The sequence below is a fragment of the Chitinimonas viridis genome, assembly GCF_030409555.1.
Lineage (GTDB): Bacteria > Pseudomonadota > Gammaproteobacteria > Burkholderiales > Chitinimonadaceae > Chitinimonas > Chitinimonas viridis.
The window spans coordinates 288,358-345,181 of the sequence record NZ_JAUFPU010000019.1; the positions used below are offsets into that span (position 1 = coordinate 288,358).

54 protein-coding genes (2 of these 54 running past the window's edge) are annotated in these 56,824 nt (G+C 60.4%); 12 read left to right on the forward strand and 42 right to left on the reverse strand.

Translation table 11 applies throughout. The annotated features are described in order from the left end of the window. The 28 genes from leuB to QWZ03_RS20025 form a co-directional block, all read right to left on the reverse strand. On the reverse strand, positions 1–330 hold the start of the coding sequence (gene leuB / locus QWZ03_RS19890) for a 3-isopropylmalate dehydrogenase (protein WP_290334360.1). It extends 738 nt beyond the left edge of the window; only the first 330 of its 1,068 coding nucleotides appear in the window; its start codon is at positions 328–330; its stop codon lies beyond the left edge, outside the window. Between the two features lie 126 nt (positions 331–456). Beyond that, positions 457–948 (reverse strand): hypothetical protein, encoded by a 492-nt coding sequence (locus QWZ03_RS19895; RefSeq protein ID WP_290334361.1) that lies wholly within the window; start codon positions 946–948, stop codon positions 457–459. 15 nt (positions 949–963) lie between these two features. Beyond that, positions 964–1,278 carry a hypothetical protein gene (locus QWZ03_RS19900; RefSeq protein ID WP_284196033.1) on the reverse strand — a complete coding sequence of 105 codons (315 nt, stop codon included), beginning with the start codon at positions 1,276–1,278 and terminating at the stop codon, positions 964–966. Positions 1,279–1,286: 8 nt separating this feature from the next. Further along, on the reverse strand, positions 1,287–1,925 hold the full coding sequence (gene leuD, locus QWZ03_RS19905; protein ID WP_290334362.1) for a 3-isopropylmalate dehydratase small subunit: 639 nt from the start codon (positions 1,923–1,925) through the stop codon (positions 1,287–1,289). A 44-nt stretch (positions 1,926–1,969) separates the two neighbouring features. Next, a complete protein-coding gene (locus tag QWZ03_RS19910; RefSeq protein WP_290334363.1) occupies positions 1,970–2,098 on the reverse strand; it encodes an entericidin A/B family lipoprotein in 129 nt (42 codons plus the stop codon). Positions 2,099–2,140: 42 nt separating this feature from the next. Continuing rightward, positions 2,141–3,547, reverse strand: a complete 1,407-nt coding sequence (gene leuC / locus QWZ03_RS19915) for a 3-isopropylmalate dehydratase large subunit (RefSeq protein ID WP_290334364.1) — start codon at positions 3,545–3,547, stop codon at positions 2,141–2,143. A gap of 172 nt (positions 3,548–3,719) precedes the next feature. Then, on the reverse strand, positions 3,720–4,292 hold the full coding sequence (gene pgsA / locus QWZ03_RS19920) for a CDP-diacylglycerol--glycerol-3-phosphate 3-phosphatidyltransferase (RefSeq protein WP_290334365.1): 573 nt from the start codon (positions 4,290–4,292) through the stop codon (positions 3,720–3,722). 37 nt (positions 4,293–4,329) lie between these two features. After that, positions 4,330–6,138 carry an excinuclease ABC subunit UvrC gene (uvrC, locus tag QWZ03_RS19925; RefSeq protein WP_290334366.1) on the reverse strand — a complete coding sequence of 603 codons (1,809 nt, stop codon included), beginning with the start codon at positions 6,136–6,138 and terminating at the stop codon, positions 4,330–4,332. 26 nt (positions 6,139–6,164) lie between these two features. Then, positions 6,165–6,617 (reverse strand): cell division protein FtsB, encoded by a 453-nt coding sequence (gene ftsB, locus QWZ03_RS19930; RefSeq protein WP_290334367.1) that lies wholly within the window; start codon positions 6,615–6,617, stop codon positions 6,165–6,167. Between the two features lie 100 nt (positions 6,618–6,717). Next, positions 6,718–8,013, reverse strand: coding sequence for a phosphopyruvate hydratase (gene eno / locus QWZ03_RS19935; RefSeq protein ID WP_290334368.1), 1,296 nt, complete (start codon positions 8,011–8,013; stop codon positions 6,718–6,720). 158 nt (positions 8,014–8,171) lie between these two features. Then, positions 8,172–9,023 carry a 3-deoxy-8-phosphooctulonate synthase gene (kdsA, locus tag QWZ03_RS19940; RefSeq protein ID WP_290334369.1) on the reverse strand — a complete coding sequence of 284 codons (852 nt, stop codon included), beginning with the start codon at positions 9,021–9,023 and terminating at the stop codon, positions 8,172–8,174. Positions 9,024–9,105: 82 nt separating this feature from the next. Then, on the reverse strand, positions 9,106–10,758 hold the full coding sequence (gene pyrG / locus QWZ03_RS19945; protein WP_290334370.1) for a CTP synthase: 1,653 nt from the start codon (positions 10,756–10,758) through the stop codon (positions 9,106–9,108). A 109-nt stretch (positions 10,759–10,867) separates the two neighbouring features. Beyond that, positions 10,868–15,622: a glycosyltransferase gene (locus tag QWZ03_RS19950; protein WP_290334371.1), complete on the reverse strand. Its 4,755-nt coding sequence runs from the start codon at positions 15,620–15,622 to the stop codon at positions 10,868–10,870. After that, on the reverse strand, positions 15,615–16,139 hold the full coding sequence (locus QWZ03_RS19955; RefSeq protein ID WP_290334373.1) for a hypothetical protein: 525 nt from the start codon (positions 16,137–16,139) through the stop codon (positions 15,615–15,617). The genes QWZ03_RS19950 and QWZ03_RS19955 overlap by 8 nt, the downstream gene beginning before the upstream one ends. A 13-nt stretch (positions 16,140–16,152) precedes the next feature. Further along, the gene (locus QWZ03_RS19960; RefSeq protein WP_290334374.1) at positions 16,153–16,695 is read right to left on the reverse strand and encodes a GNAT family N-acetyltransferase; all 543 of its coding nucleotides are present in this window, start codon (positions 16,693–16,695) and stop codon (positions 16,153–16,155) included. Next, complete coding sequence (locus tag QWZ03_RS19965; RefSeq protein WP_290334375.1) at positions 16,695–17,999, reverse strand: DegT/DnrJ/EryC1/StrS family aminotransferase; 1,305 nt, start codon at positions 17,997–17,999, stop codon at positions 16,695–16,697. The genes QWZ03_RS19960 and QWZ03_RS19965 overlap by 1 nt, the downstream gene beginning before the upstream one ends. 111 nt (positions 18,000–18,110) lie before the next feature. Next, a complete protein-coding gene (locus tag QWZ03_RS19970) occupies positions 18,111–19,178 on the reverse strand; it encodes a glycosyltransferase family protein (protein WP_290334376.1) in 1,068 nt (355 codons plus the stop codon). After that, entirely contained in the window at positions 19,171–20,163 is a 993-nt protein-coding gene (locus QWZ03_RS19975; protein WP_290334377.1) for a Gfo/Idh/MocA family protein, read from the reverse strand. Before QWZ03_RS19975 ends, QWZ03_RS19970 begins: the two co-directional genes overlap by 8 nt. Further along, positions 20,160–21,212 (reverse strand): pseudaminic acid synthase, encoded by a 1,053-nt coding sequence (gene pseI, locus QWZ03_RS19980; RefSeq protein ID WP_284196048.1) that lies wholly within the window; start codon positions 21,210–21,212, stop codon positions 20,160–20,162. The genes QWZ03_RS19975 and pseI overlap by 4 nt, the downstream gene beginning before the upstream one ends. 85 nt (positions 21,213–21,297) lie before the next feature. Beyond that, positions 21,298–22,809 (reverse strand): UDP-2,4-diacetamido-2,4,6-trideoxy-beta-L-altropyranose hydrolase, encoded by a 1,512-nt coding sequence (gene pseG, locus QWZ03_RS19985; RefSeq protein ID WP_290334378.1) that lies wholly within the window; start codon positions 22,807–22,809, stop codon positions 21,298–21,300. Beyond that, entirely contained in the window at positions 22,806–23,516 is a 711-nt protein-coding gene (pseF, locus tag QWZ03_RS19990; protein WP_290334379.1) for a pseudaminic acid cytidylyltransferase, read from the reverse strand. The genes pseG and pseF overlap by 4 nt, the downstream gene beginning before the upstream one ends. A 63-nt stretch (positions 23,517–23,579) precedes the next feature. Beyond that, complete coding sequence (locus QWZ03_RS19995) at positions 23,580–24,197, reverse strand: pseudaminic acid biosynthesis-associated methylase (RefSeq protein WP_284196051.1); 618 nt, start codon at positions 24,195–24,197, stop codon at positions 23,580–23,582. A 56-nt stretch (positions 24,198–24,253) separates the two neighbouring features. Beyond that, positions 24,254–25,138 carry a TylF/MycF/NovP-related O-methyltransferase gene (locus QWZ03_RS20000; protein ID WP_290334380.1) on the reverse strand — a complete coding sequence of 295 codons (885 nt, stop codon included), beginning with the start codon at positions 25,136–25,138 and terminating at the stop codon, positions 24,254–24,256. Positions 25,139–25,168: 30 nt separating this feature from the next. Next, positions 25,169–26,320, reverse strand: a complete 1,152-nt coding sequence (gene pseC, locus QWZ03_RS20005; protein WP_290334381.1) for a UDP-4-amino-4,6-dideoxy-N-acetyl-beta-L-altrosamine transaminase — start codon at positions 26,318–26,320, stop codon at positions 25,169–25,171. Positions 26,321–26,324: 4 nt separating this feature from the next. Further along, positions 26,325–27,320, reverse strand: coding sequence for a UDP-N-acetylglucosamine 4,6-dehydratase (inverting) (pseB, locus tag QWZ03_RS20010; protein ID WP_290334382.1), 996 nt, complete (start codon positions 27,318–27,320; stop codon positions 26,325–26,327). A gap of 81 nt (positions 27,321–27,401) precedes the next feature. Continuing rightward, complete coding sequence (locus QWZ03_RS20015; RefSeq protein ID WP_290334383.1) at positions 27,402–29,921, reverse strand: tetratricopeptide repeat protein; 2,520 nt, start codon at positions 29,919–29,921, stop codon at positions 27,402–27,404. Positions 29,922–29,987: 66 nt separating this feature from the next. Next, positions 29,988–30,749 carry a tetratricopeptide repeat protein gene (locus QWZ03_RS20020; RefSeq protein ID WP_290334384.1) on the reverse strand — a complete coding sequence of 254 codons (762 nt, stop codon included), beginning with the start codon at positions 30,747–30,749 and terminating at the stop codon, positions 29,988–29,990. A 175-nt stretch (positions 30,750–30,924) separates the two neighbouring features. Continuing rightward, complete coding sequence (locus QWZ03_RS20025; protein WP_290334385.1) at positions 30,925–31,935, reverse strand: hypothetical protein; 1,011 nt, start codon at positions 31,933–31,935, stop codon at positions 30,925–30,927. Positions 31,936–32,450: 515 nt separating this feature from the next. Between QWZ03_RS20025 and QWZ03_RS20030 the strand changes: the two genes are divergently transcribed. The 4 genes from QWZ03_RS20030 (at position 32,451) to QWZ03_RS20045 (ending at position 37,138) form a co-directional block, all read left to right on the forward strand. Further along, positions 32,451–34,808 (forward strand): tetratricopeptide repeat protein, encoded by a 2,358-nt coding sequence (locus QWZ03_RS20030; RefSeq protein ID WP_290334386.1) that lies wholly within the window; start codon positions 32,451–32,453, stop codon positions 34,806–34,808. 184 nt (positions 34,809–34,992) lie between these two features. Further along, a complete protein-coding gene (locus tag QWZ03_RS20035; protein ID WP_290334388.1) occupies positions 34,993–36,000 on the forward strand; it encodes a tetratricopeptide repeat protein in 1,008 nt (335 codons plus the stop codon). 57 nt (positions 36,001–36,057) lie between these two features. Then, positions 36,058–36,600: a class I SAM-dependent methyltransferase gene (locus QWZ03_RS20040; protein ID WP_284196060.1), complete on the forward strand. Its 543-nt coding sequence runs from the start codon at positions 36,058–36,060 to the stop codon at positions 36,598–36,600. Positions 36,601–36,667: 67 nt separating this feature from the next. Beyond that, on the forward strand, positions 36,668–37,138 hold the full coding sequence (locus QWZ03_RS20045) for a DUF3617 domain-containing protein (protein WP_290334389.1): 471 nt from the start codon (positions 36,668–36,670) through the stop codon (positions 37,136–37,138). A gap of 80 nt (positions 37,139–37,218) precedes the next feature. On the opposite strand, the gene QWZ03_RS20050 is transcribed toward QWZ03_RS20045, so the two are convergent. From QWZ03_RS20050 to QWZ03_RS20085, 8 genes are all read right to left on the reverse strand, one after another. Next, positions 37,219–37,755, reverse strand: coding sequence for a peptide deformylase (locus QWZ03_RS20050; RefSeq protein ID WP_290334391.1), 537 nt, complete (start codon positions 37,753–37,755; stop codon positions 37,219–37,221). Continuing rightward, positions 37,745–38,491 carry an S-methyl-5'-thioinosine phosphorylase gene (locus QWZ03_RS20055; protein ID WP_284196067.1) on the reverse strand — a complete coding sequence of 249 codons (747 nt, stop codon included), beginning with the start codon at positions 38,489–38,491 and terminating at the stop codon, positions 37,745–37,747. The genes QWZ03_RS20050 and QWZ03_RS20055 overlap by 11 nt, the downstream gene beginning before the upstream one ends. 138 nt (positions 38,492–38,629) lie before the next feature. Further along, positions 38,630–39,076, reverse strand: a complete 447-nt coding sequence (locus QWZ03_RS20060) for a GNAT family N-acetyltransferase (RefSeq protein WP_284196068.1) — start codon at positions 39,074–39,076, stop codon at positions 38,630–38,632. Next, positions 39,073–39,957, reverse strand: a complete 885-nt coding sequence (galU, locus tag QWZ03_RS20065; protein ID WP_290334392.1) for a UTP--glucose-1-phosphate uridylyltransferase GalU — start codon at positions 39,955–39,957, stop codon at positions 39,073–39,075. The genes QWZ03_RS20060 and galU overlap by 4 nt, the downstream gene beginning before the upstream one ends. A 22-nt stretch (positions 39,958–39,979) precedes the next feature. Further along, on the reverse strand, positions 39,980–42,091 hold the full coding sequence (gene ligA / locus QWZ03_RS20070; protein WP_290334448.1) for an NAD-dependent DNA ligase LigA: 2,112 nt from the start codon (positions 42,089–42,091) through the stop codon (positions 39,980–39,982). 11 nt (positions 42,092–42,102) lie between these two features. After that, positions 42,103–43,164 (reverse strand): cell division protein ZipA C-terminal FtsZ-binding domain-containing protein, encoded by a 1,062-nt coding sequence (locus tag QWZ03_RS20075; protein WP_290334393.1) that lies wholly within the window; start codon positions 43,162–43,164, stop codon positions 42,103–42,105. A 146-nt stretch (positions 43,165–43,310) separates the two neighbouring features. After that, positions 43,311–44,438 (reverse strand): response regulator, encoded by a 1,128-nt coding sequence (locus QWZ03_RS20080; protein ID WP_290334394.1) that lies wholly within the window; start codon positions 44,436–44,438, stop codon positions 43,311–43,313. Positions 44,439–44,558: 120 nt separating this feature from the next. Beyond that, positions 44,559–45,659: an Hpt domain-containing protein gene (locus QWZ03_RS20085; RefSeq protein ID WP_290334395.1), complete on the reverse strand. Its 1,101-nt coding sequence runs from the start codon at positions 45,657–45,659 to the stop codon at positions 44,559–44,561. A 197-nt stretch (positions 45,660–45,856) separates the two neighbouring features. Between QWZ03_RS20085 and QWZ03_RS20090 the strand changes: the two genes are divergently transcribed. Next, positions 45,857–46,600, forward strand: coding sequence for a substrate-binding periplasmic protein (locus tag QWZ03_RS20090; RefSeq protein WP_290334396.1), 744 nt, complete (start codon positions 45,857–45,859; stop codon positions 46,598–46,600). Positions 46,601–46,676: 76 nt separating this feature from the next. On the opposite strand, the gene QWZ03_RS20095 is transcribed toward QWZ03_RS20090, so the two are convergent. Then, entirely contained in the window at positions 46,677–46,958 is a 282-nt protein-coding gene (locus QWZ03_RS20095; protein ID WP_290334397.1) for a hypothetical protein, read from the reverse strand. A gap of 288 nt (positions 46,959–47,246) precedes the next feature. On the opposite strand from QWZ03_RS20095, the gene QWZ03_RS20100 reads away from it, so the two are divergent. Then, positions 47,247–48,017: a substrate-binding periplasmic protein gene (locus QWZ03_RS20100; protein WP_290334398.1), complete on the forward strand. Its 771-nt coding sequence runs from the start codon at positions 47,247–47,249 to the stop codon at positions 48,015–48,017. A 46-nt stretch (positions 48,018–48,063) separates the two neighbouring features. On the opposite strand, the gene QWZ03_RS20105 is transcribed toward QWZ03_RS20100, so the two are convergent. The 4 genes from QWZ03_RS20105 to QWZ03_RS20120 form a co-directional block, all read right to left on the reverse strand. Continuing rightward, positions 48,064–49,443 carry a sensor histidine kinase gene (locus tag QWZ03_RS20105; protein WP_290334399.1) on the reverse strand — a complete coding sequence of 460 codons (1,380 nt, stop codon included), beginning with the start codon at positions 49,441–49,443 and terminating at the stop codon, positions 48,064–48,066. A 24-nt stretch (positions 49,444–49,467) separates the two neighbouring features. Next, entirely contained in the window at positions 49,468–50,154 is a 687-nt protein-coding gene (locus QWZ03_RS20110; RefSeq protein ID WP_290334400.1) for a response regulator transcription factor, read from the reverse strand. A 3-nt stretch (positions 50,155–50,157) separates the two neighbouring features. Continuing rightward, the gene (locus QWZ03_RS20115) at positions 50,158–50,598 is read right to left on the reverse strand and encodes a DUF6491 family protein (RefSeq protein WP_290334401.1); all 441 of its coding nucleotides are present in this window, start codon (positions 50,596–50,598) and stop codon (positions 50,158–50,160) included. Positions 50,599–51,073: 475 nt separating this feature from the next. Continuing rightward, complete coding sequence (locus tag QWZ03_RS20120; RefSeq protein ID WP_290334402.1) at positions 51,074–51,505, reverse strand: GNAT family N-acetyltransferase; 432 nt, start codon at positions 51,503–51,505, stop codon at positions 51,074–51,076. Positions 51,506–51,889: 384 nt separating this feature from the next. Here QWZ03_RS20120 and QWZ03_RS20125 point away from each other — a divergent pair, with 384 nt between their 5' ends. From QWZ03_RS20125 to QWZ03_RS20135, 3 genes are all read left to right on the forward strand, one after another. Then, complete coding sequence (locus QWZ03_RS20125) at positions 51,890–52,165, forward strand: hypothetical protein (protein ID WP_290334403.1); 276 nt, start codon at positions 51,890–51,892, stop codon at positions 52,163–52,165. A gap of 55 nt (positions 52,166–52,220) precedes the next feature. Then, positions 52,221–52,685: an SRPBCC family protein gene (locus tag QWZ03_RS20130; RefSeq protein ID WP_290334404.1), complete on the forward strand. Its 465-nt coding sequence runs from the start codon at positions 52,221–52,223 to the stop codon at positions 52,683–52,685. Between the two features lie 86 nt (positions 52,686–52,771). Next, positions 52,772–53,569, forward strand: coding sequence for a substrate-binding periplasmic protein (locus QWZ03_RS20135; RefSeq protein WP_290334405.1), 798 nt, complete (start codon positions 52,772–52,774; stop codon positions 53,567–53,569). On the opposite strand, the gene QWZ03_RS20140 is transcribed toward QWZ03_RS20135, so the two are convergent. Then, positions 53,558–53,893: a hypothetical protein gene (locus QWZ03_RS20140; RefSeq protein ID WP_290334406.1), complete on the reverse strand. Its 336-nt coding sequence runs from the start codon at positions 53,891–53,893 to the stop codon at positions 53,558–53,560. The two genes, QWZ03_RS20135 and QWZ03_RS20140, sit on opposite strands and share 12 nt — an antisense overlap. 148 nt (positions 53,894–54,041) lie before the next feature. On the opposite strand from QWZ03_RS20140, the gene imuA reads away from it, so the two are divergent. The 3 genes in view from imuA to QWZ03_RS20155 are tightly spaced (at most 9 nt apart) and all read left to right on the forward strand, a layout consistent with a single transcriptional unit that may run on beyond the window. Then, positions 54,042–54,779, forward strand: coding sequence for a translesion DNA synthesis-associated protein ImuA (gene imuA, locus QWZ03_RS20145; RefSeq protein WP_290334407.1), 738 nt, complete (start codon positions 54,042–54,044; stop codon positions 54,777–54,779). Then, positions 54,703–56,139, forward strand: coding sequence for a Y-family DNA polymerase (locus tag QWZ03_RS20150; protein WP_373322449.1), 1,437 nt, complete (start codon positions 54,703–54,705; stop codon positions 56,137–56,139). Before imuA ends, QWZ03_RS20150 begins: the two co-directional genes overlap by 77 nt. 9 nt (positions 56,140–56,148) lie before the next feature. Next, positions 56,149–56,824: the 5' portion of an error-prone DNA polymerase gene (locus tag QWZ03_RS20155; protein WP_290334409.1), read on the forward strand. It continues 2,414 nt past the right edge of the window; 676 of the gene's 3,090 nt are visible here — the first part of the coding sequence; its start codon is at positions 56,149–56,151; its stop codon lies off the right edge, out of view.

The window sequence follows — 56,824 nt, forward strand, 5'->3', positions numbered from 1 at the left end:
TTCTGGGTACAGCATGGCGGGGCGCAGGTTGCCAAACAGGCCCAGATCCTTGCGGATGGCCAGCAAGCCACGCTCCGGGCGCTTATCGCGCGGCAAGGTGTCGTACTGCGGGCCGCCCACGGCACCCAGCAGAATCGCATCGGCAGTGCGGACGACATCACGCGTCGCTTCCGGGTAGGGCTCGCCATACTGGTCGTAGGCAGCGCCGCCCAACGGTACGGTCACCGTCTCCACAGCCAGGCCGTCGGCCTTGAGTTTTTCCAGCACACGTACTGCCTGCGCAACGATTTCGGGGCCGATGCCGTCACCGGGGAGTATGGCGATTTTCATGGGTTCAACTTTCGTAGCAGATGGATGGTCCAGGCCGTGATTCAAGCGCTGGCAAAGCTCGGTTTTTCAGTTAGGGGGCAACGACAGCCGATTGCGGGCATCGGTTCGCCGAGCGCCCGCCATCGCTCATGGCTGTTGTGCTGCCAGTGCGCCATCTTGCGTCAGGTAACCCTGCGCAACGCGGTAGCAATCTTCGATATGGTTATTCCCCAGGCGGGCGACCACCCGGTAGCTGATGGTGGCTGCCACCGCCTGGCCTGCCAGGGGTACAAAGCGCACTAGCGTCTTGCCCAGCAATTTGGTGCCCACCTTGGCCAGCAGCAGCTTGGCCAACTGCTTGGTCACCAGCTTGCCTATCAGCTCACTGCCCAGGCGGCCGGCGGCCAGCATCACATACTTGCGGGTTGCAGGGTCCAGCTGCCCTATCTGGGTGTGCGACAGGCCAAAACGCGCGCTGATATTCTCCAGTAGCTCGGAGAACACCATGACGTCCGCCACCATATCCATGCCTGGCACGGGAATGACGGCCGCACCGGCAGAGAGTCGCGCCCGGCTACGAACCAGTGCGTGGCAATCCGCCCGTATCTGGTCCAGCTGTGTCTGATTGACTGGCAGCATCGTTATCCTCCTGTACTACGGCTTGGGCTCGCTGGTCAGGCGATCTACCAGCAATTTTTCGCAACACTTGAATCCTATCCAGCAAGCCAGTGCCAGATAGGAAAGCGCTATCAACTCCAGCAACTGCTGCAATGCGCCATCGCCTACCACTTGCCAGCCGTGCTCCCAGAACAACTCCAGGTTGGCACGCAGCAGGATGACCAGATTGAGCGAACTGGCGCCGAAGCCCAGAAAGCATAGCCCCATCAGCACAAAGGTCAGCCCGCCATGCCGCTGCAACCGGCCCAGTAAACCGGCTCGCAAGCGACCAAAGGCTGAACCCAGGGGCATACCCGGTCTCAGGAGAACAGCCAGGGCTGCTCTACGCGGCGTTGGGCTTCAAATGCCTTGATCTTGTCGGCGTGATTCAGGGTCAGGCCGATTTCATCCAGGCCATTCAGCAGGCAATGCTTGCGGTGGGCGGTAACATCGAAGCCGAAGGATGCGCCCGATGGCGTGGTCACGGTTTGGGCAGCCAGATCGACAGTGAGGCGGTAGCCTTCGCTGGCAGCCGTCTCTTGGAACAACTGATCCACCACCTCAGCCGGCAGCACGATGGGTAGCAGGCCATTCTTGTAGCAGTTGTTGAAGAAGATATCGGCAAACGAAGGGGCGATCACAACCCGAAAGCCGTGGTCGTCCAGCGCCCAGGGGGCATGTTCGCGCGAGCTGCCGCAACCGAAGTTCTCGCGGGCCAGCAGCACCTGGGCACCCTGATAGCGCGGAAAGTTGAGCACGAAGTCCGGGTTCACTGTCCGCTTGCTGTTGTCCATACCCGGTTCACCATGGTCCAGGTAGCGCCATTCATCAAACAGGTTAGGGCCAAAGCCCGAGCGTTTGATGGATTTGAGGAACTGCTTGGGAATGATGGCGTCGGTATCGACGTTGGCCCTATCCAGTGGGCAGACCAGACCTTGCAGTGTGGTAAAAGCTTGCATGTTCTCTCTCGGTGACGAAAGCCCTTGCGGGCCAGGCAGCGGCCTTAGTTGGCAGCCCTCTCGATGGCTTCGCCACCCTTCTTGATATCTTTACCCAACCCCTGCATGGTATTGCAGGCTGTCAGTTGCATCGCAGCGATCAGGGCCAGGGCAAAGAAAGCAAATCGTTTCATGGTCTGTTCTCCGGGTTTGCTATGGTGTTTCGTCCGCCACGATCAGGCAAAAGTTCTGACGTCGACAAAATGACCCGCAATTGCCGCGGCGGCCGCCATTTCGGGGCTGACCAGATGCGTGCGCCCACCCTGCCCCTGCCTACCCTCGAAATTGCGGTTGGAGGTCGAAGCGCAGCGCTCACCAGGCTCCAGCCTGTCGGCATTCATGGCCAGGCACATCGAGCAACCGGGTTCACGCCATTCAAAGCCCGCCTCGACAAAGACTTTATCCAAGCCCTCGGCCTCGGCCTGCGCCTTGACCAGACCCGAGCCCGGCACGACCAGCACGGCTTTCACATTGGCGGCCTTCTTGTGGCCGCGCGCAACGGCTGCGGCGGCTCGCAAGTCCTCGATCCGGCTATTGGTGCAGGAGCCGATGAACACCTTGTCAACCGGGATCTCGCTGATGGGCGTATTGGCCTGCAAGCCCATATAAGCCAGCGCACGCTCCATGCCGCTCTTGCGGGTGGGATCAGTCTCATTGGCGGGGTCGGGTACCCGGTCTGCCACCGTCACCACCATCTCGGGCGATGTACCCCAGGTAACTTGCGGTGCAATGCTGCCCGCATCCAGTTCGACCAAAGCATCGAAACTGGCGCCCTCGTCCGACACCAGCGTACGCCAGTGCGCTACAGCCTGATCCCACACCTCACCCTTGGGCGAGAACGGACGGCCCTGCAGATAGTCGATGGTGATCTGGTCCACGGCCACCATGCCAGCCCTGGCGCCGGCTTCAATGGCCATATTGCAGAGCGTCATGCGGCCTTCCATGCTCAGGGCACGGATGGCAGCGCCGCCGAATTCGATGGCGTAGCCTGTGCCGCCGGCCGTGCCGATACGGCCTATCACCGCCAGGGCAATATCCTTGGCGGTGACGCCACGGCCCAGCTGGCCGTCCACGCGCACCAGCATGGCCTTGGATTTCTTGGCGGTCAGCGTCTGGGTTGCCATGACATGCTCGACCTCGGATGTGCCGATGCCGTGTGCCAGGCAGGCGAATGCGCCATGGGTGGAAGTGTGCGAGTCGCCGCAAACCACGGTCATGCCCGGTAGCGTGGCACCATTCTCCGGCCCCACCACATGCACGATGCCCTGGCGTTGATCCTTGAACGGAAAATAAGCCAGCGCGCCGACCTCCCGGATATTGGCGTCCAGCGTCTCAACCTGCTGGCGCGAGATGGGATCCTTGATGCCCTCGTCCCAGTGATCGGTCGGCGTGTTGTGATCCGCTGTGGCGACGATGGACGAGATACGCCATGGTTTACGGCCAGCCAACTTGAGGCCTTCAAATGCCTGGGGGCTGGTGACTTCGTGGACTAGGTGGCGATCAATGTAGAGCAGCACGGTGCCGTCGGCTTCCTCGTGCACTACATGGCTATGCCAGAGCTTGTCGTATAGGGTTTGCGCCATAGTCTTTACAACCGGGTTGCGTCGGGGGATGTCGAACTTATCACGCAGCGGCGCGCACCGGCAACCGGGGGCGGGGAATATGCAAATGACGAAGCAGGCCGGTCATCCAGGCGTCAAACCCGTCAGGTGGAGCAAAAACTCCATTTGATGCGGTATTGGCGAGGCTTGGCTCTCAGGGTTTGCCGCTAAGTTGAGGCCACGCCATGCGCAGGTAGTAACCCATGGACCACAGTGTCAGCAAGGCGGCAATCACCAGGCAGGCCGTGCCCAGCTGCTGGGTCGGGATGCCAGGTATGAAGTTCTCGTGCAGCAGCAACACGGTGATGGCCACCATCTGCGCCGCCGTTTTGAATTTGCCGACCAAAGAAACCGCCACGCTCTTGCTGGAGCCCAGCTGGGCCATCCACTCCCGCAATGCCGAGATGGTGATTTCCCGGCCGATGATGATGGCGGCCAGCCAGGCCTCGGCACGATCCAGCTGCACCAGCAGTATCAGTGCGGCCGCCACCATCAGCTTGTCGGCCACTGGGTCGAGAAAGGCGCCGAAAGCGGACAGCTGGTTCCATTTGCGCGCCAGATAGCCATCAAACCAGTCGGTAATACCGGCAAGCATGAACAAGGCGGCTCCGCAAAGGTTCTTGCCTAGGGGAGAAAGCCAGGCGTCGGGTAGGTAATACACGCCGAGTATGAGCGGGATCATCAGTATCCGCGCCCAGGTGAGCAGATTAGGGAGATTGAGGGGCATGAAGCCAGCTAAGCCGATGGAAGTAGTGGTTGTAATGTCAGTGTAGTGCTTGGTAGATTTTTTCAGCGAGTGCGCGATTGATGCCTTCAACCTGGCACAGCTCGTCCACACTGGCGGCCTTGACGCCCTGCAGCCCGCCGAAGCGCGTCAGTAGCTTCTGGCGGCGCTTGGCGCCTATGCCGTCTATCTCCTCCAGGCTGGATGATACCCTTGCCTTGCCTCTGCGGGCACGATGACCTGTAATGGCGAAGCGGTGTGCCTCGTCACGTATGGTCTGTATCAGGTGCAAGGCGGCGGAATCGCGGGGCAGATGCAGCACTTGACCACTCGATGGGATGACCAGCTGCTCCAGGCCAGGCTTGCGCGTTTCGCCTTTGGCTACGCCCACCAGCAAGGCGTCCTGCAGCCCCACCTCCTCGATCACTTCCACCGCGACCGATATCTGCCCCTTGCCACCGTCTATCAATATCACATCGGGTGCCACCCCTTCGCCAGCAGCAATCTTCTCATACCGGCGGGTCAGCACCTGGCGCATGGCGGCGTAATCATCACCTGGCGTGATGCCGTTGATGTTGTAGTGCCGGTACTCCTTGGGCTGCATGCCCAGCTTGTCGTACACCACGCAGGATGCCACCGTCGCCTCACCCATGGTGTGGCTGATATCAAAGCATTCGATACGTTGTGCGCTGTCAGGCAGGCTCAGCGCCTCCTGCAAGGCCTGTATGCGCCCCAACTGGGTGGATTCAAGCGACAGGCGCTGGCTGATGGCCAGCCTGGCATTCTTCAGTGCCATCTCCAGCCACACCCGGCGCTCCGCGATGGGATTGGTCACCAGCGCGATCTTGCGGCCGGCCTGGGCGGCAAGCAGCTCGGCCAGTGTCCCGAACTCATCCGTGCCGTTACAGACGATGACGGGTGGGATGCTGCGGTCCAGATAATGCTGCGCCAGAAACGCTTCCAGCGCGCTTTGCACCTCATAGTCCTCGCCGTGGCTGGGGAATAGTGACTTGTCGCCGACATGGCGGCCGCCACGCACCATGACCAGGTTCACGCAGACCATACCCTCCTCGGCCGCACACGCCACGATATCCACATCTGTCTCGCTGGCATTGCTGGAGACGAACTGCTTTTCCTGCACTTTGGCCAAGCTCTGTATCTGGTCGCGGTAGGCGGCGGCAGACTCAAACTGCCAGGCCGCTGCGGCATCGCGCATCTTCTCGTCCAGGGCATTGAGCAGATCATGGGTCTTGCCCTGCAGAAACTGCGCTGCATGGCTAAGGTCGCGCTTGTAGTCCTCGGCGGATATCTCGCCAGTACAGGGGCCGCTGCAGCGCTTGATCTGGAACAACAGGCAGGGTCGGGCACGGTGCTCGAACACGCTGTCTTCGCAGGTGCGCAGCTTGAATACCTTCTGCAGCAGCTGGATGCTTTCGCGCACCGCGTAACCACTGGGGAATGGCCCAAAATACTGATTCTGTTTATCCAGCGCACCACGGTAATAGGCCAGGCGCGGGTAGGCATGCCCGGTCAACACCAGATAGGGGTAGCTCTTGTCGTCGCGAAACAGAATGTTGTAGCGCGGCGCCAGCGCCTTGATCAGATTATTTTCCAGTATCAGCGCCTCCCCTTCCGAGCGAACCACCGTGGTCTGTATATCAGCCACCTGGGTCAGCATCAGCTTGATGCGGGGAGATTGATCGTTTTTCTGAAAATAGCTCGATACCCGTCGCTTGAGGTCTATGGCCTTGCCGACATAAAGCACATCGCCCTTGGCCGACAGAAAGCGATACACGCCCGGCAAGCCTGGCAGCGAGGAAAGAATGGGCTTGGGGTCGAATGCCGACATGGCCGCCGTATTAACGCAGGTTGCGCTTATTGCGGGCTGGCGGGAACAGGCGCCGATGCCGGCACCACTGCCGCCGGCGCAGGTGCTGCAGATGCCGGCGTGATGGCCTGGGGCGCCGCCTCCGGGTCATCCTCGGGGGGCGTTGCTGCTGGTTCGGCAGGCGGGGTAACCGGTGGCTGCACAGGCGTGGTTGCTATGGGCAGCGGCTTGCTGTCCAGTATCTGGAAGAACACTTCGTCTTGCCGCACCATGCCCAGCTCATTGCGCGCGCGCTCCTCTATGGCGTCCGTGCCTGTCTTCAGGTCACGTACTTCCGCATTCATGGCATCGTTGCGCGACTGCAGCTTGGTGTTCTGTTGCTTCTGCTCGGCCAGCTGGGTTTCTATCTGCCAGACCTTCAGCCATGAGCCCTTCCCTATCCAGAGTGGCCACTGGAGCAGGACAATACAGGCGGCAAGGATCACGGCAAGAATACGCATGGGCGCGATTGTAAGGTGGGATAGGCCGATGCAGCAAAACAAAACAGGGACGCAGCTGCGTCCCTGTTCAGTATTACCGTGTCAAAACCAACCGGAATGCTTACTTCTTGATCTGGTAAAACGCCGCGCGGCCAGGATAGTAGGCAGCATCGCCGAGTTCCTCTTCGATGCGCAGCAACTGGTTGTACTTGGCCATGCGATCCGAACGGCTGAGCGAGCCGGTCTTGATCTGCATGCAGTTGGTGGCAACCGCCAGGTCCGCAATAGTGCTGTCTTCGGTTTCGCCCGAGCGATGCGACATCACTGAGGTATAGCGATGGCGCTTGGCCAGGTCTACGGCCTGCAGGGTTTCGGTCAGCGAGCCGATCTGGTTGACCTTGATCAGGATGGAATTGCAGATGCCGCGCTCTATGCCCTGGGCCAGTATCTTGGCATTGGTCACGAACAGGTCATCACCCACCAGTTGTACCCGGTCACCCAGGCGGTCGGTCAGCAGCTTCCAGCCATCCCAGTCGCGCTCGCCCATGCCGTCCTCAATCGACAGGATGGGGTAGTTGTTGACCAGGCTTTCCAGGTAATCAACCATCTGGGCCGAGCTCAACTCGCGCTTGTCGCTCTTCTTGAAGACGTATTTGCCCGTGGCCTTGTCGTAAAACTCCGATGCGGCACAGTCCAGCGCAATGCAGATATCCTTGCCAAATACATAGCCAGCCTTTTCAACGGCGGCACGTATCATGTCCAGCGCTTCCTCGGCATTGGCCACATCAGGGGCAAAGCCGCCTTCATCGCCGACCTGCGTAGGCAGATGCTTGTCGTGCAGTATCTTCTTGAGGGTGTGGAATACCTCGGCACCGTAGCGCATGGCTTCACGGAATGTCGGTGCGCCCACCGGGACGATCATCAGCTCTTGGAAATCCAGGCTGTTGTTGGCGTGCTCGCCGCCGTTGATGACGTTCATCATGGGCACTGGCAGCGCCATGGGGCCAGAGCCGCCAACATAGCGGTACAACGGCAGGCCGGCTTCTTCGGCTGCGGCCTTGGCCACGGCCATCGAAACGGCCAGGATGGCGTTGGCGCCCAGGCGCCCCTTGTCCTCGGTGCCATCCAACTCCAGCATGGTGCGGTCGATAAAGGCCTGCTCTGACGCATCCAGGCCGATGATGGCTTCGCAGATCTCGGTGTTGATATGCTCAACAGCCTTCAGTACGCCCTTGCCCAGATAGCGGCTCTTGTCGCCGTCACGCAGCTCAAGCGCTTCGCGCTCGCCGGTAGAGGCGCCGCTCGGCACGGCAGCACGGCCCATGACGCCGCTTTCCAGCAGCACATCAGCTTCAACAGTCGGATTACCGCGCGAGTCGAGGATTTCGCGGGCGATGACTTCTACGATTGCACTCATCGGTGTTTCCTTGATGCGATTTGGGGAATTCGATTCAGGTGATCTTGGCCGAACAAGCTGTCTGTAATCAAGCAGGACCCGCTTACGATCTTGTAAGCCGGCAAAGTTGGCGACACAGCATGCGCCCTGACCACCTGTGTTGTCGGAAGCTACCCGACCTACAAGGTGTTCTCGTGCAGCGGCTGGCGCTTGACCAGACCGTCCAGCTCCTTGAGCACCGCCAGCAACTCCTTCATGCGCGGCAGCGGCCAGGCATTGGGGCCGTCAGACATGGCGCAGGCCGGATTGGGGTGGGTTTCCATGAACAGGCCGGAAATCCCGACTGCCACCGCCGCACGGGCCAGTACCGGCACGAATTCACGCTGGCCGCCCGACTTGTCGCCCTGCCCGCCAGGCAACTGTACCGAATGGGTGGCATCGAACACCACCGGGCAACCGGTATCGCGCATGATGGCCAGGCTGCGCATATCCGAGACCAGGTTGTTGTAGCCAAAGCTGACGCCACGCTCGCATGCCATGAAATTGTCCTCGGGCAGGCCAGCGTCACGTGCCGCTTCACGGGCCTTGTCCATGACATTCTTCATGTCGCCCGGCGCCAGAAACTGGCCCTTCTTGATATTCACCGGCTTGCCGCTCTGGGCGCAGGCACGGATGAAATCAGTCTGGCGGCAGAGAAACGCCGGAGTCTGCAAGACGTCCACTACAGCCGCGACAGGCTGAATCTGGTCGATCTCATGAATGTCAGTCAGCACCGGCACGCCAATCTGCTCACGCACCTTGGCCAGAATGCGCAGACCTTCATCCATGCCAGTGCCACGGAAGGACTTGCCGCTGGAGCGGTTGGCCTTGTCGAAGCTGGACTTGTAGATAAAGGGAATGCCCAGTTCGCTGGTGATTTCCTTGAGCGTGCCTGCGGTATCCAGGGAGAACTGCTCACCCTCGATCACACAGGGGCCAGCTATCAGAAAGAAAGGCTTGTCCAGTCCGATTTCGAAGCCGCAAAGTTTCATGGACTACTCCGTTAGGGGTGAGGCGTGAGGAGCGGTGCGGGATATTGTCCCGCCCACCACACCCCACCCCTCACGGGGTTGATCAGCAGCTCAGACCTTCACGGCCGTGCTCACGGGCGTAAGCAATTGCTGCTTCCACATAGGCCTTGAACATGGGATGACCATCGCGTGGCGTCGAGGTGAATTCCGGGTGGAACTGGCAACCAAAGAACCAGCGATGACCAGGCAACTCTATGGTCTCGCACAGATGATTGGGGTCAGTGGAACGGCCGCTGACCTTCAGCCCTGCGGCTTCAAGGCGCGGCAGGTAGTGGTTGTTCACTTCATAGCGATGGCGATGACGCTCGACTATGCGGACTGCACCATAGACGGTTGCGGCGAGCGAACCGGCTTCCAGATCGCATTCCTGGCTGCCCAGACGCATGGTGCCGCCCATATTGGAATTCTCGTCACGGACTTCCACCTTGCCATCGTGATTGACCCACTCGTCTATCAGCGCCACCACCGGGAACGGCGTTTCCAGTGTGAATTCAGTGGAGTTGGCATCAGGCATGTCCGCCTTGTGGCGGGCATACTCGATCAGCGCCAGTTGCATGCCCAGGCAGATACCCAGATAAGGCACGTTGTTCTCACGGGCATACTGCACCGCACGTATCTTGCCCTCCACGCCGCGCTTGCCAAAGCCGCCTGGCACCAGGATCGCATCCATGTTCTTGATTTGATCCAGATTGCCGCCCTCGAGCTCTTCCGAATCCACATAGTGGATCTTCACTTCGCTCTCGGTATGAATGCCGGCATGCTTGAGCGCTTCAATCAGCGATTTGTAGCTCTCTGTCAGATCCACATACTTGCCGACCATGGCGATGTTGACAGTCTGCTTGGGATTGTCGATCGCATTGACGATACGATCCCACAAGGCCAGGTCGGCCTTGGGCAGATCCAGCTGCAACTGCTTGGCAATGATGTCATCTATGCCCTGCTCGCTCAGCACGCGCGGAATCTTGTAGATGCTGTCCATGTCCGGGCAGGACACCACAGCTTTCTCGGCCACATTGGTGAACAAGGCGATCTTGCGCTTTTCTTCTTCCGGCACCATGCGGTCTGCGCGGCAGATCAGCACATCCGGCTGAATGCCGATCTCACGCAGCTCCTTGACACTATGCTGGGTAGGCTTGGTCTTGATCTCGCCTGCGGCCGCAATATAAGGCACGTAGGAGAGGTGGACGAAGCAGGTGTTCTCACGCCCCAGGATGACGCCCATCTGACGGATGGCTTCCAGGAAAGGCAGGGATTCGATATCACCCACCGTACCGCCTACTTCGATCACGGCCAGTTCGGCATCGCCCGCACCCTGATCAATGAACAGGCGAATTTCATCGGTGATATGGGGAATGACCTGAACGGTCTTGCCCAGATAGTCGCCACGGCGCTCACGCTTGATCACCGACTCGTAAATCTGGCCGGTGGTGAAGTTGTTGGCCTTCTTCATCTTGGCGTGGATGAAGCGCTCGTAGTGGCCGAGGTCGAGGTCAGTCTCGGCGCCGTCTTCGGTTACGAAGACTTCACCGTGCTGCATGGGGGACATGGTGCCCGGATCCACGTTGATATAGGGATCGAGCTTCATCATCGTGACCTTCAGGCCACGTGATTCGAGGATAGCCGCAAGCGACGCGGCGGCGATGCCTTTCCCCAGAGAGGAGACAACGCCGCCGGTAACGAAGATGAACTTGGTCATGGCTGAAAACGCACAGTGGTAATTCCGTATTCTACTCCGATCGACCCCTCCCCCTCAATCCGGATGAACGTAATTCCTTGGTTTTACCGATAATTAATTGAGCCAAGGCTCAGCGCGTCCAGGCGGCCACCCATTCATCCAGATGATCCTCCAGCATCCATTCATCCAGTATGTGCTGGCGCAGGGCGTCACCGCGTCGCGCCAACTCGTCCATATCAGACAAATGCTCGCGTATGGCCTTGATCCAGTCCGCATGGCGGTTCTTCAGCCGGGTGACCGGGAAACCACCCTGGTAAGGCACGATATCGGTGCAAATGACCGGCCAACCCAGAATGCCGTATTCCAGCAAGCGTAGATTGGACTTGGCCTCATTGAAGGGATTCATCTCCAGCGGCGCCAGCGCCAGATCAAGGTTCAGGCTGGCCAGCTTGGCCGGGTAATGTTCAAACGGCACACCCCCATGCACCTCAGCCACAAAAGGACGGACGGCATCAGGGCACAGGCCGAAGAATATCCAGTCCACCTCATTGGCCAACTCCTTCACCACCGAGACGATCAACTCCAGATCTCCCGTGTGCCCTACCCCGCCAGCCCAACCCACCCTGGGCTTGCGGCCCTGTCGGCGCAATGAAGTCAGATTACCCCAGACGGGAGCCTCCAGCCGATTCTTCACTACCCGGATGTCGTCGCACATATCGCGATATGCTTCCTGCAGTGGCTCGGTCGATACCACAAAGCGGTCTGCCAGGCGTACCCCTCGTCCGAACCGGGCGGCAATGTCCTTGGGAATCTGCGCCTTGTGAACGCTCTTGGTCGGCACGTGGGTAATCAGATCGTCGATCTCATAGATCAGCAGCGGCCGCGCAAACTTGCTGTAGGTCTCCAGGATGGAGAGCTGCTCATCGGATGTCTGGCGCTGGAACACCAGACCATCCAGTTCAATGCGCTCCAGATCGGTCACGCTGAAATGCTGCTGGTGTATGCGCCCCCATAACTTGCCGTGGCGGGTAGCCGTACGGGCCGGCATGATCAGCCTATAGTTGCCGCAGCCCATGCGATCTGCCGGCAACACCACCACGCGTTTGAGTGGCCGCCAGGGCAAGGTATCCCACACCAGATTGACGCTGGGGTGCATATGGAACGGCTCCACCTCCAGCAGCAGATTGGGGTTGTAATTCGGGTCTCGTGCCAGCTGCGGCAACCAGTCCCGGTACAAGGCCTCCTGCTCGGCCGATCTTTGCTCCGCACCTGCCGCGAACAAGGCTGCCGCATTGCCGTCGCAAATCAGATTGACAAAGGGCGTCCACAAAGACTGCAGGCCCTGCTGCGCTAGGCGCAGACAAAGCTCCAGCTCGGCATCCTGGCTGTATTGCGCGGTGTTGAAGCCCCCCACCGCATAAAACACATTGCGCCGTATCGCAATACAGCCGCCCCGCAATGCGGAGACATTCTGCGGCAGGTGGGCCCGGCCCATGTAGCCGGCAAAATCCAGCGCAACCTGGGTATAGGCCGGCTCGGCCGGGCCGTTATAACCCAGCACCCTGGCTGTTTCCCTGACCTTGCCCTGGCTGTCAAACAGGCGCGGCGCCACTGCACCGATCTCCTGCCGCAAGGCCAGGCCGGTCAGCTGGCTCAACCAATCGGCGTCCAGCACGGCGATATCTGGCTGCAGCATGACCAGGACCTCGCCCTGGCTGGCATCCGCCAAAGCGTGATACAGCACCGGCAACGACTGCAGGTCCGGTGAGGTAAAGACCTTGAGCCGCGGATCGTTCAGCGCATCCAGCTCATTCAGCCAGGCCACCATGGCCGGGTCTTGGGATCCATTATCCAGTAGCAGCAGCTCGTAGTTGGCATGGCTGGTCTGGCTGACCAGCGATTCCACCGCTCGCCGCACCTTGTCAAACTGGTCACGTACCGGCAATAGCAAAGACACCAGCACGTCCACCGGGGCGGCGTAGTCCAGCCTGAAACTACCGGGGAAGTAGCCGGGGCGTATGCTGGCGGGCAGTTGGCAGCGATCTATATGCTGCTGCAGGGCCTCCCGCGCACGCGCTATCAAGACCTCGGAGTCTGCGCGGACATGGCCACCGTCCTCTGCCCTGTGATACAGCACGTCAGCCAGGTGGCCTATAGCCGGTGCGCCAAAACGTTCAAATGCACGCAATACCAGGTCGGATTCCTCCACACCCGCCAGCGCCGCATTGAACCCACCCAATTCCTTGAATGGCTGGGCTCGCACCAGTAGCAGTCCACCGATATAGGGCTGGGCACGCAGCAGGTCCAGATTGATATCGGGCTTGAACTGGGGGTGGCTGTAGTGGCCATCCACACCCAGGCGGTCCTCGTCTGTGTAGAGTACCTGCCAGGCCGCATGGCGATGGCTGGCTTCCATGGCAAACAGCAAGGCGTGGGCTGCCAGCTCGTCGCCCGCATCCAGCGTGCATATCCAATCAGCCGTAGAAGCAGATGCCGCCATATTGCAGGCAGCCACAGGCTCGCCGCTGATGCGCCCCCAGCGAAACCGCTCACCCAATGGCAAGCCCCCAGGCGCGTCGCGGTCCGACAGTACGGTGATGATTACGTTGTAATACAGCTGGGCAGACAGCGACTGTATGCTGCGTATCAAGCGCTTTTCGCAGTTGCCCAGGGCATAGAGGAAAACCTCCACGCTGGGATGAGATGGCCAGCTGGCCATATGTGACTCGAACAGCTTGGCCTCGATATCGCTGAGCGCATGGCGCTTCAGCCAAAGCTCGTAGCCGTCTTCTTCCGTACTGGCCGTCGTGCGGCGGTAGTCGACCAGATCGCGGTCCGATGCGCCAGGCGCAGCAATCACCGTCAAGGTCTTGGCCGTCAGCTCACGCCGCTCCTGCGGGGTGGCATTGCTGAGGCTGAAACGCCCCAGACCCACATCACATGCCTCGGTATCGGTCTCGGCCTTGCGAGCCTCATCCTGCAAGCGCGCATCGGCCTGGAATGTCAGGCTGGTCAGGCACAAATCCATGCTGTGGAGCAGTCTTGCCAGCTCCTTCCGGGTCCAGGGCCGTGGGGCGGCCAGCTGTTCAGGTTCATCCACCGGCCACCGGCCTTCAGCCAGCTCTGCCAACAGCAGCACGTTGCGTGCATTGGGCACGCTCAGATGCAATCGGGCCTTGGGTGTCAGCAAGGGGCGTAATTGCTTGAACCAGCCCCAGGGGTTGGTTAGGCGGGCAAACTGGTCGCCAAACAGCAGCAAATCGGCCGCGCCCGGTTGCAGGGGTAAATCGCCGGGCACACCCTCATGCCAAGGACCAAAGGGCTCGTGGTTCAACGCCCAGGCGGCACGGCCCAGATTGTCCAGCCGTACGGTCAGCACCTGCCCTGCACGCTGCGCTTCGGTGCAGACATCCCTACCGCGCCAGTCGCCGCCGACAAACTCAATGGCTGTCGCAACCACCTGGGCCTCGGCCGCCCATTGCTGCCTAAGTGCGTCGCGCGACTGTAAGCTGGCCGGCGCGTGTTGCTCGAATTGTCGTTGCCAGGGCTGTTGCAGCAAGTCTCGGGCATCAGTCACCGGCTCCGCCTGCGTCAAGCGCCAAAGCCTTCCCATCAGCTCGGCCACGCGGTGGGTGGCCTGGCCATCGGCAGCCGCATTCAAGCGGGGAGCAAAGGCCGCCATGGCGGCCAGCTTCCCGGTGCGCCAGCCGGGTTGATCCAGCAATCGGCTGATGTTGTCTGCCAGCTCCGCCTGCGGGCTGACCACCACACCCGCCTCTGCCGGCAGGCCTGGCCCATAGAGTGCAGCCGAGTCGGTCAGCAGGTTGATGGCGGGCACCCCCGCCATGATGGCCTCCACCAGCAGGCCGGAGTTCACCGCCACCACTAGGTCCGCCGCCAGCAATGCCTGTACCGGCTCGGCATTGCTATAGGTCCAGTGCTGGTGATCCACGCCGTGGCGGGCCGCAATGTCGGCCAGCGCATCGGCGCTGTGGCTACCGGTAGCCGGCCTATCCTTAATTACGCAGTGATACCGTCCACGTATCTGCTTGATCGCCCTGAAGAACGCCGACACGCTCCAGGCGTACAGGTCTTGCCGCATGCTGGCCGAATGCGGAGCCGACCAGGTTGTGGCAAACAGGACGATAGGCTTGTCACTGACTGCAATGCCCAGTGATTCGCACAGCAGGCGCCTATGCTCGGCGCGCTGTCCGCGCTCGGCATGCAGGCGGTCAAACTGCGGCAGGCCGGTTTCAATCAGGCGATCCGGGGCATAGCCACCGCATTCATAGTCTTCACGGGCAATCGGGCCAGAGATGGCCATCCAGTCGGCGTTCTGCTGCTGGTGCATGCCGAAAGGGAAAAAGGTCGATGGATTGTGCTCCAGATGCAGACTGGGCACGTCCCGCGCCTTGGCCCACAGCACGGCCGTCTTGGCCATGGCCATGTAGTCCTCGTTGACCACCAGCAAGCCAACCGGGTACTGCGCCGCCACGGCATCCAGCTCACGCACCAGCTGCTGCAGCCAGCCCAGCATGGCATCGCTGGCCTGGGCTTCCAGCGCGGCCGCGATACCTGGTTGATGCAGATAAGCTGCATGCTCGGCCTCATAAGCCGCCCATTGCCTGGCTTGCTCCGGCCCAAAGGCCTCATCGCGCATGCGCCGGCCAGCCTGTATGCCTGCGTGGGGAATCTCCTCGGGCAGGATATGAATGGCGGCACCATGCTTGTTGAGCACCTCACGCAACTGCAACGTGGCGAACTGCGCCACGGTGACGATTACATGAGGTTCACGCCCCGCCAGATAGCGGTCGAGCACGGCGGCATTTTTGTCCCACACCAGCCAGATCAGGGCAGCACGGCCTGCTTGCTTGGGCTCAGTCATGCGCGGTTTCCTTGAAGGCGCGATAGTGCTCCTTGAGCAGATCGGGCAAGAGGTAGTAATCATATGCGGGCGCCAGATTCACGCCCCGATAGGTCAGCGCCTGGCCCAAACCAGCTTGCTGGTGCCAGTCCAATGTGGTTTTCAGTGCCAGTTGGTCCAATACCTGTTGCCTGCGCCAACGTAACAGATCATGCCGGGGGGTGTCGCCCAGCCAGCTGATATCGGGCAGTTCCGCATCAGTGCGCGGGTTGGCGCTGCAGCCATCAGCCCAGCACAAAAACAGAAAATAGCGGTTACGGTAATGGCCCAGGTGGTTGTCCAGCCGTTTCTGCCAGTCACGCGGCGGCTCCTGCACCAGCCAGTTTTCCAGATCGTCGAGAAAGGATGCAAAACGTGCGTCCTCGCTACGCCATGACAGCCAGCGCAACCAGAGCGGGCGCCAGCGGCCGGGCGTATCAGCCAACTGGGCAAAACCCTGCGTACCAGGCGGCAGCCATTGCCGTATCGCGAATTCCATATTCACTGCTCCATCAGGTGCGCACAAACTCATCGCGCAGCAGGCCAAATTCCACCACATCCAGCCAGGCGCCACGTTTGTAGACGGCTTGGCGCCGTAGGCCTTCCTGCTGCATGCCCAGCTTGCGGGCAAGCGCCAGCATGGCCTGGTTGTCGGCAAAGGTACCGCAATGAATGCGATGCAGATTGAGATTGTCAAAGCCATGGGCCACGATCAGCCTGGCAGCCTCCAGGCCATAACCCAGGCCCCATGCCGTGCGGTCGCCCAGCAGCACTGCAAACTCGGCACTGCGGTTGGCAGCCTGCAGGGCTTGCAGGCTGATATTGCCGATATGGCGGCCATCGTCGCGCACCACCATGGCCAAGGTCAGCACATCGCGCGTTTGCCGGCTGCGGGCGATGAACTCACGCGCCATCTCACGGCTGTAGGGCCAGACGCCATGGCTGTTGCCGGCGCAGACCAGAGGGTCGTTCAGCCAGCCAGGGTAAGGGCCGTCCGCATCAGCGTCGCACAAGGCCCGCAGGTCCAGCCGACTACCTTGCAACAGAGGAGTCATCACGCCCCCTCTACCCTGAGGCTGTTCAATTGTCCGAACACCTTGCGAAAGGCCACTATCAGCTGTGCCAGATCGCCATCCGTCCATCCGGCATGTACCAGATCACCGGTCAGCAGTTCACTGATATGCATCCGTTCCGTTACCGGGCAGAGTACCGCATGATAGTCGGGCAGGCGCCCCTCCGCTCTGGCCAACGAGAACGGAAAACCCTCAGACCCCATGGCGATGCCTTTGCGGTACATCGGTTGCCAGTAGATGGGCTTGACGTAGCCCTCGCCGAGCGGAAAACCTTCGGCCCGCATGGCAGCGGCAACCCGGGCGCGCGGCACACCGGTTGCGGCTGCCGCATAGTGCATGGGGAATACATACCAACCGTGTGCGATGCCCGTCTCCACGCGCGGCATGGTCAAACCAGGCAGATCCGCCAGTTCGCGCATCAGGGTAGCGGCATTGTCCTGCCTGCGCTTGAGCAGTTGCGGCAGCTTCTTGAGCTGCTCGGCCGCAATCGCCGCCTCGATCTCCGTCATGCGGTAGTTGAAACCGATCAGGTTGACCAGCTCCTCGGGCGCGATATCAGGCGATTTCTGCTGTACCACCACCTCGGCATGGTTGCGTATCAGTTGCAACCGCTCTGCCAGTCTGGCGTCCTGGGTGGTCACCACGCCACCTTCGCCGCTATGGATGGTCTTGTGGTAGTTGAGGCTGAAGACAGTCATGTCTGCCTCGCCACCTACCACCCTGCCATCACGGCTGGCGCCTGGCCCTTGGGCATTGTCCTCTATCACGGTAATGCCTAGCGGCTTTGCCAGCGCCTTGATGGCGGCGATATCGGCAGGGTAGCCGAACAGGTCGACCACGATGATGGCGCGGGTACGGGGTGTGATGAGCGGCCGTATGGTCTCGGGCGTCAGGCAGAAGGTCTGCGGATCGATATCGGCAAATACCGGTATGCCGCCATACACCACGGCCGCCACGGCAGATGCGCTCATGGTATAGGCCGACACGATGACCTCGTCGCCGGGCCCGACACCCGCTGCACCAACGGCGGCAAACAGGCCTGAGGTCGCAGAGTTGAGGCTGACAGCGTACTTGACCTGGAAATACTGCTCCCAGGCGCGCTCCAGTGCCTGCACCCTAGGCCCGCCGAAGAAATCGGGCGACCAGGTTCCCAGGAATTGCGACAGCACACCGCTATCGAGCACCGCGTTGACGGCGCTGCGCTCTTCATCCCCCAGGGTGTGATAGGTGGGGGGCGCCTCACGGCGCACCGGCTCGCCACCCAGCAATGCGAGTCTGTTTTGCATGTACCTGCCCTGTCTTTGGCTATTTGTTGAGTAGGCCCGGAAGCCCCCCGGCATACCCTTGTGAGTACCTACCCCCGCCCTGGCAAGCCCGCATGGCCAGGTGGTAGTTTGCTACCCTCGCACAAGCAATTCCAGTACCAGCTTACCTAGACGCTCAGTGGCCTGTCCATCGGGCAACGGCGCCGAGGAAGGTGGCAGCCAGTCGAGCCAGCCAGCCAGCTGCATGGCAAAGTCGGCACGGCGGGTTACCGCCGTACTCCAGCCGTGCCGGTTGGCGGGCAGCACATCCGGCCCTATCAGGCCAGGCTGATAGCTCATTACCGACTTGCCCAGCAGGCAGGCCTCCTGCAGCAGCATGGAATTCATGCCCAGCACGCCATCGGCGGCCAGCACCCAATCCCGCCCATTGTCGCCCTCGGCCAGCTTGGCCCAGGCATGCGGCGCCAGGCGCGAGCGCCAATCAGACATGCACTCACGCGGGTGGGGCCTGACCCAAACCTGCGTGTGCCTTGTCAGCGTCGGTATCGCGGCCACCAGGTCTGCCCAGACATCGGCTTCGCAGTAACCGACAACCTGGCGTGCCGCAGCCTCGCTCCCATAAAGCGCCGCCAGTGGCTGTGAGACAAACAAAAGCGTTCGGGATTGTCCTGCCTGCTGATCATCACGCAGGGCTTGTCGCCGTGCCGGTGTAAACGCCTGCAGCAGCGCCGGCAAGGCATCCAGGGCAGGTTGGCCGGTGATGTGTATCTGGGGTGCCCCCAGGGCGTGGAGCTCTGCGGCGCTGGCCACATCCATCACCGCCAGGTGCTCTGGCCAGACCCAGTCCAGGCTGGATTGGAAGCGCAGCGGGTAGTTGGACCAGAAATCCAGCAGGGCCAGGCTGGTCAGCCCACTGAGTCGAGCGTGCTGCCACAGCCGCCGCTCCAGATCCACACCATTGGCCGAGGTTGCCGTCAGCATGAGTGCGGCCCCATGCCCGGCCAGCCAGGCAGCTGCATCGAAACCGTGCTCGGGCAGCGGCTCCACCTGCCAGCCCAATGCGGCCCACAAGGCGGGTGCCTGCCGATACCCCGCAGCATGGATGCGGCACCCCTGCTGTCTCAGCCACGCCAATGCAGGCGCCAAGGCATTGGCGCCACCAGGATCCCCGGCTACTGCCAATATCAGGGGCTCAGCCAAGCCTCACCTCAATGCCGCCCTGCTGCAGGCTGGCGATAGCGGCCTCCGCCAGCCGCAAAGCGGTCAAGCCGTCGCCTCCTTGGCAGAGTGCAGGTCGGCCTTGCTGTACCGCCTCGACCAGGTCATTGACGGCATGCAGCAGCACATCCTTCAGCAGATCATCCTGCCGCCCTTGCGGCAAGAGTTGCCGGTAGCCCGGGTAGTCCGGGCTCTCGCCGGCACGCCAGGACTCGAATACCTGGCCAGACTCGCTAAATCGCAGCCTGGCCTGGTCGGTAAAGACTTCCAGCTCAAAGCTGGCATAGTCGTGATGCGACAAGGCCTGCAGCCACCCCGTGGCACCACAGGCAAACACAAGCTGCACCGAGGGACTGGGGTCCTGCTCGTAGGCTGGCATGCCGCAATCCACGGCACGAACCGTCGCGATCTCGCCGGCTAGCAGCCGTGCCCAATCCAGCCAGTGGCTGCCATTGTGGGTAATGCCCTTGGTGTAATGCCCCTGCAAGGACAATACCTTGCCCCATTCGCCGCCGCGCAGGCGTGCGGCAATATGCTGCAGACGATGTGAATAACGCCGGCTGTAGTTCACTGCAAGTGCCACGCCTCGCTCACCAGCCAAGGCAAGCAGCACAGCCGCTTCGTCCGCCGTGAGCGCCAGGGGCTTTTCCACCAGCACGCCACGCACGCTGGCGCATTGCAGTACATCGCGCAACACTGCGGCATGGGTCGCATCCGGGCTGGCGATACTGACCAGGGCAGGCTGGCACTGCTGCAGCATGGATACATGGTCGGCATGGGCAGACACACCATAGGCCTGCGCTGCTTGCTCGCGAGCCGCCTCCACAGGGTCCGCCACGGCAAGCAGGCTTACGCCAGGGTGCCTGGCATACGCCGCCGCGTGATTGGCCACGCCCACGCGGGACGAGAGGCCGACAAAGCCGGTACCAATACGCCCACAACCTATCACCGCTGCCGACAGGCTCATGCCAGGCAGTCCCAGCTCAAGGGTGTGCCGCGCGGTAAGTCACGCCCCGCCCGGCGGCCCAGTACGACCTCCAGATGCTTGGGCGGCAGGCCCAGACCTGGGCGTATCGCACGCACATTGTCGGCGCTGAAAACCTCGCCAGCGGCGATATTCTCAACCACATACAACGAACGGCGATACACCAGCGATTTCTGCTCGGCACTGGTGGCACCGTACTGGACTTGGCCCATGGCCTGCCAGGCGCGCTCGGTTTCGAGCACCAGCGAGGCCAGCTCTGCGGGCTCCAGCGAGAAGGTAGCATCCACCCCGCCATCGGCACGGCGCAAGGTAAAATGCTTCTCCACCACGACTGCCCCCAACGCCACCGCCGCCACCGCCGCACCCACCCCCATGGTGTGATCGGACAACCCCACCTCGCAGCCGAACAGCTCGCGTAAATGGGGAATGGTACGCAGGTGGGTATTCTGCGGTGTCGCAGGATAGGTACTGGTGCATTTGAGCAGTACCAGGTCACGACATCCCGCCGCCCTTGCCTCGCGCACGCTCTCGTCCAGCTCTGCCACATTGGCCATGCCGGTGGAGATGATCATGGGCTTGCCAGTCGCAGCGACCTTGCGTATCAGCGGTATATCGGTGTTCTCGAAGCTGGCTATCTTGTAGGCCGGCACATCCAGCGTCTCCAGAAAATCCACCGCCGTCTCATCGAAAGGGGTGGAGAACGCCAGCATGCCCAAGGCCTTGGCCCGCTCAAAGATGGGCTGATGCCATTCCCAGGGGGTATAAGCCTCCTGGTACAGCTTGTAGAGCGACGTCCCGGCCCACAGGCTATTAGGGTCGCCAATATGGAACTCGCCCTGGTCCAGGTCCAGCGTCATGGTGTCGGGTGTGTAGGTTTGCAGCTTGAGCGCATGGGCGCCTGCCTGCGCTGCCGCCTCAACAATGGCCAGGGCACGCTCCAGCGACTGATTGTGATTGCCGCTCATCTCCGCGATCACAAACGGTGGCGCATCCCTGCCTATCTGGCGTGAACCTATCTTGAATCCGCTCATGGGTATTTGGCTCCGTGCAGGCTTCATGCCTGCTACAAGATTATCAGGCCTGTTTCATTGCGTGCAGGCCAATCGGGCCGCGCTTTCAGCAGCTGGTCGGGTCCGCCTCCAGATGCCGTACAAAATGGCAATCCGCCTGCACATACCCTGCTTGCCGGAACAAGCCCAAGGAGGCCAGGTTGTCCGGCCTGACGATAGCGTCGATCGCCAGCAGATCGGGCCAGTATTGCTTGATGTGCTGATCGCCCCGCTGCAACATGGCACGGGCCCAGCCCAGGCCTTCGCGGCCCACCAGCAGGTAGATCGACACCTCGGCCCGCCCTGCCCCAGTATGGTCATAACGCAGTACTCCCACCGGCCCGTCGCTGGCTTCGGCCACCAGTAAGCGGCGATCCGGGTTGAGCAGCGATGCCGCCAGCCAAGCCAGGTGCCTATCCCATGGAATGGGTGCAGTCTGTAACGACCAACGCCGCACCGACTCGGCATTGCGCCCTTCATGCAGCAAACGGGCATCGTCCTGAGTCGCCGGTCGTAGCCTTAGGCCTTGTGCCAGCAAAGCCGCCGCGACTCGCTGCGCCCCCAGGCCATCTACCAGTTGCCCCGATCGCTGCGACAGACTGCGGCGCAAGCCATGGTTGCCTGCCAGCAGCCGTATGGCCTCACGCAAACCCGCCACGGTCACCTGCCCGGCCTCGCCTAGATACAGCTGCGCACCTGCGGCTGCCATATGTTCCGCATTGGCAACCTGATTAGGCGCAACCGCAATGCATAGGGTTGGCAGGCCCAAGGCAGCGCGCTCCCAACTGGTGCCACCGCCAGCACCGACAAAAAGGTCGGCCTGGCGCATCAGGCTGGCAAAGTCAGCCACATGCCGGTGCAAGCGCCATTGCGGCTTGCCCTCTGCTTTTTGCACCAAACCTGCCCAGGCTGGGTTGGCCGCACCCGCCACGAAATCCACCTCCAGATCGGGCAGGTCTGCCAGGGCATCCATGGCCTTGAATGTCTCTCCGCCGGCATCCACCCCGCCAAAACTGACTACTACCCGCCTTGCCACTGGCGAAACCATCGTCGCTCCGCCACGGTACGCCGGCCGCAGCAAGGCATAGCGTGGGCCAAGCAAGGCCCTGGCATGGTTTGGCAGCAAGCGGGTGTAATCGGCATGTAGTGCTGACAGATTCTGGTCCAGCAGCAGGTCGGCCGCATGGCCACGATTGGCCAGGTCGTCCACCACCGCAATGCACTGGGCGTATTGCCGGGCGGCCTGCTGCCAATGTGCATCCAGGCCATAATGGTCCACCACCACCCAATCGAACTGGGCCTGCGCGGACAACACTGCCCGCAAGGCGTCGATATCCGCTTGCCAGTCCAGGGCTGCCTCGATATCCACCTCGGCCACCTCCCCCGGATAGACCGCCGGCAAAGCATGGACAACAAAACCCTGGTCCGCGATAAGGTCGAGCGCATTGCCCGGCAAGGCCCTGCAGGCAAAGCTCACTTTTGCACCTGCCGTAGCCAGCACATGGGCCAATGTCAGGCAACGCATGACATGCCCGGAACCTATTGCCAGCGATGCATCTGCCCGAAACAGGATATTCACGGCTGTATCTCGCCTCCTGCCAACAGGGCGCCATAGAGATACTCCGCCCGCTGCCAATCCTCTGCCGTATCGATGTCCTGCACCAGATGGCGCGGCAGTATCACGGGCAAGGAGGCAGGCGAGAAAATCACCTCACCCCGCAACCAGGCCTCGGCCCGGCCCCAGTAGAACTGGCCGGCATCATGGTAAGCCTCTTCCAGATCCTGCGAGCGGGTGTTGCGATACTCCGGGTAAAGCGCATCGATACAGCCATCCTGGTCCAGTCGAATGGCGCGCTGCACCGGAAAAGGAAAGCTGGTTACCGAGAAGGCATAGGCCTTGTCGGTGCGGGCACTCAGCGCGGCATGGCCGGCACGCAGGTACTGCGCCTGCACGAAGGGCGCCGTGGCATAGATGCAGCAGGCCATTTCCACGGGCTCGCCCGCTGCCTGCAAGGCGGTAATGGCGTGCTGTATCACCGCGATGGTGGTGGTGTGGTCATCGGCCAGCTCAGCTGGGCGGGTGAAAGGCACCTCGGCCCCCAGGCCAAGGGCCAGCGCCATGATCTCGGCGTCGTCCGTGCTGACAACGATACGGTCAAACAGGCCACTCGCCTTTGCTGCTGCTATGGAATAGGCCATCATGGGGCGCCCATGAAACAGCCTGATGTTCTTGCGCGGTATGCGCTTGCTACCGCCCCGTGCGGGAATAATGGCGACCTTGGTCATATCATGGCAGCTATCTTAGGTTGTCCGGCAACTCACCATCCCCCTGCTCAACGCAGGTGGGCGTCAACGCTTTTCCAGCAGGAACCAGGTGCAGTCCGTGCCTAGGAAAACCGGGTCGCGACGGTAGCTGAAACCGTAGTCCACCAACGCCAGATCTGGGTAGCGATCCAGCATCTCACCAGCGAAATCCCGTTTGAACAGCTTGCCTTCATGTCCACGGTAGCTGATCTCGACCGGCGACGGATTGTAGTACTCCACCAGCAGGATGTAGCGTCGGCTGGCTTCATACAGCTTGCCATAGGCAATGGGCAACAGCTCCGGCGCCAGATGTATCAATACCCCCTTGATCAGCGCAAGGTCCGATTGTTTGCTTACCGGGTAGTCAAACAAGGAGCCATGCCATACATCGGCAATACCCAACTGGCTGACCTCGGCATGTGCCTTGGCATTCAGTTCGACGCCCGACAGCTGGCAATGTGGCAGTAGTTGCCTCAGGGCTTGCAGGTTCAAGCCACGGTTGGTGCCAAATTCGATCAGGCTTTCCACCTTGCCTGTGCGCCCCAGCACCTTGGCAAACAAGGCCAGGTTGCTGGCCAATAGCGCCGGTCCGTGATTGCGCTCGACATAGTCATCGCCGAAATCACCTTGCCAGAAGGCTTCCTGTTCACTGGGTGTACGCATTGCTGCCTGCCTAAGTAGATGAATACCAAAAAAACACCAGCGACTTTACCGCCAGCCTAGCTGGCCGCCTTGCGCCAGTAAGCCGAGAACTCGTCGATCGGTAATAGCTCGTCAACTATCCCATGCGCCTGCCTATAGTCGTCCACCGCCTCCTTGCAGCCCGGAAACGACAAGTAGTCATCGACGATGACAAAGCCGCCAGGGGAAAGCTTGTGATACAGGTGCTGCAGGCCATCCATGGTCGACTCATACAGGTCGCCATCCAGCCGCAGAAGGGCCAGCTTCTCGATAGGCGCCATTGGCAGGGTATCCTTGAACCACCCCTTGAGAAACTGTACCTGCTCGTCCAGCAGGTCATACCGGGCAAACAGGTCCTTCACGGCATCAATGCCTATGGCCAGATAAGGGTACTGCCCCTTGCTGAAGTCCAGCCCCTTGTCCTGCACCAAGCTGGCCTTGGGCAGACCATCGAAGGAGTCCGCCACCCATACCTTGCGGTCATCCATGCCGTGTGCCGCCAGGAAGCCCCGCATGAACAGGGTGGCGCCCCCCTTCCACACCCCGGTTTCTATCAGGTCGCCAGCAATCCCATCCAGCCGTATCCTATCCAGGCACTGATGCAGATTGTCCATGCGCTTGCGGCCTATCATCGAATGGGCCACAAACGAGAAATTGCGAAACTCGGTAATCTCTTCCTGACCGTTCGGCGTCGTGCGCATCGCGGGCAGCACACCGCCAGTCTCCTTGTTGCTGGTCACCGCAGCAAAATACGGCGTCTCCTCTATCGCCAGGAATTCCTTGATCAACTGGCCTATCGCCGGGCGATCCGGAAAAAACAGTGATTGATACGCCAGCATCACGATCCTGGCTTCATTCTCGATATAGAGATCGTTCAGCAGGCTTTTCTTCAGCAGGGACAAATAGCGTTCGCTTGGGTGCATCGACTATCCTATGTTTGCCTACTATCCCGCCTAGGCTGCAATGGCTTGGCGCAGTGCTGCCACCACCTGATCCTGCTCGCCATCCTGCAAAGCAGCGTACATGGGCAGGCTGATAGCCTCGGCGTAGTAACGTTCCGCTTCAGGGTAATCACCCTGCTTGAACCCCAGCGACTGGTAATAAGGCTGGGTATGTACGGGGATGTAGTGCAGGTTCACGCCGATACCCGCCATACGCAAGGCATCAAACACCTTGCGATGATCCAAGCCACCCTGCACCCTGACCACATACAGGTGCCAGGCCGATTCCGCATCAGCTTGCCGGTGTGGAAGTTGCAAAGGCAGATCGGTCAGCAGTACATCATAGCGCGCAGCCAAGGCGCGGCGGCGTGCCAGGAACGTCTCTAGTCGCTGCCACTGCGAATAACCCAAAGCCGCCTGGATATCCGTCATCCGATAGTTGTAGCCCAGTTCCAGTTGCTGGTAATACCAGGGGCCATCGCTCTCGCCCTGCATCAATGCAGCGTCGCGGGTAATGCCGTGACTGCGCAGGCGAGCCAAGCGTTCGGCCAGATCATCGCGATTCGTCAGTATCAAACCACCCTCGCCGGTCGTAATGATCTTGACCGGGTGAAAGCTGAATATGGTCATATCTGCGTAATCACCGCAACCCACCGGCCTGCCCCTATAGCTGGCCCCGACTGCGTGTGACGCATCCTCAATGACATAAAAACCATATTGGCGAGACAGCTCGCGTATGCGTGCCATATCGCAGCTCTGCCCGGAGAAGGCGACAGGCACCACGATCTTGGGCAAACGGCCCGCCAGTGCTGCGGCCTCCAGCTTGCGGGCCAATTGCTGCGGGCACATATTCCAAGTGCGCGGATCAATATCGACAAAATCGACATCGGCGCCGCAATAACGCCCGCAATTGGCGCTAGCCACAAAGGTATTGGGCGTGGTCCACAGCAATTCGCCAGGGCCCAGGTCCAGCGCCAGGCAGGCAATATGCAGCGCCGCCGTGGCGTTACAGACAGCCACTGCATGCCTGGCCTCGCAATGCTCGGCAATCGCACGTTCAAACCGGGCAATGGCGGGTCCTTGCGTCAACCAATCCGACTGCAAGGTGGCCACCACGGCATCAATATCGGCCTGGTCTATCTGCTGGCGACCGTAAGGAATCATGGCATCAGGGCCGCTGGTTGAGCGCAGCCGTTTCGGCTACCGAGAGGAACTGCGGATTGGTGTCCGAGCGGTACTCGAAGTCTTCATCAACGGGTTTGCCCCGTTCGCCCAGACCATCGACCGCATAGTCGATATCCACATTGGTAAAGCGTGCGGATGGCTGAATCACGAAATGATCCTCAAACTCCAGGGTCATGCGCGCATCATCAAGCGGCACCATCAACTCATGCAACTTCTCGCCGGGGCGTATGCCGACTATCTGATGGGGCAAATGCGGAGCCATGGCCTCTGCCAGGTCGGTAATCCGAATGGAGGGAATCTTGGGTACGAACAGCTCCCCGCCGCGCATGCGGGCGAAGTTCTTCAGCACGAAATCCACGCCATGGTCCAGGGTAATCCAGAACCTTGTCATGCGGGCATCGGTAATCGGCAGCGCTGTGGCACCATCGTCGATCAGCTTCTGAAAGAACGGCACGACCGAGCCACGCGAGCCCACCACGTTGCCATAGCGCACCACGGCAAACCGGGTTGCCTGACCACCGCCAATGTTATTGGCCGCCACAAACAGCTTGTCGCTCAGCAACTTGGTGGCGCCATACAGATTGATGGGGCTGGCCGCCTTGTCAGTAGACAGCGCAATCACCTTCTGCACGCCGTTCTCCAGCGCCGCCTTGATTACATTCTCGGCACCGCTAACATTGGTGCGTATGCATTCCGTGGGGTTGTACTCTGCTGCAGGAACCTGCTTGAGCGCAGCAGCATGCACGACAAAGTCTATGCCCCGCATCGCCTGTGTCAGCCGCTCACCATCGCGCACATCGCCCAGGAAATAACGCATGCAGGGCGCATTGAAGGTCTGCTGCATTTCGTACTGCTTGAGCTCGTCCCTCGAAAAAACCACCACGCGACGCGGCGTATATTGCTTGAGCAGGTTGGTGATAAAGCGGCGGCCAAACGAGCCTGTACCGCCAGTGATCAGGATGCTTTTATCATTGAACACGATCTTCCCCGCCCATCAGAAACACAGAATCCCTTCCAGGGCCTCTGTCTTGGATTATCAATCAGGCCATACAGGCAAGAATCAAGCCAGAACAGGCGTAGATGCCTGCTCTTTCTGTGTTTCACACCATGCTAACCAAGCTGTCCGCAAACCGTCTTCCAGATCACGCGTTACCTGCTCGGCATTCATCAGTGGCGAATCCTGCATGTTCTGCCGCAGCGCCCCCCGTATCCCGGCCAAGCGCTGGTAACCGGCCGGATTGTCAAAAGACACGGCGATATCCACATACTCCTCCTGTGTCTGGGCAATGAACTGCTCCAGGCCCACGCTGGTATTCATGCTGACGCCCATGCGTTGTATGGGTTTGCGGCCTGCCAGCGTCAATACCGGCACGCCCATCCAGAGATCATGAGCGGTCGTGGTGCCGCCGTTGTAGGGGAATGGATCCAGAGCGATATCTATCTGCTGGTGAAAGGCATAAAACTGATCCAGCGGCTTGCGGCCAAACAGCCTGAGCTGCGCCATGGGGAAACCGCAGGCCTCGAATGTCTCGTTCACCGTGTCATTGAGGTTGGATTCATCATCCTTGCCGCCGGTAAACATATGCAGCACCGCCGTAGGCATACGCTTGAACAGGGTGGCCCACAGCGTGATCACCTCATTGTTGATCTTGCCGAAGGCATTGAATGAAGCAAAGGAGAGGTGACCGTTACGCAATGCAGGCAGCTCCCCGACTTCCAGGCCCTGTGCCTCATCGGCAGGCCGGTAACACCAGCCGGAACTGGGCAGGCGCAGCAACTTCTCGGCGTGCAGCGACTCCGTCATGCCTACCGGATCCATGCGCGCATCGGTAATCCGATAGTCGATCGCTGCTATACCAGTGGTCGTCGGCATGCCTATCCAGGTCATCTGTATCGGCGCCGCTTTGCGCGCAAACAGGTACAGCCGATGATGCGCCGTATGGTTGGAGAGGTCGATCAGGATGTCGATCTCATCGAGTCGCAGCAGCTCCAGCACCGCCTCATCCGACAGATCATGGATAAAGCGCCAATGGTCCGAGTACTTCATCAGCCGCAGCGTAACCGTATCGGTATAGGCGTGGGTCGAATAGCAATAGATATCGAGCTTGTCCTTGTCATGCTGCTGCAAGATAGGCTCAAGAAAGAACGCTACCGAGTGGCCACGCAGGTCACCCGAGACAAAGCCCACTTTCAAACGACGATCCGGCAGCACTTCATTGGGCCACACGACATCCTTGCGCAGCAGGTGGCGGGCAAACAACCGGTCCCAGTCCTTGTAGGCATCGGCCAGACGCTCGGGCGAAAGCTCAGGGTCATAGTTCATGCAGAACAGCATGCCCGACGCAGCATCCGGGTGGCGTGGCTGCTCCTCCAGCACCGTCCGGTACACCGCCATCGCCTTGGCAATCTGCCCCATCTTGAGCAGCAGGCTGGCACGCGTCAGCAAGGTTTCATGGGCACCTTCGGCTATGTCCTCCAGTTTTTCCATGAACACCAGCGCCTCATCGAAACTCTGGCGCTCCTGCAGTATGTTGATCAGCTGCAGGTAAGGCGATCCCCAATCGGGCTTGGCTTCAATCGCTTTGCGGAGCAGGGCCTCCGCCTCTTCACCTAGGTTCTGACGGCTCTTGAGATTGGCCAGGCGGGCCAGCGCCTCAGAGTGGTCAGGTTTGATCTCCAGGCAGCGCTCGTATTCCTGCTGCGCCTTTTCATCCTGCTTGCGGAACTCATACACACCGCCAAGGTAGCAATGCGGGTCGGCCGAGTCTGGCGCTAACTGCGCTGCCCGCATGTAGTAAACGGCAGCCTGGTCCATCCAGCCCAAGCGTTCGTATGACAGCCCGAAATTGACGGCTACCTCCACGTCATTGGGGAAGTACGCATATAACTTGCGAAAGTACTCAATGGCCATGCCATGCATGCCGGCCAGCTGGCAGGTTGCCGCCAGGTTGTAGAGCACCCCCCGGTCCTTGGGTGCCTGCTCCAGTATCAGGTCCAGCGTATTCTTGGCTTCCGCCAGATTGCCCAGGCGTATCAGGCAGGCTGCAATATTGTTCTTGATATCCAATGAATCGGGCGTCGCCTCGCCGGCCACACGGTAATGCTGCAGCGCGCTTTCATACTCATGCAGCTCATACTTGCAGTCGGCCAGGTAAAGATGTGCAGGAATCAAATCCGGGCTTTGCGCCAAGGCTTTCTCCAGCGGCGGCACGGCATCCTCTGAGTCCCCCTTGAGCACCAATACCTGCCCCAGATTGAAGTTGGTACGTAGATCATCGGGTGCCAGGGCAACGGCGTGCTCAAGCAGCTGCTTGGCCCTATCCAGGTCATGCTGTTGCAGGCAAACCTGCGCACGGGCATTCAATGCCCGTAGATGATCCGGCTGTGCGTCCAGTACCCAATCCAGCACCCTGCCCGATTCCTCGGTACGTTCCAGCAAAAACAGGCTGACGCCAGCATAGAATGCTGCCGGAACATCCTGCTGCTGCGCCAGTAGGCGAGCCTCTGCCAAAGCCAGCGCCTGGTCATGCTCACCCTGCTCCAGGCAGGCCTCTATTGCTTGATCACTTGCTAGTGTCATCGTTCCGCGTCTCGGGATAATGTGGGCATGTTGAATGGAATAACACAGCGCACGGCAGGCCTGCCGCTAGCGGCCCAGAGGCTGGGCCAGTGTGGGGTCGAGCTTGATAGCTTCATCCATGAAGGTGCTGGACTCTGCACCTCTATCCAGTGCCTGCAGCAGCAAGCCCAGGTTGGCGTGCGCCAAGGCAAAATCTGGCTTGAGCGACAATGACTGCCGGTAGCAGCGCTCGGCAGCCTCGGCATCTTCCATGGCCTGGTAGGCCAAACCCAGGTTCAGGAGCGCCCCCGCGTCTTCCGGCAAGCGTGCCACAGCCTGTTTGAACGCCGCCAAGGCCGGTTCGGCCTGACCCATTGCCAGCAGCAGGCCACCCAGGGCGAACGGGGCATCACCACGCGACTCATCAAGCATGCCTGCACGGCGAAAATGTCTGCGCGCTTCATCCACCTTGCCAAGCTCGCGGCAAGCCACCCCGGCCTGGAAGTAACCGTCGGCTACATCCGGCTGCAGGCTGATCAGCAACTCATATTGCTCCAGTGACTCAGCCCACTGCCCCAGCGCGGCATGGGCATGTCCCTTGGCTTGCATCAGGGGTATCGTCAGCTCGGGCTGGTGCGCTACCCGGCCCAGGTATTCCAGGCTATCGCCATGGCGGCCATCTGCCTGTGCCACCAAGGCACGCAGATACCAATTGCCGCCATGCTCGGGATACCGAGTGGCGAGCTTTTCACACAGATTTTCAGCATCTTGCAGCTTGTTTTCACGCAGGCACTGCCAAGCCCATTCAGTAGCTTGGTCCGGGGTAAGGTAGAGCGGATCTTCTTTCATATGGCCGATACGTGATTGAGTTTGAAAGGGACCAACAATAAGGACTGCTGCGGCGTGGCACCCAGCGCAGCAACGCTGGATATCAATGAGCATAGCAAGGACAAGCCCCTGCGCGAAGATCGCCCAGGCGAAAAAAAACCACCGTCGAAACGGTGGTTTTCCTCGAAGCCCGAAACTACCACAGCTTCAGCATACCAGCGCCAACACTGCCCAGCACGCCAGCGTTGTACTTCTCGCGTGCCACCTTGACATTGATACAGCTGTTCAAGGCCACGGCAGAAGTCGCGCCAAAGGCTACCGAGCCAGCCAGTTGGCTACCGGCGTTGACTGCCGAAGGCAGGCCGTTGGTGCCAAATGCGGCTGTTGCGGTACCCGATAGCACGGTGGCGTTGTTGGTCGAAGCGGCACCGGCAGCTGAGCCGTTGAAGTAGAACAAGGTGCCAATGGTGTTGCTGATCGTCGGGTAGGTAGCCGTCACATTGGTTGCCGTTTGCTGGAACATGCCGCCAGCGATAGGTACCAAGGACAAAGTCACCGTACCGCTGGTGGAGTTCGCGCCGCTTGCACGGGCAATGGCAGTCACAAAACCCACTGCATCGGTATTGGCCGAAGCAGCAGTCAGGCCAACAGCACCCGTGGCAGTGAACGCCCAGTTCTTCGGACGGTTGGCAGTCACAGCGTAAGTCATCTGATCGGCGATATCGACATTCGCATTGAACGTCACATCACAGGTCACCGCCGTCGAGCCCGAACCGGAAACCGACGAATAGGAGAACGGTAGCGCAGCCACCGGCAGGCTGGTCGCACCCGTGGTCAGGAACACACCCGCCGTATTGCGGCCGTTGGTGAACTTGGAATACGCGCTGGCTGCCGGTTCGTTGGCACCTGCTGCACCGATGGTCAGGGCAATGCTGCGACCCGAGGATGCGGCCAGTGTCGAGCTGCTGACGATGTAGGTCCAGGTGTTAGGTGCAGTCCCAGTGCCTTGGATCATCTCAAGCAGAAGCACGCTGGAGGTGGTTTCGTCACCATTAGGCATCAGTGACGCGAAATAGATACCACCAGTAGTCAAGGGCTTGTAGTACACCTGCCCCTGACCAAAGCTCGGGTAATCAGCAGCTTGTGCGGTAAGACCCGCAGCAAGCAAGCCGACCCCTAGTGAGGTCTTGATAAGCTTGTGTTGCATGATTGAAGCTCCTTTGCGCAAAGGGTTGATGGTGCGAATCGATAGTAGGACGGGTAAAAGGTAAATTCAAGTATCAGTATTTACTGAAGTACAACCAAGCCCTTGAATCCACAGCCACCCCACGTACAAGACCACCGCACATGTTATCGACGCGCATTTCTAGAACTTTAGCTCTACTTATTGTGAAAAATACCAACAACCCATCACTGTTCGGCCCTTTCTCTATAGCAGTATTCGCGCCAGTTTGAGGCGCAATTTCCTTGCGCATTCAGGGATATATTCCCCCCCCTGTCCCATCACATGATCAGGCGGCAACCCAGCGCATACGGCAGCACAGTACATTGCAACACCATCGATACCCTTCCCGGCCGCACGGCAGGCCATTCTTTGCCAAGAGTATCGACAAGCTCTCGCAGCTATGCCTACCATGAGTTGCCTACCTTGCGTCAGCCATAGGCTTGGCGGCACAACTCTTGCACTTGTTCCCTGCGCCATTTATCTCTTCCTCTCCTGCCATGACTAGCGAACAGACCCAGAGCACTCAAGAAGAAGCAAGCAAGGAAGCACCGGCCGACAAGGTCATGCGTGCCAGCAAACTCAGCGAGCAAGGCAAGCATGCAGAGGCCCTGGCCCTGCTGGAACCCATGCTGGAAGGTAATCCCGATTTCATTCCCCTGATCAATGCCTATGGCGTGGTACTGGCCCAGGCCGGCGATCTGGATGGCGCAAGAAAGCAGCTGGAACGCGCGGTGGAGCTTGAGCCCAAGATGGTTCAGGGGCTGGTCAATCTCGGCAACGTGGAAAAAATTGCCGGCCGGTTCAGCGAGGCGGCAAAGTACTACCGCAAGGCCATCGAGCTCAATCCAGCCAACCCTGATGGCCATTACAACCTGGCAGTTGTGCAGGCTGAACTAGGCCAGGACGATGCTGCCGCCGAAAGCCTGCGGCTTGCCCTGCTGTTCCGGCCCACCCACGCCGAAGCCCACAACAACCTCGGCCATCTCCATATGCGCCGCAACGAGCTGGAAAAAGCGGCATTCCATCTACGGCAGGCCCAGGTATGGATGCCCAGCCTGTATCAAGCGCGCAACAACCTGATCTCTGTCCTGTATCAGCTAGGCGAATATACCGAGGCCGAAATGCTGGTCAGCGACCAGCTGGCCATCAACCCCGACAACACCACAATACTGCGTGCCCATGCCGTTGGCCTCAGCTATATGGGCAGGCATAAGGAGGCCCATGCCACCCTGGAGCGCGTGCTCGAACTGGAGCCCGAGGCCAGCGATGTGCTGGGCAACCTGGGTACCATCAAGCAGTTCCTGGGGGATTACGCAGGCGCCATCGACTGCATACAGCAAGCCATGCGCCTGCGCGGCACCAATCTGGCAGCCTGCTATGCCAATCTCGGCTCCGTATTCAGCGCCAAGGGTGACGTCCGCGGCGCCGCCGAACATTTCCGCCACGCTCTGATGCTGGCACCGGGCGAATGGCCGCTACTGTCCAACCTGGCAGTAGCCCAAGTGCGTGCCGGCGATGTGGCACTGGGCCTGCAAAGCCTGCGTCAGGCCATCGTGCTGGCACCCGACAAGCCTGAGCTGCAAAGCAATCTGATCTTCTCGCTGCATTACGATCACACCAGCAGCGCCGACACGCGCTATGCCGAGGCACGCCTCTGGAACGAGCGCTTTGCCCTGCCGCTCAAGGACAAACAGCAGGCGCTACCGCATGCCACCGACCCCAACCGTAAGCTCAGGCTGGGCTTTGTGTCCGCCGACTTCCGCGATCATGCTGTCGCCAAGCTATTGGAGCCCGTGCTGCGTGAGTTGGACAAAGACCAGTTCGAGATTGTTTGCTATGCCGCCAACAACCAGGAAGACGAAGTCACCGCCAGGTTGCGGGCGCACGCCACCCATTGGCGCAATATTGTGCCCCTGATACCCGAAGTCTTGGCAGACCGCATCCGCCAGGATGCCATTGATATTCTGTTCGATCTTTCGGTGCACACGCAGGGGAGCCGTCTCAAGGTGTTTGCACTGAAACCCGCGCCTATCCAGATCAGCTGGCTGGGTTTCTTTGCCACCACCGGGCTGGATGCAATGGACTGGCGCATCAGTGATGCACAGATGGATCCCATCGGCCAGACCGAACAGTGGCACAGCGAGAAACTGCTGCGTCTGCCCAGCGCCTTCTGCTTCCAGCCACCCTCAGGCGCAAGTGCCATAGCGCCACTGCCGCTGTTACAGAACGGCCACCTTACCTTCGGCGCATTTACCCACTTCTCCCGTGCCAATAGCAAGGTACTCGATACCTGGGCCGAGATGCTGCTGGAAGACTTCCCTGATGCCAAGCTACTGGTCTACAGCGGCGAATCGGCCGATAACACCGCAGCAATCGACCGCATCTATCGCTTGTTTGCACTGCGCGAAGTCCCGCGCGAGCGAGTGACGGTATTCGGCAAGAAGCCGCTGCCGGAATTCCTTGAACTCCTCAAGCAGGTGGACATCGCGCTCGACACCTTCCCCTATCCCGGCGGCGTCACCAGCTTGCTGACATTGTGGATGGGGCTACCCGTCCTGACTCTGGCCGGCCCTAGCTCATTCGAGCGTGCTGGCGCCAGCATCCTGAACGCACTGGATCTACCCGACTGGATAGCAACCGACACGGCCGACTATCGCCGCCGTGCACGGCAGCTTGCTGGCGACACCGCCAAGCTTGCCGCTACCAGGCTAGGCATGCGTGATCGCTTCTCCCGCTCCACCCTGGGCGATGCCAAGGCATTTACCCATGACTTTGAAGCAGCCTTGCGCACTATCTGGCGAGAGCACGTAGCACAGCATGCCGGAACCGACCAGAGCAGCACCCACTCCGCATAAAGGAAACTGCCGGACAACTCGCTTTCGTCCCGATACGGCGCTGCGCGCGAAAAATTTCTTCTCACCTATACCTTCATAGGCTGCGCCGAAATTTCTCACTCGCATCCGGTCTCGATCACGAGTCGAGGCAGCCGGCAGGCCCCAACACCCGATGCAATCAGTCAAAACCAAAAAGGGAGAGACAATGGTTTCAACGCAAGAGAGCGCCGAAAACTGGGAGAAAGAAGCCACTGCACTCATGCAGGCGGGCAATCTGGGGCTGGCAGCCACAGGCTTGCAGGCCAGATTGGCCGAATCGCCGTTGGATGCAAGGGCACTGGCCTTGATGGGCATGGTGCAACTGATGCTGGAACGCTATGAAGAAGCCGTTGCCTTCTTGCGCGTCAGTCTGCTGCGCGAACCCAATGACGCCCGGACCCTGAACAGCTTCGGTCTGGGCCTGCGCGCCAGTGGCATGCTGCACAATGCACGGCAGGCGCTGGAACAGGCATTGGCGCTGGAACCCAGCGACCCGGCCATCAATGCCAACCTGGCCAACGTCTGTGCCAGCCTGGGTGACCAGGCCCGCGTCCGCGCCTTGCTCGAGCCCATGGTCGATGCCATCGATGAAGCGCCGGTTGAATGGTGGGTCATGCTGGCCGGCGCCCTGTTGGCCCAAGGCGAAGCCCATGCCGCCCACGCCCGCCTCGACACCGCCGTCGCACGCTGGCCCGACCAGCTTGCACTCAGGGTGCAACAAATAGTTGCCATCAGCCTGGCAGGCCAGCATGCCGCCGCACTGGATCATCTGCAAACCCTGGTCAGCATGGTGAACGGCGACCCGGAAGTGTTGGGCCGCCTTGCCAACCAGGCACGTGCCTTTAAGGCCAATGAGCTGGCGCTGGCCTGCTTTGAGCAGTTACGTCGCCAACCTGGATCGAACATGGAGGCCACCTTGAACGCCACCATGAACTTCGGCATCGTACTCGCCGATCTGGACAGGCACGCCGATGCAGTCGCCGCTTTCAGCGAAGCCATTGCCCTGGTGCCCGAGCTGGCCGATGCCTATCGCATGCGTGGCGTGTCGCGCGCCAAGCTGGGTCAGACAGCAAGTGCCATCAGTGATCTACAGCGCAGCTTGCAACTGCATCCAGCCCACCCCGACGCGCTTGCGGCACTTGAAACCCTGCAGGCAGCTCATCCAGCCGCCTGAACTGCCTCGGCATGCTGCCCGTTCAACTCAGCGCTCCGCGCGACACAGGAATGAACCATGCGTAAAGTCCTCCATGTAGGTTGCGGCGACTACCATCCGCTGCGCGTCCACCCCATCTTCCGTTTTGGCGAATGGCAGGAAATCCGCTTCGACATCGACCCCAACGTCAAGCCGGATCTCATCGGCACCATGACCGACATGTCCTCGGTCGAGGACGGGGGCTTCGATGCCATATTCTCGTCACACAATGTCGAGCACCTCTATCCGCACGAAGTACCCGTGGCCCTGTCCGAATTCCGCCGCGTGCTCAAACCAGGTGGCTTTGCCCTGATCACCCTGCCCGATATACAGGCAGTGGCACAGCTGGTGGCTGCGGACAGGCTGGAAGACACCGCCTATATCTCCCCCGCCGGCCCCATCTGCCCAATAGACATGATGTACGGCCTGCGTAGCTCCATGGCCGCCGGCAACCTCTTTATGGCGCACCGCACAGCCTTCACCGCCAAGACCTTGGGGCAACATCTGTTGAATACCGGTTTCAGCGAAGTCTCGGTACGCCACGGCGAGGGCTACGATCTCTGGGCGCTGGCTGTCAAATAAGGGAACCTTGTCTGGCCTGTACAATCAACAAGATGGCAAGGCCACTCAACTGTATGGAGTTCGCGTCATGATGCATATGCTCAAGATAAATACCATGGCCGGTATGGTTCTGCTGGCAGGCGGGCTGACTGCGGCACAGGCTGCTGAAACACTCAAGGTCAAGCCGGGGCTTTGGCAGGTTGACCGCACCATGGAGCTGGGCGCCATGCCCTTCCCGCCCAAGACCGTCCGCTATCACGGCTGCATCAAACCAGGCGACCCCGAAGGCGTACTGGCCATTACCGGCTATGGCCGGCCTGATGTAACCAACGGTTGCAAGATTATCGACAAGGCCATCACCACCAACAGCTACCAGGCCAAGTTGCTTTGCCAGGGCGAACCACCTGGGCCGGGGGTGATCGATATAAAGGTAAGTGGCGACAGCCTGGTTTCAGAGGTATTGGTGGGCGAGCGCATTCCAGGCAGCACCCGCTGGATATCCTTCAAGGACGAAAGCAAGTACCTGGGCGCCTGCCCGCCACCAGAGAAGGCTAGCTAGCCAACACAGTAGTATGTATGGGCAAACAAGAAACCCCGCCATAAGCGGGGTTTCTTGTTGTATGCCATCTTGCCGCAAATCTAGTCCAGCTCGGCCAAGCCCGGCATCAGCACATCAGTAAAACCAAAGTCACGCAGATCCTTGATGCGCATAGGGTAAAGCATGCCGAACAGATGATCGCATTCATGCTGCACCACGCGCGCATGAAAGCCCTCCACCGTACGGTCTATCACCTGCCCATGCTCGTCAAAACCCTGGTAACGCAAATGCTGGTAGCGCGGCACCAGGCCACGCATGCCAGGCACGCTAAGGCAGCCTTCCCAGTCATCCACCATCTCCTCACCCAGAGGCGTGAGGATGGGGTTGCAAAGAATGGTGAACGGTACGATTTCAGCATCCGGGTAGCGCGGGCTCTTGAAGCCGCCAAACAGGGTCAACTGCTTGGAAACACCTATCTGCGGCGCAGCAATGCCTGCCCCATCCATGGCCTGCATGGTGTCCTGCATGTCCTGTATCAGGGCTGCCAACTCCGGCGAGCCAAACTCTTCAGGCGTTACCAGCTCCGCTGTTTGCAACAACAGCGGGCTGCCCATCTTGACTATCGGCCTAATCGCCATCGACTTTCACCAAGGCTTCCAGTATGCGGTGCACATGCTCAATGGCCTCGCCAAAAACCCCTTCGGCCGCAGCCAGATCGACATGGTGCTGGCTATTGCCACGGCCGGCAGCCCAATTGGAGACCACGGCGATGGTGGCATAGCGCAAGCCGGCCTCGCGGGCCAGGGCGGCCTCGGGCATGCCTGTCATGCCTACCATGTGCCCACCATCGTTGAAGATGCGGTTGATCTCGGCGGCGGTTTCCAGCCGGGGGCCTTGCGTCGCGGCATAGACACCACCATCCACCACCTTCTGCCCGGCAGCATGGGCAGCCTTGAGTATGCGCGCACGCAGCTTGGGGTTGTATGGCTCGGTAAAGTCCACATGGGTTACCGGCTTGTCGCCACCTTCAAAATAGGTGTGCTTGCGGCCACTGGTGTAATCAATGATCTGATCAGGCACCGCCACCGTACCCGGCGGTAGGTCGTCGCGTATGCCACCCACTGTGCAGACCGACACCACGCGCTTGACCTTCTGTTCGGCCAGCGCCCAGATATTGGCGCGGTAGTTGATTTCATGCGGTGGGATGGTATGGCCGTAACCATGCCGGGCAATGAACACCACCTGATGCTCATTGATGTCGCCAAACGTCAGTGCGCCAGAAGGCTCGCCATAGGGGGTGCGAATAACCTGCCGATGTGTGATCTTGAGATTCTTGAGCCGGGTAAGACCGGTTCCGCCGATGATGGCGAGCATGCGCCCGTCCCTTTCTTGTTCGTTCGAGCTTTATTGTAAGCGGGTTTGCAGTGCGGGCAATACCACGGCTTGGGGGCGCTCAGGAATACCCACTGTGCCAAACCTGCGGCAATGATGCAAACAGACTGGCTTGCCGCTTCAATCCAGCGCCAGGGTGTAGGTGCGAAACACCTGATCATATTGCCAGCCGTGCGCCTCGTATACACGCTGCGCTACCGTATTGTCGTGCGCGGTAGAAAGCTGCAGATAGGCGGCACCGCTGGCGCGCCCCAGCCGGCGTGCTTCCTCCAGCATGGCGGTAGCCACGCCATGGCCGCGTGCCTCGGCTGCGGTATATAGGTCGTACAGCACCCAGATGGGCGCCAGCGCCACCGAACAGAAGGTCGGGTAGAGCTGCATGAAGCCCACCGCCTTGCCATCCAGTTCTGCCAGAAAAACAACGGACTGTTCGCTTTGCAGGCGCATGGTCAGCCAGGTGCGGGCCGCACTCTGGTCGGATGGCTGCTGGTAGAACTGCCGGTAGGCATCAAACAGTCGGGTGGCTTCCGCCAGATCATCCCCTGCCTTGAGCTGGCGTAATTTCATAGCTGCTCACCTGTGGTGCAGAATTGATGCAGATAGGCCGTGAACTCCTTGCCCACCTCGGGATGGCGCGAAGCATAGGCCAGCGTGGCCTGTAGATAGCCAAGCTTGGTGCCGCAATCGTAGCGCACCCCTTCAAAAGGCAGGGCCAACACCCGTTCCTCTTCCAGTAGGGCAGCAATGGCATCGGTCAGCTGTATTTCACCGCCCTTGCCTGGGCTTGCCTTGATCAAATGCCGGAAAATGCGCGGGCTCAGTATGTAACGCCCCACCACGGCCATGGTGGAAGGTGCTTCAGCCGGCTTGGGCTTCTCAACGATGCCGGAAATCTTGAGGTGCCCACCGCCATTCGGTGCAGCCACAACAATGCCGTACGAGCCTGTCTCCTCGCGCGCTACCTCCTGCACGCCAATGATTGAGCTGTGGGTATCGTCATACAGCTCCACCATCTGCTGCATCACTGGCTTGGTAGCATCAATCAGGTCATCAGCCAGGATCACCGCAAAGGGCTCGTCACCGACCAGCGGACGGGCGCAGAGTACGGCATGGCCCAAGCCCAAGGCCTCGGGCTGGCGCACGTAGGCGCAGCAGACATTGCGCGGAATGATATTGCGCACCATCTCCAGCAACTCATGCTTTTGCTTGGCCTCCAGCTCGGTCTCCAGCTCATAGGCCTTGTCGAAATGGTCCTCAATAGCGCGCTTGTTACGGCCCGTCACAAATATCATCTCGGTGATGCCGGCGGCGATGGCCTCCTCCACGGCGTACTGGATCAATGGCTTGTCCACTACGTTCAGCATTTCTTTGGGGCTGGCCTTGGTGGCAGGCAAAAAACGCGTGCCCAGTCCAGCAACTGGGAAGACCGCCTTGGTAACTTTTTGCATTCGGAGATATCCGCCTGAATCTTTATGTTTCGGTTGTGGCTGCCGGCGACAACAGCGCGAGCAGACCCGCTTCGTCCAGTATGGGCACACCAAGTTCCTGCGCCTTGGCCAGCTTGGAGCCAGCCTCCTCGCCAGCCACCAGGTAATCGGTCTTCTTCGAAACCGAACCCGACGCCTTCCCGCCAGCCGCCTCGATCAGCGCCTTGGCCTCGTCGCGGCTCAAGGTGGGTAGCGTGCCGGTAATCACCAGGGTCTTGCCAAGCAAGGGGCCTGTCGCCAGGTTTTCGCTGGGCTCGAACTCGTCCCAGCGCACACCTGCAGCGCGCAGTTGCTCCACCACCTCGCGATTATGGCTCTCCTGCAGAAAATCACGAATGCTCTGCGCAACCACCGGCCCCACATCCGGTACTGCCTGCAGGGCAGCCAGCGCAGCAGGCTGGTCGTCCAGTGTCGCGGCATCCAGCAGGGCGTCCAGCTTGCCAAAGTGGCGCGCCAAATCCTTGGCTGTGGTTTCACCCACATTCCGTATCCCCAGGGCATAGATGAATCTGGCCAAGGTGGTGTTGCGGCTTTTGTCTATGCCGGCCAGCAGGTTGGCAGCCGACTTCTCTGCCATACGCTCCAGCTCTGCCAGTTTGACGATGCCCAATTTATAGAAATCAGCCGGTGTCCGAACCAAGCCCACGTCCACCAACTGCTCTACCAGCTTGTCACCCAGACCCTCGATATCCATGGCGCGTCGGCTGGCAAAATGCAGCAGCGCCTGCTTGCGCTGCGCCGAGCAGACCAGCCCCCCCGTACAGCGGTAGGCCGCCTCCCCCTCCTCCCGGGCCACATGGGAGCCACAGACAGGGCAAGCTGCCGGCATCTCGAAGGGCTGGTACTTCGCCACCTCTCGGGGTGGTGACAGCAGGTCCACCGCCTCGGCGATCACTGGGCGGCGCTCCATCACCACATCGACCACTTCGGGGATCACATCCCCCGCACGGCGAACTATCACGGTGTCGCCGACGCGGATATCCAGTTGGCGTATACGGTCAATATTATGCAAGGTGGCATTGGTGACCGTGACGCCACCCACAAATACAGGCGCCAGGCGGGCCACCGGTGTAATGGCGCCAGTGCGGCCCACCTGTACGTCTATGCTCTCCACCGTGGTCAGCATCTCCTGTGCCGGATACTTGTGCGCCACAGCCCAGCGGGGTTCACGGCTGACAAATCCCAACTGCGCCTGCAAGGCACGGTCATCAACCTTGTACACCACACCATCAATATCAAACGGCAGGCTATCTCGCTTGGCCGCGATGGCAGTATGAAAAGCCACCAACCCCGCAGCGCCCTCTGCGATGGCGCGGTCGGTGCATACCGGGATACCCATGGTCACCAGGGCGTCCAGCATGGCGCTGTGGCTGCCTGGCAGCGCCCAGCCTTCCACCTGCCCCAAGCCATAGGCAAAGAAGCTGAGTGGCCGCTGTGCGGCGATGCGGGGATCCAGCTGGCGTACCGCACCTGCCGCCGCATTGCGCGGATTGACGAAGGTCTTCTCACCGCGCTCACGCTGGCGGGCATTGAGTGCGTCGAAATCGTCACGCCGCATATAGACCTCGCCACGCACTTCGAGCACGGGCGCTGCCACACCCGCCAGGCGCAAAGGAATCTGGCCTATGGTGCGGATATTCTGGGTGACATCCTCGCCGGTCTCGCCATCGCCACGCGTGGCAGCCCGTACCAGGATGCCAGCTTCGTATCGCAGGCTGATAGCCAGGCCATCGAACTTCAGCTCGGCCGCATAAGCAATGGCCGGCGCATCGGCCGCCAGGCCAAGGTCACGTCGTACCTTGGCATCAAAATTTGCGGCCCCACCAGGGCCGGAGTCGGTTTCAGTACGGATGGACAGCATGGGTACGTCATGCCGCACCTGGGCAAATTCCGGCAGCGTCTTGCCGCCTACCCGCTGGGTCGGAGTATCCGCAGTCTTTAGCTCGGGGTGGGCTGTTTCCAGTGCATCCAGCTCACGGAACAATCTATCGTACTCAGCATCGGGTACGCTGGGGGCGTCAAGCACATAGTACTCATGGCCATAGCGATGCAGTAGCGCGCGCAGTTCGGCAGCGCGTTCGGCAAGAGAAGTCATCATGTATTTTTTCAGGCAAACAGACGCAGGGCAGCTACGCCCCCTGCAGGGATACCGCGATCATCCATGCGGGCATAAATGCCCACCAGTTGCTTGCGTATGGCAGCCAGGTCGGCTGGCTTGAGCGAACGGTTGTCATCGTCCACCAGATCGCCCCCCAAGGTCAATGCCATCTGCTGCGCCAGGTCGGCAATCCGGTCGAACGCCTGCTCGCCACCCGCCACCCTGGGCACATCCAGCAGGATGGTGATCGATGGCGTGTCATCAAGCGCATCTATCGGGCGATGATGGCGGTCGGCCAGGCTGAACAGCGTCTTGCCAGACTCGGAGCGGGCGTGGAATACCCCGTCGGCCTCCAGCACGAGGCCGGCGGCCTCCGCCATGGCAGCAACGCGATTAATAGGAAAAGGCGCGCGGCTGGACACCACGTTGAGACCAATCTGCATGTCCACCTCCACGCAAAATGCATCCAGCTCCTTGGCAACATGAAGCTTGTCCTCCCGTCGTGGGAAGGTTGCCACACCACCTTCACTGGCAGCAAAGCCGCTCAACGCCTCGCAGAACCTCACCATCTGTGCTTCGCTCACCGGGCCTTGCCGGTCAACCAGCTGCAAACCCACACGCAATTCGTTGTAGCGCTGACCTGGACGTATCAGTTCCCACTCGTCGCCTTCATTCAAGCCCAGTACCTTGACCCGCTTGCCCACCTCTATCTGTGGCACAACGGCAAAATCCACCGGCTCGCCAGGATGCACCTCGGCGATAAAGTCCAGCGACGGATCCAGCACCGCCACCGCCAAGGCGATGTTTTCGCTTAGATCCACCGTTTCGGGCGCATTATTGGCCGTCCCCAGCACCGGTGCAGGCTCATCCAGCGAGGGCTCGAAACGCATGCCCGTTTCGCCTTGCCGCACCATGTTCTTGGGAGTATCCAGCAGCACATCGGGATGGCTCTTGGCAAATGCATCGGCAGCGCGCTTCTTGAAGCGCCATTCCTGCCAGCTGTTATAGCCCCACACCCCACCGACCAGTGCCAGACCCAGGCTCAGGGTAATCCAGTGAAAATCGGTCATGCCTTATATTCTCCGCGCCATGCATGCGGCGTACGATAGCGGCGGAGCTTAGCGGATGTAGTGGCCTGCGCCAAGAACGGCACAGGTATTCACAGGGCAATGTACCCACGGCACCATCACAGTTGGCACAATTGCCAACACCAGGCTCAACGCTGCCTGCCATAGTGCGCCAATTTTTCACGCAAGGTGCGCAATGTCACATCGGCAGCCAGCTCCCGGGCAGAGACCTGTGTCACTTCCGCCATGCCGCGACCCAGCGTCACCAGGCAGCGCCTTTCTTCATCCTTGCTTAGCGCCAGCCGCAAGAAATCCTGTTCCAGCTCATCCTTGAGGACTTGCAAGGCAGCGGCAACCGCCCCCTGTCGCTCACGCCACTCGCCTTGCAGTTGCAGCAAGGCTTTTTCGGCCTGCGCTGCAAAGCTGGTCAAGACCATATTGCGCTCCTGCAGGGAGGCAGCCACCTCCAGCGCCCGTGCGCGGGCATCCAGCCCCTCTCCCAGAACGCTGCATAAATCACGCACCCGTTGCAGCTTCACCGCCTCGCCCTGTGGCAGATTGCGCACCAGTATGCTGGCGTGGTCAAAGTTCAGCGCCAGATGGTCGCGAAACTGAAACACCGGCCCCGAAAGGCGGGAGTTATGGATGATCGAGGTCTCCAGCGGCGTGGCGTGGCCGCGGGGATTGAGTGTGTACTTGTCCTTGCCGACGCGCACCTGCACATTGGCATCAATGCGCCAATCGCTCAGCGCATCCACGCCAACCCGGGCCAGACTCTGCATATCGTCCGACACGCCCATCTGCCGCAGGGCCTCCAGTGCAATACCGATCTCGCTGAGATCATGCTTGACGGCATCAGCTGCAGCACGGGCCGCCTGCTCCTCCTTGGCCAGCAGGCGATGCCGGCTGATCCATTCGAGCATGATGCCCACCTTGGCCAGCAGTTCGTCAGCCCCCATGCTCTTGAGCAGGAAGTCCTCCCCGCCCGCCTCATACGCCTCCATGCGTTCATCCAGCGTATCGTGGCTCGAATGGAACACCACAGGCGTTGCCGCAGTCTCGCTGTGCGCCTTGAGCTCTCGGCACAATGCAATGCCGTTGACGTCAGGCAGCTCGATATCCAGGATCACCAGATCCGGCGCATAGCGCGCCAGCGCCTCCTTGAAACCCGCTCCCCGATCAAGCGTATCTATGGCGTAATGGGCGCCGAGTATGCCTGCCATCCGGCGCAATTGCAGTGGATCGTCGTCCACGATCAATATCTTGGTGGCTTGCATCCCATCCTCCAGCGTTGCGCGGTTAAATTCAGGCGTGCACAGGCAGGTATAGGCGATGCAGCCATGCAAGAGCAAGCCAGACCCACGTCGCGCAGCCCCTTAGGGTAACCCCGCACCATCTCAGCACCTCACGGGCTGGGTCCACCCATGTGCCACCGCCTGAAAGGCATTGATCAGCAATGCGTCGAAGCGGGTATCCAAGCCGCCATGGATGTCAAACACCGCCCTCAGTGCACCACGGCGGTATTCCTCACCATCCAGACCCGCCACCATGTCGTAGAACATATCGGCACAGGCCAGCATCTGCGCGCCAGGATGCAGCCCGCCTGGGCCGCTACGCAAAGGAAAGCCCCGCCCGTCCGTCCATTGGTGATGCTGGCGCACGATGGTGGCGGCCTCGGTACAGGCCGGGTCAGCGGCCAGTAGCCACTGTGCTGCCAATTCCGGATGCAAGATCCAGCTATCCCACGGTTCATCCTTAGGCTTGGGCGGAGCGGCAAAAAAACCGTTGGGCAGGGCCAGCATGCCCACATCGTGCCAATACACCGCCAGCGTCAGCGGCCCCTCGGCCACGGGCTGGGGGTAATGCCGGTTCAAAGACAGCACAATCTCCAGCTGGGTAGGCACACGGCGCTGCCAGGCCGGATAGCGCAATGCCAGCGCCTGCGCCAGTTGCTGGCCCAGCAACAAGGCGGGATTGTTCTCCGCCAACGGTATCGGTGTCGACGCACTGTCATCCCAGCGGCTAGGCGCCTGCAGCAGCTCCCCTGGATTATGTGCCGCCAGCAATACATGGCGCGCCGCCTGATCCGCCCTACCCTGGCTGGTGGCTTCGCTCAACTCGTCTATGCTGGCCAGCAGGCCAGTCAATGGGGTGTCATCAAAATGGCGGGTACGCTGCAGGGTAAGCGCCATGTCACGCACCCTGTCCAGGCTCTGTAGCACGGCCTCGGCGATCAGTGGCGTACACAATATCCGCCTCTCACGCAGTGCTTGCAGCACGTTTTCCAATCGATGCACAAAGTCAGCAATCGGCTCGGCGCCGCAATAGGCAAAATCCCCCTTGATGCTATGCACATGGCGAAAGGCACTGGCAACCAGGTCCGGGTTCTCACGGAATCGCACCAACTGGTGCATATCATCCTCAAGCAGCGGGAGCCGGTCACCCAATTCGGTCATGACATCCTGCAGTAGCTCGAAGTTGACCTGACTACTATCCATGCTGCCTCTCCGTATTGGTTGTTCTGCAGCCTACCTATGCCGCCTGAATGACCAGTTGCCTGCTGGAATATACTTCCCTCCCGGCACCAGGACACTGCCCATCAGTATGGCACCATCGCCAGCGCACGCACGGTTGCCATGGAACTGCAGCGGTCAGCTCCTATAGTAAGACATGGCTTATCGTTAAGGAGACTACGATGCGCAGCACCGCAATACTGATCGCACCCGCCTTGTTTGCTCTGGGCCTAGGGCAGGCTATGGCTGGCAATTACACGGTAGGCGTGGAAGCCAACGACTACCTCCCCATCTACAAGGGCGAAGGAGGCAACTACACGGGCTACGCCCGCGACCTGCTGGATGCCTTTGCCGCCAAGCAGGGCCATCAGTTCAGCTACAAGCCCATGCCCATTGCTCGGCTGTTTGATGAGTTCGCCGTGAAGAAATCGCTGGATTTCAAGTTCCCCGACAACGCCATGTGGCAGGCTGATATCAAGAAGGGGGCAAATATCAGCTACAGCATGGGCGCCATCAGCGTGACTGAAGGTTTGCTGGTTCTACCGGCCAACAAGGGCAAGACGCTAACCACCTTCAAAAGCATAGCCACCCTGCGCGGCTTTACGCCCTGGCCCTATATGGCACAGATCAAGAGCAAGGCCATTACGGTCAGCGAAGCCAATACAGCCGATGCCGCCATCAAGATGGGCACCAGTGGTCGCGTTGATGGTGTGTTTCTCAACACCACCTCGGCCAACTACATCATGGGTGAAGTACTGAAGACCCCGGGCGCACTGGTGCTCGATGACAAGCTGCCCAAGGAGAAAAGTGAGTTTTCCTTGTCCAGCATTGCTCACCCCGAGGTCATCAAACAGTTCAACGAGTTTCTGATCAAAGAAAAAGACATGGTGAGCAAGCTGAAAGCCAAGCACAGAATTGCCGAGTGACTCGGGCAGAGGCCACTACACGGCATATTGAATCGAATCGGGTCTGCATGGCCGGCTTACTGTATCTCACAACCCCTTAGGACTGTTTCAGTTTGGCCAGGATGGCGGCCGGCTCCTCCGTTACCGCCAGCGCTTCGCGCAAACGATTGAAAGCGCTGGCGGCCTCGTCCGGGTATTTGCCGAACGGGACCAGGCTGCTATGGCGCCACCCCGCCGCAGCCAGTGCATCCTTGCGGAACTGCGAACCCTGCACATCCCCCCCCGCTACCTGCAGCAGCGCCTGATCGATCAGCATATGGGGAAACGGATTACGCGACAGCATACTGAAATGTGCGGCCTCTACAGGATCAAATTGCATGGTGCTACGCTCCTTGGCAATTGCTATCGTTGGCGGCATCCCTGACCTACACCACTCGGCAGCGCAGTTACTACCCATCGCGGTCTGTTACCCCTGCCGTTGCCGCTACGCAGTGTTTTGTCAGTGACGCTTAATCTAAGCTCAGCTTTGCAGGTTTTTCCATGACTCGTTTTTTGACCTGGGCCAAACGCTGGTTTGTGGCATGCAAAGGTAACGGTTTGCTATAAACATGGGCGGAAGCGCCGTCAATGCCATCTTCTTGCCGGCGCCCGCCTCACCGGAGGTTGCGTGCAGATTGCCCCGAAAGTACTGATCCGCCTGGTTTGCTGCCTTGCGTGCCTGCCAACGCTGGCAGCACAGCATAAAACGCTCAAGATGGCCTTTGGCCTGGGACGCCCGCCCTTTGTGTACGAGGAAGCCGGTATTTGGCGTGGTTTTGAGCTGGACATCATGAGAACAGCCATGCGGGAACTCGGCTACGAGGTGGACAACCACCACCTGCCCAACGCCCGCCTGTACATTGCCCTGTCGGATGCCAGCTTTGCAGCTGCCGTAGCGGTACAACCCGAGCCCGGCGACAAGAACTGCTACAGCAAGCAAAGCATCAGCGAATACGTCAATGTCGCCATCAGCAAGTCCAGCCGCCATATCACACTGAATCGCGTGCATGATTTGAGCAAGTATTCGGTTGCGGCTTGGCAGAAGGCGCATCGCAACCTGGGCCGTGAGTTCGAGGCGCTATATGGCCCCAATGCCGAAGGCCCGCATCTGGAACACTACACTGAACTGGGAGATCAGACTGCCCAGGTCCGGCAGTTCTGGCTGAATCGGTTTGACGTACTGCTCATAGATAAAACCATCTTTGCCTGGTACAGGCAGCAGCTACGTAGCAGTCTGCCCACCAGCGAAAGCGTGGACATACATCCGATTTTCCCCGGCCGTGCCAGCTACTATGTGGTTTTTCGCGACTGCAGGTTACGCGATCGCTTCGATCAGGTACTGGCAAGGATGAAGTCCAATGGGCGCTATCGCGCAGCCATTGATTCTTATCTGGAGTAGGAAAGACCCTGCACTGGCCCAGCCCAATGCGGCGGCCAACAAGCACCTAAGGCTCTGCCCTTTGCCGGCTCGTGCCAGCAACGGCTTTTGATCGCACAACCGGTGTGAAGTCCAGGGTGGCACACAAGCCTGGCTGTGCATCCGCCAACGCCAAGGTGCCGCCATGCGCCTCCATGATGGCCCTCACTAGGCTCAAGCCCAGGCCGCTGCCGGCACTACTACGGCTTTCATCCAGGCGTACAAAGGGTTCTAGCACGCGCTCGATGTCCTCAGCCGCAATACCCTCACCGTGATCCCGTATGATCACCCCCCTGCCCTCCACCTGCACCAGGATATCGCCAGCGCCATAGCTCAAGGCATTCTCCAGCAGGTTGGCCACCGCCTGGAACACCAGATCACGATCAATATGCCAAGTGGCCGGCATCCCATTGAAGTGGATGTGCCTGCCCATGTTCTCGGCGATAGGCTCATACAGTGAAATGGCATCAACGACGAGCTCTGTCAGCTCAACCTCCTCCAGTTGCAAGGCATAGGCACCCGCCTCCAGTCGGCCCAGCCGCAATACCGCCTGAAAAATGCGCAGTATGCTGTCTATATCCGCGGTCAGCGTCTCTACCCTGGCACGGGTACCCGCCTCCTGCGTTTCGCCTGCCAGCACCTCCAGCTCGTTGCGCAAGCGGCTGATAGGATGGCGCAAATCGTGGGCAATGGCACTGGAGGTGGTGCGCGCATGCTCCATTAGCTTTTCCACCTGATCCAGCATCAGGTTGAGCTGACCTATCAGCGCCTCAATTTCATCCCGGCGACGGCTCTGTGGGATCCGCTCATCCAGGTGGCCACGGCGTATGCGCTCGGCCGTGGCGCTGATGTAACCCAGCCGTTGGCGCAGTGCCCGGGTAAACACCCACACGCCCCCCACCGAGACAAACAGCACGGCCCCCACCAGCAAGGCGTAGTTACGCCAGAGATGTTGGCCCACCTGCTCAAAAACCGCCCGGCGCCCCACCAGCAAGCGCTGGTCCGCATACAGCAGAAAAACCACCGCAACGATGGTGTCACCTGTTGCAGGATCAATGAACTGCAAGGAACTCTCGTCCACCGCCTGCTCGGTGGTCGGCCAATAAGCCAGATTACCCGCCAGCTTCTTTCCCTTGGCATCGGTCAGCAGGTAGACCGCCACCGCCTCATTGCCCATATCGTCCAGATTGGCATTGGCACGGGCGGTCACCACCTCGATCAGGGCCTTGTGGCCCTGCAACTGGTAGATAGTTTCCAGCGCGGTCGTCTCCTCCCGCAAGGCTGCCTGAAACTCGCTGATCATGGCATTGCGCGTTTCGCGATAGCTGACGGCAGCAAACAGGGTCACCCCAGCCAGCATAAGCGTGGAGAGGCCGATGATGAACCAGGAAAAAGGACTAAGGCGCATGGGCTGGATGCAGTCTGGGCCCGGCTAGGCCTGTGGATCGCCCAGGCGATAGCCCGCACCGCGCACTGTGTGCAGCAGGGGCGGCAGGCCTGCCGGGTCGATCTTGTTGCGCAACTTGCTGATGTGCACGTCAATCACATTGGTGCCAGGGTCGAAGTGGTAGTCCCATACGGCCTCCAGCAACATGGTACGCGTCACTACCTGGCCAGCATGGCGCAGCAGGTATTCCAGTAACTGGTATTCACGGGGCTGCAGCTCCAGCGCCACCCCTGCACGCTTGACGCTGCGCGAAAGCCGGTTGAGCTCAAGATCCGCCAGGCGGAGCACATGTCCTTCCGGTTCGGTCTGCCCAGGGCTGCGACGGGTAACCGCATCCAGTCTTGCCAGCAACTCTATGGTAGAAAAAGGCTTAACTAGATAGTCGTCGCTGCCGGCGCGCAAGCCTTCTACCCTGTCATCTATCTCGCCCAGGGCAGAGAGAATGACCACGGGCGTATGGATGCTGGAAGCGCGCAAGGTGCGCAGTATGGTCAGGCCATCCACCTTGGGCAGCATGCGGTCCAGGATGATGGCATCGTAAGTTTCGGTCGTGGCCAGAAACAAGCCCTCCCTGCCATCCTTGGCATGGTCGGCAATATGACCGGTCTCACGCAAGGCCTTCAGGACGAACTCGGCGGTATCGGTTTGATCCTCGACCAGCAGCAGGCGCATCGCTCAGACCTTGCCGTCGTTCTGTGTATCAGCGGGCTCCAGATCCGGCGCATCCAGCCAGGGCAGCAGATTGGCCACATAGCCCTTACGCGCCTTGCTGTAGCGCTTCTTGAGCTTTTCGTCCGGCAAGGTCAGCGACTGTATGGCGCAGGACTGCTCCCCCACCTGCACCTTGTCCTTGCCTATCTTGATATGCCGACGGTCAGTGGTGACCTGAATGGTACGGGCACGCATCAATTCCTTGCAGCCCGAGGCCAGCGACAGGCGCCAGACCTCTTCCTTGCCGGTCCACAGCAGTAGGCTGCTGGCATCCAGCGGCTGCCAGCCAAACAGGCGGGAGACTCGAATCTGCTGGCGGGATGGCTGTGGCAGAACAGCACCGGCCTCTGCAGACTCTGTCACCGGCGGTGCCGCATTGGTACTGAGTGCGAGCAAGGCAGCCATGGTCCATGGCAACGTCGCAACGTTAGGCACGCGTGCTCTCCTTCACGGCGTCTTTATTTGTTTGAGTAGGTGTATTGTGCATGACGAGCGCAGTGCGACGGTAGTGAGATGTCGCAGTGCTGTTTGTAGCAGATGGTTACAGGCCGGATCGCCATAAAAAGAGAGGGGACTGGTTACCCAGCCCCCTAAGGCTCGTTGAACTCACACCAGATATACGGGGACGCTTGTCTGTGTCGGTCAGGCGGCGGCGTCGGCGCATAACTAAGTTGGTGCGATCTTGACATGGGTGCTGTTGCAGCGTGCTTAACGGCAGATTAATAAGAATTAATGTTCCAACGGCAGGCGCCACCAATCGCTGTGCAAGCTTGCCGTACCTGCGTGCTGCCTGCGCTTTCACACCTGGCCAGAAGCGCTTCGCTGGGTTTTGTTAGCGCCGCTTGGTCATGTCGTGTGCTCTTGCTTGAAGCCCACCTGATCAGCATTTACGGCTTGCCATGGCGAGTACCTCGGCATTTGACTCGTCCACCAAGGTTTCGAAACCCAGCGCACGGTAGACGCTCACTGCGGCGTGATTTTCCCGATAAACCCTCAGCTTGACCGCCTGGCCCGGGCTGATACGGCTGGCCTCGGCCAGCAGCAAGCGGCACAGCAACTTGCCCAGCCCTTGGCCGCGGCGCTGCGGGTCGATCAGGATGCGTACCAGATTGGTAGTGCCGTTGGCGTGGTTGAGCCATATCTGGCCGAAACCGATTGGTGCGGCACCAGGCTCTCCCAGGCAGTAACTGTAGTGACCAGGTAGCTCCAGCAAGGCGGGGAACGCCGCCTGCGTCAGGGGAATGTGCTTGCTAGTGCCCGGCCAACCCTCTGCGATGGCCCAGCTGGCAATTTGGCTGTGCTCGATCGGCATTGGGGGGGGCGTAGGGTCGGATGCATGGCTAGGTAGGCGCGGTCAGGGGCCAGCATTATGCCCCGCTGGTCATGGCGCCCGCTCAAAGTCTTTTCGCCGCGTCGCGGCCCGCAGGGTTCGCAGCCATGCAGTATGAGGAGCAAGGCGGGTAGTGGTACGAGCCTGCCTTGCCCATGTACTGCCTATTGCGCACGCCTAGGCCCGCATACCCGGCCAGAACCGCAACGCGAGGTTTTGTTGGAGGCTCTCAATAGGGAAGCGCAGTCACCCCACTTGCAGCGATCCCTCCAAGAGGAATCTCAGCTCGGGTTTCACACCAATACGCTCACAATTAAAATTCTGTTACCATGGTAATCTGGTAACCCAATATTGCGAGAGACCTCCATGCCTGAATCCATCAAGCCCGCAACGATAGCCATCGAACGCATCCAGACCGGCGTAAGACTCGAGAAGCGCCTAGTAAAAGTGCTCAAAGGCCTGGCCGAGTACAAGGAAATCACCCTGGGTGACCTGCTCGAAGGCATTGTGCTGCACGCCTTCGAGGGCAAATGCGCCTTCTCGCCCGACACGCTGGAAATGATCAGCAAGTTGCGCGAAATATACGGCCTGGATCTGGCCGCGAGCGATAGCCATCAGTTGGTTGATCGGAAGGGAGAGTGAGTCCACACAATGCAGTGACCATGTCTTGCCACGTCAACGCATGGAGAGCCTCACTATGTCCACACGCATCGTTCGTACCCATCAAATTACCCTCGCAGCCCCCAGCCAATCCTGCCATCGCTTCTTTACCCCGGCGGGCGAATGCCTGTGGGTAGCAGGATGGCAGCCTCATTACCACTACCCCGCCAACGGCCAAACCGAGGCCGGCATGGTCTTCAGTACCGGCAGTGACGCCGAATACACACTCTGGTGCCTGGTCGATTTTGACGAAGAACGCCTTTATTCACGCTATACCCGGCTCACCCCCGGATCACGCAGCGGCATAGTCGAAGTGCAATGCCACGCCCGTGATGACCAAACCACCGAGGTCACGGTGCGCTATACACTGACGGCATTGAGCGATGCCGGCCTTGCTTTGCTGAATGAACTCGACGAAGCAACTTTCGCCGCCATGATAACGGGCTGGCAGGACGCTATCGGCAGCAACCTGCCACGGCTCCTGGCAGCTGAAATCGCCTGAGGCTAATCTGATTGCAGCCGTGCCGCCCGCTTACCGATCGGCACGGACACCCACAGACCGGCAGCAGGACAATCGGGGGATCAAGGATGCCTTGGATACGTGCGCACATCACAGCTCTGCTGGCCACCCTGCTTGCCGCCACCTATGCCGCTGCCACCGAGCCGCCGCTGTCGCTGCGGGCTGTCACGGCAGAGAACAATGAACCATTCAACATCGTCTTCAATGGCAAGCTACAAGGCTTGGGTGTGGACGTTGCCAACGAAGCCGCACGACGTAGCGGCTTCAGCCTGCAGACCGAAGCCCTGCCCTGGGCAAGGGCGCTTGAAACGGCCAGGCAAAAGCCCGATGTCCTGCTGTTTACCGTAGCAAGAACACCTGAGCGCGAGGATTGGTTCCATTGGATCGGGCCCATCGCCAAGCGCGAAGTCTGGCTGTGGCGGCTTCGCACCCGCAAGGACGTCGTGGCCACCTCGCTGGATCAGGCCAAGCAATACAGGGTGGGCGCCTCCCATAATGACGCCGCCACCGAATACCTGCTGGCACAGGGATTTGAGCAAGGGCTCAATCTCGACATCACAATGCACGACCGCGCAATCGGCTACAAACTCCTGGCAAGCCGGGTGGACCTGGTTCCGATGAACCCCCTTTCCATTGGCGCCTTTGCCCGTGAAAGCGGGATTCCACTCGAAGATCTGGAGCCGCAAATGCTATTGATCAGCAGCGGCGGCTATTATCTTGCGCTCAATCGCCTCAGCAAGGCCGAGACTGTTGCCAAACTCAATGCTGCGCTGGTGGAAATGAAGGCCGATGGCAGCTTGCAGCGCCTGCTGGAGAAATGGCAACCCAAGGGCAGCAAGGCCAGAAGCCCATCATCACCGCCTTGATGGCTCGGTCTCCTGCCGGGATAAACTGTCCCGCAGCTCAGTCGCATGCTGTTGTATCAAAAGCTCAAGAAACGCATTCATATCCAAGCCTACCTTCCGGGCGCATAGCTTGAGATGGGCCTTGAGCGTGCCATCCACCGTTGTGGCAAACGGCTCTCTGGCTGTCTTGGCATCCGCCCCCTTGCCCGCCTTGATCTCCTGCATGAACAAAGCACGCCTGGCCTTGCGGCTGGCACGCTGGCGCTCTGCCGGCGTCATGGCGCGCTCACCATGCGCAGGCCTGCCTGGGCGCCGCTTGGGTGGGGAAAGAGTATCGCTCGTCATACCTGCTGCCCTCAAAAGACATGGTCTTGGCCTCAATTATAATTAAGTGACACGTCACCTAATTAAAATATTCCACATTCTGGTTGACCAGAGAACGTTCGTTCTCCTAATATCTGGTGAACGAACGTTCTCTTGCGAGGAGTGGGCCATGAAAGCAGCGCTAGTCGATGTCTTGAAGCACCCAGGGGTATGGCGGGGTGATGGTTACAGCCAGACTGCCGTACCCACCACCCCCTGCGGGCACGAGCGCTTGGCGCCCTTGCTACCAGGCGCGGGCTGGCCACTGGCGGCCGTTACTGAAGTCATTGCCAGCAGAGCGGGCTGCGGTGAGCTCAAACTGCTGCTGCCGGCCCTCGCCCGCTTAAGCCAGGCCGGTAAGCAGGTACTGCTGATTGCCCCACCGCAAATACCCTACGCTCCCGCCTGGCAGGCTGCCGGTGTGGATCTGCGGCAACTGACCTGGGTAAACCCCAAAACCGAACACGATGCCTTGTGGGCCATGGAGCAATCCCTGCGGGAGCCCGCCTGTGGCGCGGTAATAGGCTGGTTCGACCTGGCCCTGAGCGATCGCAACTGCCGTCGCCTGCAACTGGCAGCCGAACAAGGTGGCGGCAGTGGCTTTGTCTTGCGCCATGGCCGTGCCGAAAACGTCAGCTCACCATTCGGCCTGCGGTTGGGCGTGGAATCCGTCGCTGGCGGCGTAGCAGTACAGGTACTCAAGCGCCGGGGCGCTGCAGCAACCCAAGCCGTATTCCTGCCCCACGGCCATCAACCAACGCCCGCCAGGCATCCTGCTACAGGCCCTACCCATGTTGTGGCTAGCACTACACCTGCCTTTTCTACCGCTAGACGCACTGCATCAGAGCCTTACGCCTACGCAGCCTGAGCCCTGGGCTGTCGTAGAGCAGCGCGGCCGCCAGGAGCAGGTGCTGATATGCAATGCCGCAGCGCAAGCGCTGGGTGTAAAACCCGGCATGCGCCGCGCCGCCGCCATGACGCTGGCTGCAAATCTGCGTATTGCCCGGCGCCAGCCGCAACAGGAACTAGCGCTGCTGGAAAGCCTCGCAGCCTGGAGCTTGCAGTACACGCCTACCGTTTGCCTGGCTCCGCCGCACGGCCTGCTGCTGGAGATAGAAGGTTGCCTGCGCTACTTCAAGGGCCTGGGCCGATTACGCAAGCTGATTGCACAAGGCTTGGTGGAGCACGGCTGGGCAGCACAGATGGCAGCAGCCCCCTCTCCGCTTGCCGCCACCTGGTTGGCCCAGTTGCGCCCACAAGCCGTGATACGTAGCCCGGAGGGTCTTGCCGACGGCCTGGCAAGCCTGCCCATCGCCGCGCTCCCCTGGCCTGACGACACGCTGCGGCAACTGCAAGCGCTAGGCATGCGCCAATTTGCCGACCTCCACAGCCTCCCGCGTGATGGTCTTGCCCATCGCCTGGGCCACGCCTTCCCCTGCATGCTGGACCAAGCACTAGGCTTGCAGCCAGACCCGCGCGATCCTTTTGAGCCGCCTGATCGATTTGAACGCATCGTAGCCCTCAATTGGGCGACAGACCAGGTCGAAGCCTTGGGCTTTGTCGCCAAGCGCCTGTTTACCGAGCTGGCAGCATTTCTGATGGGCAGGGGGCTGGGGGTACAACAGCTGCACCTGACCATGCAGCACGAAGACCGCAGCAAAACCGAAGTAACGCTAGGGCTAGGCAAGCCCACCCGCGCCGCCGATGCCATGCTGGCCATCTGTCGCGAGCGCCTTGCGCGGCTGGTCTTGCCCGCACCGGTAGAAGCCATGGGCATTCTGGCCAGCCAGCTGCATCGCCTGGACGGCCAGGTGCTCACCCTGTTTGGTAATGCCAGCCAGGCGGAGGATTTCGACCTGTTACGCGCACGGCTGATGGCGCGGCTGGGAGAGGAAGCGGTGCAGAGCATCGTCTGTGTGGCGGATCACCGCCCAGAACACGCCTGGCGCTGGGCGCCCTGCGGTAGCGCCTCCCCTCAGCTCACCCTGGGTGAGCGCCCCGCCTGGCTGCTGCCCGAGCCGCAGAGTCTGGAGCTACGCGATGGGTATCTCTGGCACGGCGAACCGCTCCAGCTGCTGACACGGGCAGAGCGCATCGAATCCGGCTGGTGGGATGGCGATGGCGTCACCCGCGACTACTACCAGGCGCAAGGGGCATCTGGTCGCCGCTATTGGATATACCAGCAGCGCAGCACCGACAGCTGGTACCTGCACGGCCTGTTTGCCTAAGGAATCGCCATGCCTGCCGCCGACCAAGCCACCTATGCCGAGTTGCATTGTCTTTCCTGCTTCAGCTTCCAGCGCGGCGCATCGCACGCAGACGAGCTGGTGGAGCGGGCTGCCAAGCTGGGCTATCAAGCGCTGGCCATAACCGATGAATGCTCGCTGGCCGGTATTGTTCGCGCCCATCTGGCCGCCCAGAAGCACGGCCTGCAATTGATCGTAGGAAGCGAACTAACCCTGGGCGATGGCTTGCGCCTGGTATTGCTGGCGCCAGATCGTGAAGCCTATGGCGATTTATCCCAGCTGATCAGCCTGGGGCGACGCAATGCCAACAAGGGCTCATACCAGTTGGATCGTGCCGCCGTCGCGCACCATGCCGCACGACTATTAGCCCTATGGCTGCCCCCCGCCCTGCCTGATACCGCAGACGGTCTATGGCTTGGCCAGCACTTCCCCGATCGCGCCTGGCTGGCGGTAGAGCTGTTTCAGGAGGCAGACGATGGCAACCGCCTGTCCGCACTATTGCAGCTAGGCCAGCAATGCGGCCTCCCCTGCGTCGCCAGTGGCGATGTACATATGCATGTCCGATCCCGCCGCGCCCTGCAGGATGTCATGACAGCAATCCGGCTGGGCCGGCCGGTAGCAGAATGCGGCTTGGCGCTATTTCCCAATGGTGAGCGCCACCTGCGCA

Bases quoted from the DNA above. Each gene is read 5' to 3' on its own strand.
- QWZ03_RS19950 (WP_290334371.1), bottom strand. From the start codon at position 15,622: ATGACTGAGCCCAAGCAAGCAGGCCGTGCTGCCCTGATCTGGCTGGTG.
- QWZ03_RS19895 (WP_290334361.1), bottom strand. From the start codon at position 948: ATGCTGCCAGTCAATCAGACACAGCTGGACCAGATACGGGCGGATTGC.
- kdsA (WP_290334369.1), bottom strand. From the start codon at position 9,023: ATGAAACTTTGCGGCTTCGAAATCGGACTGGACAAGCCTTTCTTTCTG.
- QWZ03_RS20025 (WP_290334385.1), bottom strand. From the start codon at position 31,935: ATGCAACACAAGCTTATCAAGACCTCACTAGGGGTCGGCTTGCTTGCT.
- QWZ03_RS20055 (WP_284196067.1), bottom strand. From the start codon at position 38,491: ATGCTCGCCATCATCGGCGGAACCGGTCTTACCCGGCTCAAGAATCTC.
- leuC (WP_290334364.1), bottom strand. From the start codon at position 3,547: ATGGCGCAAACCCTATACGACAAGCTCTGGCATAGCCATGTAGTGCAC.
- ftsB (WP_290334367.1), bottom strand. From the start codon at position 6,617: ATGCGTATTCTTGCCGTGATCCTTGCCGCCTGTATTGTCCTGCTCCAG.
- QWZ03_RS20050 (WP_290334391.1), bottom strand. From the start codon at position 37,755: ATGGCGATTAGGCCGATAGTCAAGATGGGCAGCCCGCTGTTGTTGCAA.
- QWZ03_RS20105 (WP_290334399.1), bottom strand. From the start codon at position 49,443: ATGCGCCTTAGTCCTTTTTCCTGGTTCATCATCGGCCTCTCCACGCTT.
- QWZ03_RS20150 (WP_373322449.1), top strand. From the start codon at position 54,703: ATGTTGTGGCTAGCACTACACCTGCCTTTTCTACCGCTAGACGCACTG.
- QWZ03_RS20080 (WP_290334394.1), bottom strand. From the start codon at position 44,438: ATGCAAGCCACCAAGATATTGATCGTGGACGACGATCCACTGCAATTG.
- QWZ03_RS20075 (WP_290334393.1), bottom strand. From the start codon at position 43,164: ATGACCGATTTTCACTGGATTACCCTGAGCCTGGGTCTGGCACTGGTC.
- QWZ03_RS19910 (WP_290334363.1), bottom strand. From the start codon at position 2,098: ATGAAACGATTTGCTTTCTTTGCCCTGGCCCTGATCGCTGCGATGCAA.
- pyrG (WP_290334370.1), bottom strand. From the start codon at position 10,758: ATGACCAAGTTCATCTTCGTTACCGGCGGCGTTGTCTCCTCTCTGGGG.
- pseI (WP_284196048.1), bottom strand. From the start codon at position 21,212: ATGAGCGGATTCAAGATAGGTTCACGCCAGATAGGCAGGGATGCGCCA.
- eno (WP_290334368.1), bottom strand. From the start codon at position 8,013: ATGAGTGCAATCGTAGAAGTCATCGCCCGCGAAATCCTCGACTCGCGC.
- QWZ03_RS20045 (WP_290334389.1), top strand. From the start codon at position 36,668: ATGATGCATATGCTCAAGATAAATACCATGGCCGGTATGGTTCTGCTG.
- QWZ03_RS20135 (WP_290334405.1), top strand. From the start codon at position 52,772: ATGCCTTGGATACGTGCGCACATCACAGCTCTGCTGGCCACCCTGCTT.
- QWZ03_RS20110 (WP_290334400.1), bottom strand. From the start codon at position 50,154: ATGCGCCTGCTGCTGGTCGAGGATCAAACCGATACCGCCGAGTTCGTC.
- QWZ03_RS20115 (WP_290334401.1), bottom strand. From the start codon at position 50,598: ATGGCTGCCTTGCTCGCACTCAGTACCAATGCGGCACCGCCGGTGACA.
- QWZ03_RS19965 (WP_290334375.1), bottom strand. From the start codon at position 17,999: ATGCAAAACAGACTCGCATTGCTGGGTGGCGAGCCGGTGCGCCGTGAG.
- QWZ03_RS20040 (WP_284196060.1), top strand. From the start codon at position 36,058: ATGCGTAAAGTCCTCCATGTAGGTTGCGGCGACTACCATCCGCTGCGC.
- pgsA (WP_290334365.1), bottom strand. From the start codon at position 4,292: ATGCCCCTCAATCTCCCTAATCTGCTCACCTGGGCGCGGATACTGATG.
- leuD (WP_290334362.1), bottom strand. From the start codon at position 1,925: ATGCAAGCTTTTACCACACTGCAAGGTCTGGTCTGCCCACTGGATAGG.
- imuA (WP_290334407.1), top strand. From the start codon at position 54,042: ATGAAAGCAGCGCTAGTCGATGTCTTGAAGCACCCAGGGGTATGGCGG.
- QWZ03_RS20020 (WP_290334384.1), bottom strand. From the start codon at position 30,749: ATGAAAGAAGATCCGCTCTACCTTACCCCGGACCAAGCTACTGAATGG.
- QWZ03_RS19975 (WP_290334377.1), bottom strand. From the start codon at position 20,163: ATGAGCCTGTCGGCAGCGGTGATAGGTTGTGGGCGTATTGGTACCGGC.
- QWZ03_RS20130 (WP_290334404.1), top strand. From the start codon at position 52,221: ATGTCCACACGCATCGTTCGTACCCATCAAATTACCCTCGCAGCCCCC.
- QWZ03_RS20120 (WP_290334402.1), bottom strand. From the start codon at position 51,505: ATGCCGATCGAGCACAGCCAAATTGCCAGCTGGGCCATCGCAGAGGGT.
- uvrC (WP_290334366.1), bottom strand. From the start codon at position 6,138: ATGTCGGCATTCGACCCCAAGCCCATTCTTTCCTCGCTGCCAGGCTTG.
- QWZ03_RS20085 (WP_290334395.1), bottom strand. From the start codon at position 45,659: ATGGATAGTAGTCAGGTCAACTTCGAGCTACTGCAGGATGTCATGACC.
- QWZ03_RS20140 (WP_290334406.1), bottom strand. From the start codon at position 53,893: ATGACGAGCGATACTCTTTCCCCACCCAAGCGGCGCCCAGGCAGGCCT.
- QWZ03_RS20035 (WP_290334388.1), top strand. From the start codon at position 34,993: ATGGTTTCAACGCAAGAGAGCGCCGAAAACTGGGAGAAAGAAGCCACT.
- QWZ03_RS19900 (WP_284196033.1), bottom strand. From the start codon at position 1,278: ATGCCCCTGGGTTCAGCCTTTGGTCGCTTGCGAGCCGGTTTACTGGGC.
- QWZ03_RS19955 (WP_290334373.1), bottom strand. From the start codon at position 16,139: ATGGAATTCGCGATACGGCAATGGCTGCCGCCTGGTACGCAGGGTTTT.
- QWZ03_RS20125 (WP_290334403.1), top strand. From the start codon at position 51,890: ATGCCTGAATCCATCAAGCCCGCAACGATAGCCATCGAACGCATCCAG.
- pseC (WP_290334381.1), bottom strand. From the start codon at position 26,320: ATGATTCCTTACGGTCGCCAGCAGATAGACCAGGCCGATATTGATGCC.
- pseF (WP_290334379.1), bottom strand. From the start codon at position 23,516: ATGACCAAGGTCGCCATTATTCCCGCACGGGGCGGTAGCAAGCGCATA.
- QWZ03_RS19995 (WP_284196051.1), bottom strand. From the start codon at position 24,197: ATGCGTACACCCAGTGAACAGGAAGCCTTCTGGCAAGGTGATTTCGGC.
- galU (WP_290334392.1), bottom strand. From the start codon at position 39,957: ATGCAAAAAGTTACCAAGGCGGTCTTCCCAGTTGCTGGACTGGGCACG.
- ligA (WP_290334448.1), bottom strand. From the start codon at position 42,091: ATGACTTCTCTTGCCGAACGCGCTGCCGAACTGCGCGCGCTACTGCAT.
- QWZ03_RS20060 (WP_284196068.1), bottom strand. From the start codon at position 39,076: ATGAAATTACGCCAGCTCAAGGCAGGGGATGATCTGGCGGAAGCCACC.
- QWZ03_RS20015 (WP_290334383.1), bottom strand. From the start codon at position 29,921: ATGACACTAGCAAGTGATCAAGCAATAGAGGCCTGCCTGGAGCAGGGT.
- QWZ03_RS19960 (WP_290334374.1), bottom strand. From the start codon at position 16,695: ATGACTCCTCTGTTGCAAGGTAGTCGGCTGGACCTGCGGGCCTTGTGC.
- QWZ03_RS20090 (WP_290334396.1), top strand. From the start codon at position 45,857: ATGCGCAGCACCGCAATACTGATCGCACCCGCCTTGTTTGCTCTGGGC.
- QWZ03_RS20000 (WP_290334380.1), bottom strand. From the start codon at position 25,138: ATGCACCCAAGCGAACGCTATTTGTCCCTGCTGAAGAAAAGCCTGCTG.
- QWZ03_RS20095 (WP_290334397.1), bottom strand. From the start codon at position 46,958: ATGCAATTTGATCCTGTAGAGGCCGCACATTTCAGTATGCTGTCGCGT.
- QWZ03_RS20030 (WP_290334386.1), top strand. From the start codon at position 32,451: ATGACTAGCGAACAGACCCAGAGCACTCAAGAAGAAGCAAGCAAGGAA.